The 57671-nt window shown below is 53.1% G+C and carries 52 protein-coding genes (2 of these 52 running past the window's edge); 33 read left to right on the forward strand and 19 right to left on the reverse strand.

Annotated features, from left to right (window positions below; translation table 11 throughout):
• Both pdxJ and acpS read left to right on the forward strand, forming a co-directional pair.
• Positions 1–374 carry the 3' portion of a pyridoxine 5'-phosphate synthase gene (gene pdxJ, locus EX31_RS21850; protein ID WP_013576716.1) on the forward strand. It extends 358 nt beyond the left edge of the window, so only the last 374 of its 732 coding nucleotides appear in the window; its start codon lies beyond the left edge, outside the window; it ends in the stop codon at positions 372–374.
• A complete protein-coding gene (gene acpS / locus EX31_RS21855) occupies positions 374–754 on the forward strand; it encodes a holo-ACP synthase (protein WP_013576715.1) in 381 nt (126 codons plus the stop codon). The genes pdxJ and acpS overlap by 1 nt, the downstream gene beginning before the upstream one ends.
• Positions 755–788: 34 nt before the next feature.
• Here the strand turns inward: acpS and EX31_RS21860 are convergent, their stop codons facing one another.
• Both EX31_RS21860 and EX31_RS21865 read right to left on the reverse strand, forming a co-directional pair.
• Positions 789–1043, reverse strand: coding sequence for a YfhL family 4Fe-4S dicluster ferredoxin (locus EX31_RS21860; protein ID WP_013576714.1), 255 nt, complete (start codon positions 1041–1043; stop codon positions 789–791).
• 113 nt (positions 1044–1156) lie between these two features.
• Positions 1157–2005 (reverse strand): MurR/RpiR family transcriptional regulator, encoded by an 849-nt coding sequence (locus tag EX31_RS21865; RefSeq protein ID WP_037036757.1) that lies wholly within the window; start codon positions 2003–2005, stop codon positions 1157–1159.
• Between the two features lie 143 nt (positions 2006–2148).
• Here EX31_RS21865 and murQ point away from each other — a divergent pair, with 143 nt between their 5' ends.
• The 4 genes from murQ to tadA are packed head-to-tail and all read left to right on the forward strand — an operon-like array spanning position 2149 to position 5698.
• Positions 2149–3054, forward strand: a complete 906-nt coding sequence (gene murQ, locus EX31_RS21870; protein WP_037036759.1) for an N-acetylmuramic acid 6-phosphate etherase — start codon at positions 2149–2151, stop codon at positions 3052–3054.
• A 28-nt stretch (positions 3055–3082) separates the two neighbouring features.
• Entirely contained in the window at positions 3083–4456 is a 1374-nt protein-coding gene (locus tag EX31_RS21875) for a PTS transporter subunit EIIC (protein ID WP_037037465.1), read from the forward strand.
• Between the two features lie 4 nt (positions 4457–4460).
• A complete protein-coding gene (yfhb, locus tag EX31_RS21880; RefSeq protein ID WP_037036761.1) occupies positions 4461–5099 on the forward strand; it encodes a phosphatidylglycerophosphatase C in 639 nt (212 codons plus the stop codon).
• Between the two features lie 41 nt (positions 5100–5140).
• Positions 5141–5698: a tRNA adenosine(34) deaminase TadA gene (gene tadA / locus EX31_RS21885; protein WP_015690318.1), complete on the forward strand. Its 558-nt coding sequence runs from the start codon at positions 5141–5143 to the stop codon at positions 5696–5698.
• Positions 5699–5716: 18 nt separating this feature from the next.
• Here the strand turns inward: tadA and mltF are convergent, their stop codons facing one another.
• Entirely contained in the window at positions 5717–7177 is a 1461-nt protein-coding gene (gene mltF, locus EX31_RS21890; protein WP_013576708.1) for a membrane-bound lytic murein transglycosylase MltF, read from the reverse strand.
• 278 nt (positions 7178–7455) lie between these two features.
• Here mltF and purL point away from each other — a divergent pair, with 278 nt between their 5' ends.
• From purL to EX31_RS21920, 6 genes are all read left to right on the forward strand, one after another.
• Positions 7456–11346: a phosphoribosylformylglycinamidine synthase gene (gene purL, locus EX31_RS21895; protein ID WP_037036762.1), complete on the forward strand. Its 3891-nt coding sequence runs from the start codon at positions 7456–7458 to the stop codon at positions 11344–11346.
• 275 nt (positions 11347–11621) lie between these two features.
• Complete coding sequence (gene pagP, locus EX31_RS21900; RefSeq protein WP_037036764.1) at positions 11622–12245, forward strand: lipid IV(A) palmitoyltransferase PagP; 624 nt, start codon at positions 11622–11624, stop codon at positions 12243–12245.
• Positions 12246–12441: 196 nt separating this feature from the next.
• Positions 12442–13062: a lipid IV(A) palmitoyltransferase PagP gene (gene pagP, locus EX31_RS21905; RefSeq protein ID WP_013576705.1), complete on the forward strand. Its 621-nt coding sequence runs from the start codon at positions 12442–12444 to the stop codon at positions 13060–13062.
• A 170-nt stretch (positions 13063–13232) separates the two neighbouring features.
• Positions 13233–14534, forward strand: coding sequence for a bifunctional glucose-1-phosphatase/inositol phosphatase (agp, locus tag EX31_RS21910; RefSeq protein WP_037036766.1), 1302 nt, complete (start codon positions 13233–13235; stop codon positions 14532–14534).
• 100 nt (positions 14535–14634) lie between these two features.
• Positions 14635–15642, forward strand: a complete 1008-nt coding sequence (locus EX31_RS21915; protein WP_037036767.1) for a fatty acid desaturase — start codon at positions 14635–14637, stop codon at positions 15640–15642.
• Positions 15643–15654: 12 nt separating this feature from the next.
• Complete coding sequence (locus EX31_RS21920; RefSeq protein WP_037036768.1) at positions 15655–16461, forward strand: phosphate/phosphite/phosphonate ABC transporter substrate-binding protein; 807 nt, start codon at positions 15655–15657, stop codon at positions 16459–16461.
• 46 nt (positions 16462–16507) lie between these two features.
• Here EX31_RS21920 and sseA read toward each other — a convergent pair whose 3' ends face one another.
• The 3 genes from sseA to EX31_RS21935 all read right to left on the reverse strand — a co-directional run bounded on the left by sseA (position 16508) and on the right by EX31_RS21935 (position 18865).
• A complete protein-coding gene (sseA, locus tag EX31_RS21925; protein WP_037036770.1) occupies positions 16508–17353 on the reverse strand; it encodes a 3-mercaptopyruvate sulfurtransferase in 846 nt (281 codons plus the stop codon).
• Between the two features lie 34 nt (positions 17354–17387).
• The gene (locus tag EX31_RS21930; RefSeq protein WP_013576700.1) at positions 17388–17936 is read right to left on the reverse strand and encodes a GNAT family N-acetyltransferase; all 549 of its coding nucleotides are present in this window, start codon (positions 17934–17936) and stop codon (positions 17388–17390) included.
• A 137-nt stretch (positions 17937–18073) separates the two neighbouring features.
• The gene (locus tag EX31_RS21935; RefSeq protein ID WP_037036772.1) at positions 18074–18865 is read right to left on the reverse strand and encodes a helix-turn-helix transcriptional regulator; all 792 of its coding nucleotides are present in this window, start codon (positions 18863–18865) and stop codon (positions 18074–18076) included.
• 138 nt (positions 18866–19003) lie between these two features.
• Between EX31_RS21935 and EX31_RS21940 the strand changes: the two genes are divergently transcribed.
• Positions 19004–19774 (forward strand): class I SAM-dependent methyltransferase, encoded by a 771-nt coding sequence (locus EX31_RS21940; protein ID WP_013576698.1) that lies wholly within the window; start codon positions 19004–19006, stop codon positions 19772–19774.
• Between the two features lie 56 nt (positions 19775–19830).
• Here the strand turns inward: EX31_RS21940 and EX31_RS21945 are convergent, their stop codons facing one another.
• Positions 19831–20751, reverse strand: coding sequence for a DUF808 domain-containing protein (locus tag EX31_RS21945; RefSeq protein WP_037036774.1), 921 nt, complete (start codon positions 20749–20751; stop codon positions 19831–19833).
• Positions 20752–21145: 394 nt separating this feature from the next.
• On the opposite strand from EX31_RS21945, the gene EX31_RS21950 reads away from it, so the two are divergent.
• The 8 genes from EX31_RS21950 (at position 21146) to ppnP (ending at position 28262) form a co-directional block, all read left to right on the forward strand.
• Positions 21146–21421 carry a YdgH/BhsA/McbA family protein gene (locus EX31_RS21950; protein ID WP_037036776.1) on the forward strand — a complete coding sequence of 92 codons (276 nt, stop codon included), beginning with the start codon at positions 21146–21148 and terminating at the stop codon, positions 21419–21421.
• A gap of 260 nt (positions 21422–21681) precedes the next feature.
• Positions 21682–22260 carry a class I SAM-dependent methyltransferase gene (locus tag EX31_RS21955; RefSeq protein WP_037036778.1) on the forward strand — a complete coding sequence of 193 codons (579 nt, stop codon included), beginning with the start codon at positions 21682–21684 and terminating at the stop codon, positions 22258–22260.
• 275 nt (positions 22261–22535) lie between these two features.
• On the forward strand, positions 22536–23060 hold the full coding sequence (aroL, locus tag EX31_RS21960) for a shikimate kinase AroL (protein WP_013576694.1): 525 nt from the start codon (positions 22536–22538) through the stop codon (positions 23058–23060).
• Between the two features lie 548 nt (positions 23061–23608).
• Entirely contained in the window at positions 23609–24391 is a 783-nt protein-coding gene (locus EX31_RS21965; RefSeq protein WP_037036780.1) for an IclR family transcriptional regulator, read from the forward strand.
• A 76-nt stretch (positions 24392–24467) separates the two neighbouring features.
• On the forward strand, positions 24468–26045 hold the full coding sequence (locus EX31_RS21970) for an OPT/YSL family transporter (RefSeq protein ID WP_037036782.1): 1578 nt from the start codon (positions 24468–24470) through the stop codon (positions 26043–26045).
• Between the two features lie 135 nt (positions 26046–26180).
• Positions 26181–27110 carry a DUF1177 domain-containing protein gene (locus EX31_RS21975; RefSeq protein WP_037036784.1) on the forward strand — a complete coding sequence of 310 codons (930 nt, stop codon included), beginning with the start codon at positions 26181–26183 and terminating at the stop codon, positions 27108–27110.
• A gap of 4 nt (positions 27111–27114) precedes the next feature.
• Positions 27115–27792 (forward strand): AroM family protein, encoded by a 678-nt coding sequence (locus EX31_RS21980; RefSeq protein WP_037036786.1) that lies wholly within the window; start codon positions 27115–27117, stop codon positions 27790–27792.
• A gap of 179 nt (positions 27793–27971) precedes the next feature.
• Positions 27972–28262, forward strand: a complete 291-nt coding sequence (gene ppnP / locus EX31_RS21985) for a pyrimidine/purine nucleoside phosphorylase (RefSeq protein ID WP_013576688.1) — start codon at positions 27972–27974, stop codon at positions 28260–28262.
• 58 nt (positions 28263–28320) lie between these two features.
• Here the strand turns inward: ppnP and rdgC are convergent, their stop codons facing one another.
• A complete protein-coding gene (gene rdgC / locus EX31_RS21990) occupies positions 28321–29235 on the reverse strand; it encodes a recombination-associated protein RdgC (RefSeq protein WP_037036788.1) in 915 nt (304 codons plus the stop codon).
• A gap of 209 nt (positions 29236–29444) precedes the next feature.
• Here rdgC and mak point away from each other — a divergent pair, with 209 nt between their 5' ends.
• The gene (gene mak / locus EX31_RS21995; RefSeq protein ID WP_037036790.1) at positions 29445–30365 is read left to right on the forward strand and encodes a fructokinase; all 921 of its coding nucleotides are present in this window, start codon (positions 29445–29447) and stop codon (positions 30363–30365) included.
• Positions 30366–30431: 66 nt separating this feature from the next.
• Here the strand turns inward: mak and EX31_RS22000 are convergent, their stop codons facing one another.
• Positions 30432–31745: an aspartate aminotransferase family protein gene (locus tag EX31_RS22000; RefSeq protein ID WP_051931130.1), complete on the reverse strand. Its 1314-nt coding sequence runs from the start codon at positions 31743–31745 to the stop codon at positions 30432–30434.
• A 278-nt stretch (positions 31746–32023) separates the two neighbouring features.
• Here EX31_RS22000 and EX31_RS22005 point away from each other — a divergent pair, with 278 nt between their 5' ends.
• Entirely contained in the window at positions 32024–33034 is a 1011-nt protein-coding gene (locus tag EX31_RS22005) for a phosphotransferase enzyme family protein (RefSeq protein WP_037037471.1), read from the forward strand.
• A gap of 184 nt (positions 33035–33218) precedes the next feature.
• Positions 33219–34295 carry an AraC-like transcriptional regulator QhpR gene (locus tag EX31_RS22010; RefSeq protein ID WP_081925246.1) on the forward strand — a complete coding sequence of 359 codons (1077 nt, stop codon included), beginning with the start codon at positions 33219–33221 and terminating at the stop codon, positions 34293–34295.
• Here the strand turns inward: EX31_RS22010 and EX31_RS22015 are convergent.
• The 5 genes from EX31_RS22015 to sbcD form a co-directional block, all read right to left on the reverse strand.
• The gene (locus EX31_RS22015) at positions 34292–35113 is read right to left on the reverse strand and encodes an ABC transporter ATP-binding protein (RefSeq protein ID WP_037036791.1); all 822 of its coding nucleotides are present in this window, start codon (positions 35111–35113) and stop codon (positions 34292–34294) included. The genes EX31_RS22010 and EX31_RS22015 overlap by 4 nt on opposite strands.
• Positions 35110–35874: an ABC transporter permease gene (locus tag EX31_RS22020; RefSeq protein ID WP_037036792.1), complete on the reverse strand. Its 765-nt coding sequence runs from the start codon at positions 35872–35874 to the stop codon at positions 35110–35112. Before EX31_RS22020 ends, EX31_RS22015 begins: the two co-directional genes overlap by 4 nt.
• 11 nt (positions 35875–35885) lie before the next feature.
• A complete protein-coding gene (locus tag EX31_RS22025; RefSeq protein WP_037036793.1) occupies positions 35886–36899 on the reverse strand; it encodes an ABC transporter substrate-binding protein in 1014 nt (337 codons plus the stop codon).
• 248 nt (positions 36900–37147) lie between these two features.
• The gene (gene sbcC / locus EX31_RS22030) at positions 37148–40396 is read right to left on the reverse strand and encodes an exonuclease subunit SbcC (protein WP_037036794.1); all 3249 of its coding nucleotides are present in this window, start codon (positions 40394–40396) and stop codon (positions 37148–37150) included.
• On the reverse strand, positions 40393–41631 hold the full coding sequence (gene sbcD / locus EX31_RS22035; protein ID WP_037036795.1) for an exonuclease subunit SbcD: 1239 nt from the start codon (positions 41629–41631) through the stop codon (positions 40393–40395). Before sbcD ends, sbcC begins: the two co-directional genes overlap by 4 nt.
• 227 nt (positions 41632–41858) lie before the next feature.
• Here sbcD and phoB point away from each other — a divergent pair, with 227 nt between their 5' ends.
• The gene (phoB, locus tag EX31_RS22040) at positions 41859–42548 is read left to right on the forward strand and encodes a phosphate response regulator transcription factor PhoB (protein ID WP_013576682.1); all 690 of its coding nucleotides are present in this window, start codon (positions 41859–41861) and stop codon (positions 42546–42548) included.
• A gap of 22 nt (positions 42549–42570) precedes the next feature.
• Positions 42571–43890, forward strand: a complete 1320-nt coding sequence (phoR, locus tag EX31_RS22045; protein ID WP_037036796.1) for a phosphate regulon sensor histidine kinase PhoR — start codon at positions 42571–42573, stop codon at positions 43888–43890.
• A gap of 33 nt (positions 43891–43923) precedes the next feature.
• Here phoR and EX31_RS22050 read toward each other — a convergent pair whose 3' ends face one another.
• Both EX31_RS22050 and EX31_RS22055 read right to left on the reverse strand, forming a co-directional pair.
• Positions 43924–44256 carry a helix-turn-helix domain-containing protein gene (locus EX31_RS22050; protein WP_013576680.1) on the reverse strand — a complete coding sequence of 111 codons (333 nt, stop codon included), beginning with the start codon at positions 44254–44256 and terminating at the stop codon, positions 43924–43926.
• Complete coding sequence (locus EX31_RS22055; RefSeq protein WP_037036797.1) at positions 44249–44644, reverse strand: type II toxin-antitoxin system RelE/ParE family toxin; 396 nt, start codon at positions 44642–44644, stop codon at positions 44249–44251. Before EX31_RS22055 ends, EX31_RS22050 begins: the two co-directional genes overlap by 8 nt.
• 270 nt (positions 44645–44914) lie before the next feature.
• On the opposite strand from EX31_RS22055, the gene EX31_RS22060 reads away from it, so the two are divergent.
• The 3 genes from EX31_RS22060 (at position 44915) to proY (ending at position 49369) form a co-directional block, all read left to right on the forward strand.
• The gene (locus tag EX31_RS22060; protein ID WP_037036798.1) at positions 44915–46018 is read left to right on the forward strand and encodes a cobalamin-independent methionine synthase II family protein; all 1104 of its coding nucleotides are present in this window, start codon (positions 44915–44917) and stop codon (positions 46016–46018) included.
• Between the two features lie 444 nt (positions 46019–46462).
• On the forward strand, positions 46463–47782 hold the full coding sequence (gene brnQ, locus EX31_RS22065; RefSeq protein WP_013576677.1) for a branched-chain amino acid transport system II carrier protein: 1320 nt from the start codon (positions 46463–46465) through the stop codon (positions 47780–47782).
• 156 nt (positions 47783–47938) lie between these two features.
• A complete protein-coding gene (proY, locus tag EX31_RS22070) occupies positions 47939–49369 on the forward strand; it encodes a proline-specific permease ProY (protein ID WP_013576676.1) in 1431 nt (476 codons plus the stop codon).
• Positions 49370–49496: 127 nt separating this feature from the next.
• On the opposite strand, the gene ggt is transcribed toward proY, so the two are convergent.
• From ggt to EX31_RS22085, 3 genes are all read right to left on the reverse strand, one after another.
• Entirely contained in the window at positions 49497–51248 is a 1752-nt protein-coding gene (gene ggt, locus EX31_RS22075; protein WP_037036799.1) for a gamma-glutamyltransferase, read from the reverse strand.
• A gap of 256 nt (positions 51249–51504) precedes the next feature.
• Entirely contained in the window at positions 51505–52107 is a 603-nt protein-coding gene (locus tag EX31_RS22080) for a peroxiredoxin C (protein WP_013576674.1), read from the reverse strand.
• Positions 52108–52332: 225 nt separating this feature from the next.
• A complete protein-coding gene (locus tag EX31_RS22085; protein ID WP_037036800.1) occupies positions 52333–52914 on the reverse strand; it encodes an ACP phosphodiesterase in 582 nt (193 codons plus the stop codon).
• Between the two features lie 134 nt (positions 52915–53048).
• On the opposite strand from EX31_RS22085, the gene queA reads away from it, so the two are divergent.
• The 4 genes from queA to secD form a co-directional block, all read left to right on the forward strand.
• Positions 53049–54119, forward strand: a complete 1071-nt coding sequence (gene queA / locus EX31_RS22090) for a tRNA preQ1(34) S-adenosylmethionine ribosyltransferase-isomerase QueA (protein ID WP_037036801.1) — start codon at positions 53049–53051, stop codon at positions 54117–54119.
• Between the two features lie 114 nt (positions 54120–54233).
• Positions 54234–55358 carry a tRNA guanosine(34) transglycosylase Tgt gene (gene tgt, locus EX31_RS22095; protein WP_013576671.1) on the forward strand — a complete coding sequence of 375 codons (1125 nt, stop codon included), beginning with the start codon at positions 54234–54236 and terminating at the stop codon, positions 55356–55358.
• A 161-nt stretch (positions 55359–55519) separates the two neighbouring features.
• Positions 55520–55852 (forward strand): preprotein translocase subunit YajC, encoded by a 333-nt coding sequence (yajC, locus tag EX31_RS22100; RefSeq protein ID WP_013576670.1) that lies wholly within the window; start codon positions 55520–55522, stop codon positions 55850–55852.
• A 27-nt stretch (positions 55853–55879) separates the two neighbouring features.
• Positions 55880–57671, forward strand: partial view of a protein translocase subunit SecD gene (gene secD / locus EX31_RS22105; RefSeq protein ID WP_015690312.1) — the 5' portion only. The gene runs 56 nt beyond the window's last position; 1792 of the gene's 1848 nt are visible here — the first part of the coding sequence; the start codon lies at positions 55880–55882; its stop codon lies off the right edge, out of view.

A 57671-nucleotide genomic window follows, 5' to 3' on the forward strand; every position in this document is an offset into this window, starting at 1 on the left:
TCAGCCGTCTCAGCGAAGCGGGCATACTGGTTTCCCTGTTTATCGACCCGGATATGCGCCAGATTGATGCTGCCGTTGCTGTGGGGGCGCCTTATATCGAAATTCATACCGGTGCTTATGCTGAAGCGAAAACTGACCTTGAACGTCAGGCCGAGCTGGAGCGCATTAAACAGGGCGCGGCATATGCAGCCGGTAAAGGTCTGAAAGTGAATGCCGGCCACGGTCTGACATACCACAACGTGCAGCCGATCGCCGCATTGCCTGAAATGCATGAGCTGAATATCGGCCATGCGATTATCGGTCAGGCTGTTATCGACGGATTATCTTGTGCAGTACGTGAAATGAAAAACCTGATGCGGGAAGCGCGCCGGTAATGAGTATTTTAGGTTTAGGTACGGATATCGTTGAAATTTCCCGTATCGAAGCGGTGATTGAACGCAGTGGCGACCGTCTGGCGAAGCGTATTTTGTGCGCGAATGAATGGGCGGTTTATGAGCAACATCAGCAACCGGTCCGATTTCTGGCGAAGCGGTTTGCTGTCAAGGAAGCCGCGGCTAAAGCGCTGGGAACCGGAATCCGCAACGGTCTGGCGTTTGAGCAATTTGAAGTCGTCAATGATGTGCTGGGGAAACCAGGTCTGGTTTTCCATGCCCGCGCGGCGGAAATGGCGGCCGAGATGGGTGTGAAATCGGTTCATGTTACCCTGGCGGATGAAAGGCGTTATGCCTGTGCCACTGTAATCATAGAAAACTAATACTACTTATTTTTGGCATTGCATCACGGCGTGATTACAGCGTGTGATGCAATGCCACAAATTTATCCCAAAGCTGTTCGTTGGTTTCGGTGTGTTGCGGATTGATGATGATGGTATTGTCGATCGGGCAGACGCTCTGACAGGTTGGTTTATCATAATGTCCGACGCATTCCGTACACCGATCGCTGTCAATTTCGTAAATCTCATTGCCCATCGAGATCGCCTGATTCGGGCACTCCGGTTCGCACATATCGCAATTAATGCATTTGTGTGTGATCAGCAGGGCCATGACGTTTTCTCTTATGTTCAATAAACAGGTCAATAATCAGGGCGCGCAGTATAGCAGAATTGCGCTGGTGTAGGTTCTGCATTCATGCCTTTCCACGCCCCCAATGATCCTGATCAAATCAGCTTTTTCACCAGTTCTTCGCTGTGGCGGATCCGCTCCGGCGCGTGCGCTGTATCCTGTTGAACCAGCGCGACAAACAGCAAATCAGTCAGGGAATATTGCGCCGTGGTGGCCGAGAGCGCCGCGCCGCGGGTCGCAGGTAATTCTGCCACTGTATACAAACAATGGTCTGCCTGTTGTTGCAGGGTATTAGGTGAAAACCCAGTAATGGCCAGGACCTTTGCACCACTCTCACGGGCGACTTTTGCCGCGAGATTGATTTCGTTCCGTTCACCGCTGAAGGAAATCGCCAGCAATAAATCTTCTTTCGACAGCGCCTGCACGGTAGCAACCAGGACATGAGTATCGGATTCGGCAATGGCCGTGACCCCGATTTTCAGCAACTTATACGCCAGATCCTTCGCCACTAATCCGGATGCGCCAATACCGCTCAGCACAATTTTTCGGGCACCGGTGAGCATCGACAACGCAATTTGCAGACGCGGTTCGCTGTTAATATCCAGTGTTGCGCGAAGCGCCGACTGTTTCTCTGCCAGTAATTTCTCCCCCACAACATGCAGGCTGTCGGTGCTTAAAATCTGATTATGCACCGTCACCGGCTCACTGTTTTCCGGTGATGCCAGGGATTCACTCATTGCGAGTTTCAGCGCGGGGAAGCCTTTATAGCCAAGTTTTTGGGCAAATTTCACCACGCCAGACTGGCTGACACCCGCTATTTCAGCCAGTTTCTGCGAACTCATATGACGCGCTTTCTCCGGCTGAGCCAGTAGAAAATCAGCCAGTTTTCGGTCATTTTGCGCCAGCGTCGGATAAAGCTGGCGGATACGGATCATACAACTCATGGAGGATTTATCCCGGCGTCTCTGAATACTTGCATCACATTTTACGGATTATGTTATCTAAAATAGCAAGTATTCCTCGCATTGATGAATAATATATTCAAATATTGCGTAATAAATTTGAATTAAAAATTCAGGAGAGAAGCATGAACACAGATCTTAATTTAGGGGCACTGGTTTCAGAAAGCCGAAATCCGGATACGATGAATTTAGATGAGATGTCTACGCTGGAACTGGTGGCCTGTTTTAATCAGGAAGACCGCAAAGTGCCGGAAGCCATCAATAAGGTTCTGCCGCAGATTGCCTTGGCTATCGATAAAGCCGCTGCGTCATTTCAGGCTGGCGGGCGTCTGATTTATCTCGGTGCCGGTACCAGTGGCCGCCTCGGCGTTCTTGATGCGTCTGAATGCCCGCCGACGTTTGGCGTTCCGCACGGTATGGTTGTCGGGTTAATTGCCGGTGGGCCGGGCGCGCTGCTTAAAGCGGTGGAAGGGGCGGAAGACAGCGAAGCGCTGGGTGTTGAAGATTTAAAGAATCTGAACCTGAAGGCTCAGGACACCGTTGTCGGATTAGCTGCGAGCGGACGTACGCCTTATGTCATTGGCGCTTTGCGCTATGCCACAGAAATGGGCTGCGCCACAGTAGCGATTTCCTGTAACCCGGATTCTCCGATTGCGCGCGAAGCCAGCATCGCGATTTCTCCGGTTGTAGGGCCGGAAGCGCTGACCGGTTCAACGCGTTTGAAATCCGGCACGGCGCAGAAGCTGGTGCTGAATATGATTTCAACCGGGGCGATGGTCAAAAGTGGCAAGGTTTATCAGAACCTGATGGTCGACGTGAAAGCGACCAACGTCAAACTGGTCGATCGTGCCTGCCGGATCGTTGTCGAGGCCACGGGCGCGGCACGCCATGATGCTGAGCTGGCGCTGTCTCAGACTGATTTTGAGGTTAAACCGGCTATTCTCATGCTACTGGCTGGTATTGATGCATCACAGGCGAAAGCACGACTGATGCAACATAACGGATTCCTGCGCGCTGCACTGGCTGATTAACCTCAAGGAGTTGAGCATGGCGATGGCAATGGATAAAACGCAGCGGCTGGCTTCCCAGATTCTGCAGGGTGTCGGCGGCGAACGGAATATCAGCAAACTGGAAAACTGCATGACCCGCGTGCGCGTGGAAGTGCACGACGATAATCGGCTGGATCTGACCAGCCTGAAAACGCTTGAAGGTATCAAAGGTTACCTGAAGCAGGGTGACCAGCATCAGTTCATTGTCGGCCCTGGCGCGGCGGCAAAAGTGGTGGATGCGATGCGTCTGTTGCTTAATCCTGCCGGGACGGTAAGTTCGCCAGGTGATGAAAGCGAGATTGCCCGCAATAAAGCCAGCGCCAAAACAAAATACTCTGCGCCGATGAGTGGGGCGCTGCGCAAACTGGCTGATGTATTTATCCCGCTGATCCCGGCATTTATCGCCTCGGGGTTGATTATGGGCATTATCAATCTGCTCAAGCGGCCGGATATCGCCGGTTCCATTGCCCTTGATTATCCTAATGTGCTTGGCTTGCTGGCGATTTTTGGTGGTGCTGTGTTTGCCATCATGAATATTTTAGTTGGCGTGAATGCGGCGCGCGTTTTCGGCGGTTCTCAGGCCATGGGCGGCGTAATGGCGGGGATTCTCTCCAGCCCTGCACTGGCGCAAATTACCCTGTTTGGTGAAGCTTTACAGCCCGGTCGCGGCGGTGTGATCGCAGTATTGCTGGTCGTTGCGCTGATGTGCTGGCTGGAGAAAAGGTTGCGTCAGTGGCTGCCGGAGTCGGTCGAACTGATCCTCAATCCACTGATTACTACACTTATCACTGCGACACTGGCGATTGTCATCCTTCAGCCGATCGGTGGCTATATCTCTGACGGCATCGCGCATGGCGTTAATATCGCTATTGATAAAGGCGGATTACTGGTGGGTGCGGTGCTGGCAGGGACATTTCTGCCGCTGGTGTTATCCGGTCTGCATCAGGGGCTGGTGCCTATTCACGTTGAGCTGATCCAGGCACATGGTTCTAATCCGCTGCTGCCGATTTTAGCCATGGCCGGTGTGGGGCAGGTGGGAGCGGCAATCGCAGTTTATATTAAAACCCGAAACCCGCGGCTGAAAAAAGTGATTAAAGGGGCGCTACCGGTGGGCATTCTCGGCATCGGTGAACCGCTGATATTCGGTGTTACGTTGCCGCTTGGCCGCCCTTTTATTGGTGCGTGTCTGGGCGGAGCCGTCGGTGGTGCGCTAATCTGTTACTGGAAAGTCGCGACAGTTATCACGTTTGGTATTTCCGGGCTGCCGCTGGCGCTGACCATTATTTCCGGCAAAGTGATGTTGTATCTGACGGGTTTAGTCATTACGGTATTGGCTGGTTTTATTTTTACCTGGTTGATGGGGTTCAACGATCCCGAGGAGTAGCGGATTGAGTACGAAGCCTGATCGGCGGGGGGGCTTTTTTGATCTTGATGGCACCCTGCACCAGCAGGATATGTTCGGTAGCTTTCTGCGGTTTTTGCTCAGGCGGATGCCGCAGAATCTGATTTTAGTCGTGCCGGTTCTGCCGCTGGTGGGAATCGGACTGTTTATTCACGGGCGCGCCGCGCGCTGGCCCATGAGCCTGTTGCTGTGGTCGATTACCTTCGGCCACGGTGAAGCGCGTCTGAAAGCCCTGGAGCTGCAATTTGTCGCTGCGTTTCGCGAGAAAGTGGTGGAGTTTCCGGTGGTGCAGCGCAGGCTGCGTGAATATCTCGACAGCGAGGATACCGAAGTCTGGCTGATCACCGGGTCGCCGGAAAATCTGGTGCAGCAGGTCTATAATACGTCCCTGTTTTTGCCGCAGGTTCGTCTGGTCGGCAGCCGGATCGCCCGTGGCAAAGGCGGATGGGTGCTGCCCTTGCGTTGTCTGGGTGAAGAGAAAGTCGTGCAACTCGAAAGCCGCATTGGCTCACCGCTTAAACTTTACAGCGGATACAGCGACAGCAAACAGGACAATCCGTTGTTGTTCTTTTGTGAGCATCGTTTTCGCGTCAGTAAACAGGGCGAGTTACAGCAACTGGAATAACCGCCAGCGCAAAATTCAGATAAAATGTCTGCCGGTAAAAAATGATTGAGGTTGAAGTGGCAGACGCAGAGTTGGCAATAATGAATGATGATGAACACTGGATGCGACAGGCTATGAATCTGGCGCTGAAAGCGCAGGATGAGGGTGAAGTGCCTGTGGGGGCGGTACTGGTTTTAGACAATCAGGTGATTGGTGAAGGCTGGAACCGGTCTATCGGCCATCATGATCCGACAGCGCATGCCGAAATCATGGCATTACGTCAGGGCGGCAACGCCGTGCAAAATTATCGTCTGCTCAATGCCACATTGTACGTTACCCTGGAACCTTGTGTTATGTGCGCGGGGGCGATGATCCACAGCCGGATCCGTCGCGTGGTGTATGGTGCCGCTGATGCCAAAACCGGCGCAGCGGGCTCTTTGCTCGATGTATTGCGCCATCCGGGCATGAATCATCAGGTGGAGATTACGGCGGGTGTGCTGGCAGAAGCGTGTTCGGAACAACTGAGTGCATTTTTTCGTTTTCGCCGCAGCCAGAAAAAAGCGCTGCGACTGGCAGAGCGTGCCGCGCAGGCCGGTGATGCGGCGGATGATCAGGCCTGAGAAACAGGCCTGCCAGTCTTACGGTGCCAGCGCTTCCTGCGCATTCACCACCGGATATCCCTGACCTAACTGAGCCTGCAAGGCCGCTTTCTGTGCCTGCTGTTTTTCCTTTTCCATCAGATATCCCACCAGACTCAGCTGATAACGACGGATATTCTCCACATAGTTATATGCCTGTGTGCCGCGTGCATAACCGTAAGTCGTCCGGCTGAAGAAGCGTTTCTGATTCAGCATCGGCAGACGCTGTTTCACATCTGCCCAGCTGTCCGGATTGGCTTTCTGTTGCGCCGTCAGTTTGCGGGCATCCAGCATATGGCCGTAACCCATGTTATAGGCTGCCAGCGCAAACCAGATCCGTTCATCCTGCGGAACAGATTCCGGCATTTTATCCATCAGATGCGACAGATACTGGGCACCGCCACGGATGCTTTGCTCGGCATCCGTGCGGTCGTCGACATTCAATCCGCCAGCGGTAGCGCGGGTCAGCATCATCACACCCCGTACACCGGTCGGGGATTTCGCCTGCGGATCCCAGTGGGACTCCTGATAGGCGATAGCCGCCAGTAAACGCCAGTCAATATTCCCGGCATACTTTTCGAACAGCGGCTGTAAATCCGGCAGCGTACTGTCGATGGCATTGAGGAAAGTCCGGGTATCAACGTAATCAAAATCGCCCACGTGCCCGAGATATTTTTCTTCCAGCTTTTCCAGGGTGCCGTCTTCTGAAATCTGGCTGAAAAAGTCCAGCATGGCGGCAGAAAGGCTGTCGTCATCAGGTTGTTTGCGGTAGTACCAGGTCACAGGTTCGTCGTCAGTCGCATCAAAAGCCACCGCAAGACGCGGATAAACACGCTGCATCAGGGCGATGGTCACCGAATCGCCCAGCGTATAATCAAGTTTACCGTTCTCGACTTGCTGCAACAGATCGCGGGGTGACATCTTATCGGTCGTGGTCCACGCGAGGTCGGGATACTTTTTGCTGGCGGCTTCCAGTGTGGCGATATGCGCGCTGCCAGCAGACACCACCAGCGAGCCTTTGATGTCTGCGAAGCTTTTCGGGCGCACTGATCCCTGCCGGTAAACCAGTTGCTGGGAAACGGAATAGTATTCCGGGCCAGCACGGTAGTTTTTCAGCCGCTCATTGTTGTACACCAGACCGGAAGCCAGCATGTCAGTATTATCATGATCCAGATCGTCGAACATGCTCTCAATGGTGGTGTGCTGTGTCACGACCAGCTGCACGCCCAGATAATCTGCAAAGCGTTTAGCCAGTTCGTAATCGAAACCGAGATTGCCTTCCGGGGAGTTCATAAAAGTCAGTGGAGAATTGAGCGTGCTTACGCGCAATTCTCCACGGGATTTTATTTGATCCAGTTGGTCGCCTTCACCTCTGTGCCACGGGACTGCCGGCCATAAAGCCAGCGCCAGTAACAGGGCGGCGATCCCCATCAGAACATAATTAATTTTTAGTCGCGTCAAATAGTTATCTCGCTGCGGCGCTCTTGTTTTTTTACGCTATGCTGTGCAGTTAGTATGGCTATATCCCCAGTGCTGACGCATTTTGCTCAACAAAACGGCAGTCTGCAACTTTATTCATGATATCCGTAAAATATGTGGGGCTATAAATGAATATCAAGTTTCCCTGCGCAAACGGTTTCGTCGGGCGTCAGCTTTCTTTATAATAGCCCGCGTTTTCCCCCTGTTGCGCCCAAAGAAGCACTGTGGTCAGTGTCTTCGAAGACGAGAGATCTGTGATTATGGAAATACTGCGTGGTTCGCCCGCTTTGTCGGCTTTTCGCATTAACAAATTGTTGTCCCGTTGTCAGGAAGCCCGTCTTCCGGTCAGCGATATCTACGCCGAATATGTACATTTTGCCGATGTCAGCGCGCCGCTGAGTTCGGACGAACAAACCAAGTTACAACGCCTCCTGAAATACGGTCCTTCTCTCGCTGAACACGCTCCTTCTGGTCGTTTACTGCTGGTTACCCCGCGCCCTGGCACCATTTCTCCGTGGTCTTCCAAAGCTACCGATATTGCACACAATTGCGGCTTGTCGCAGGTTGTGCGTCTGGAACGCGGTCTGGCATTTTATGTACAGGCGCCGCAACTGACCGAACCACAGTGGAATGAACTGGGCGCATTACTGCATGACCGCATGATGGAAACTGTCTTTGGTCATCTGGAAGACGCCAGCGCGCTGTTTGCGCAGCATCAGCCGGCTCCGGTGCAGCATGTGGATATCCTGGGCGTTGGCCGTGGCGCTCTGGAAGTCGCCAACACCAAATTAGGTCTGGCACTGGCTCAGGACGAAATTGATTATCTGATGGATGCCTTTACGTCGTTGGGGCGCAACCCGACGGACATCGAACTGTATATGTTCGCACAGGCAAACTCAGAACACTGCCGTCACAAAATCTTCAACGCAGACTGGATTATCGACGGCGAAACGCAGCCGAAATCCCTGTTTAAGATGATCAAGAATACGTTCGAACACACTCCCGATCACGTGCTGTCCGCGTATAAAGATAACGCCGCCGTGATGGAAGGTTCGCAGGTCGGTCGCTTCTACGCCGATGCGAAAGACGGTCTGTACGATTTCCATCAGGAGCAGGCGCATATCCTGATGAAGGTCGAAACCCATAACCACCCGACGGCGATCTCTCCGTGGCCGGGTGCGGCCACAGGTTCCGGCGGTGAAATCCGTGACGAAGGTGCAACCGGTCGCGGCGCGAAACCGAAAGCCGGTCTGGTCGGTTTCTCCGTGTCAAACCTGCGTATTCCTGGTTTTGAACAGCCGTGGGAAGAAGATTTTGGTAAGCCGGATCGTATCGTTACCGCGCTGGATATCATGACCGATGGCCCGCTGGGCGGCGCAGCATTTAACAACGAATTCGGTCGTCCGGCGTTGCTGGGCTACTTCCGTACTTACGAAGAAAACGTCAATAGTCACAACGGCCCTGAACTGCGCGGTTACCACAAACCGATCATGCTGGCGGGCGGTATCGGCAACATCCGTGCCGATCACGTGCAGAAAGGTGAAATCACGGTTGGCGCGAAACTGATTGTACTTGGCGGCCCGGCGATGAATATCGGTCTGGGTGGCGGCGCGGCGTCTTCTATGGCTTCCGGTCAGTCTGATGCCGATCTGGATTTTGCTTCCGTACAGCGCGACAACCCGGAAATGGAACGCCGTTGTCAGGAAGTGATCGACCGCTGCTGGCAACTGGGCGAAGCCAACCCGATTTTATTTATCCATGATGTGGGTGCCGGCGGTTTATCTAACGCCATGCCGGAACTGGTCAGCGATGGCAACCGTGGTGGTCGTTTCCAGCTTCGTGACATCCTGAACGACGAACCGGGCATGAGCCCGCTGGAAGTCTGGTGTAACGAATCACAGGAACGTTATGTGCTGGCGGTTTCTCCGGCGCAGCTTGAACAGTTCGATGCGATTTGCCAGCGTGAACGAGCACCTTACGCGGTCATCGGTGAAGCCACCGAAGAAATGCATCTTTCTCTGAAAGACAGCCATTTCGACAACCAGCCAATTGATATGCCGCTGGATGTCCTGCTGGGTAAAACGCCAAAAATGACCCGCGACGTCACCACATTGAAAGCGAAAGGTGATGACCTGAATGCGGAAAACATCCAGATTGCGGAAGCGGTAAATCGCGTTCTGCATTTGCCAGCCGTGGCGGAAAAAACCTTCCTGATCACCATCGGCGACCGCACCGTCACCGGCATGGTCGCGCGCGACCAGATGGTCGGCCCGTGGCAGATCCCGGTAGCCGACTGCGCAGTCACCACCGCCAGCCTCGACAGCTACCACGGCGAAGCGATGTCACTGGGCGAACGCGCTCCGGTTGCCTTGCTGGACTTCGCTGCCTCTGGTCGCATGGCCGTAGGCGAAGCGCTCACGAATATTGCTGCGGTGGAAATCGGCAGCCTGAAACGCGTTAAGCTTTCTGCTAACTGGATGTCTGCGGCCGGTCACCCGGGCGAAGATGCCGGTTTATACGCGGCTGTAAAAGCGGTGGGCGAAGAACTGTGTCCGGCGCTGGGTATTACTATTCCTGTGGGCAAAGACTCCATGTCGATGAAAACCCGCTGGCAGGAAGGTAACGAACAACGCGAGATGACGTCTCCGCTGTCATTGGTAATCACCGCGTTTGCCCGAGTCGAAGACGTCCGCCATACCGTGACGCCGCAACTGCGCACCGACCAGGGTGACACCGCATTGCTGTTGGTGGATCTGGGGGCAGGTCATAACGCACTGGGCGCTACGGCGCTGGCGCAGGTTTACCGCCAGCTCGGTAACACGCCTGCTGACGTTCGCAGTGCAGAGCAACTGGGTGGTTTCTTCAACGCCATGCAGGCGCTGGTGTCTGAACAGAAATTGCTGGCCTACCATGACCGTTCCGACGGTGGTTTGCTGGTGACGCTGGCTGAAATGGCCTTTGCCGGGCATTGCGGCCTGACTGCAGATATCGCTGCGCTGGGCAACGATGTGCTGGCTGCGTTGTTCAACGAAGAACTGGGCGCCGTGATCCAGGTTCGTGCATCAGACCGTGAAGCGGTGGAAAAAACGCTGGCTGATTTTGGTCTGGCGGATTGCACACATTACCTCGGTACCGTGGAAACCGGCGATCGCTTCATCATCACTTCCGGCAGTAAGCCGGTGTACAGCGAAAGCCGTACCACGCTGCGCACCTGGTGGGCAGAAACCACCTGGCAGATGCAGCGTCTGCGCGATAACCCTGAATGTGCCGATCAGGAACATCAGGCGAAAACCAACGATCTCGATCCGGGTCTGAACGTCAAACTGACTTTCGCTCCGGATGAAGACGTAGCCGCGCCATACATCGCCAAAGGTGCGCGTCCGAAAGTCGCCGTTCTGCGCGAGCAGGGTGTGAACTCACACGTTGAAATGGCTGCTGCTTTCCACCGTGCCGGTTTCGATGCGGTTGACGTGCATATGAGTGACCTGCTGGCCGGTCGCCGTGATTTACAGGGTTTCCACACGCTGGTAGCGTGCGGTGGATTCTCTTACGGTGACGTGCTGGGTGCGGGTGAAGGCTGGGCGAAATCCGTCCTGTTCAACGACCGCGTGCGCGAAGAGTTTGAAGAATTCTTCCACCGTCCGCAGACGCTGGCACTGGGCGTGTGTAACGGTTGTCAGATGATGTCTAACCTCAAAGAGCTGATCCCGGGCGCAGAGCATTGGCCACGCTTCGTGCGTAACCTGTCTGACCGCTTCGAAGCGCGTTTCAGCCTGGTGGAAGTGACGGCCAGCCCGTCGATGTTTATGCAGGGCATGGCCGGTTCACGTATGCCAATCGCGGTTTCCCACGGCGAAGGACACGTGGAAGTCCGTGACGCCGCGCATCTGGCGCAAATCGAGCACAGCAATCTGGTGGCGCTGCGCTTTGTGGATAATAACGGTCATGCGACCGAAAACTATCCGGCGAACCCTAACGGCTCCCCGAACGGGATCACCGCGGTCACTAACCTGTCAGGCCGCGTCACTGTAATGATGCCGCACCCGGAGCGTGTTTTCCGCACGGTCAGCAACTCCTGGCATCCGGAAGAGTGGGGCGAAGACAGCCCGTGGATGCGCATGTTCCGTAATGCGCGTAAACAGCTTGGTTGATGCTTAATAAGCCTCAGTAATAAAAATCCGCAGTGCGAAAGCCTGCGGATTTTTTGTATCCGGGTATCCGGCAAAGAAGTAAACTTCAGCCAAAGCGGCTCTGTGTAAAAGAAAATTTCAGTTTACACGCGACCATAAATTTCTAATGCATTGTTTTATAATGAAATAACTTTATTACATTCATGTGGTTTATCATTGCTTAATTAATGATTAACTATTTATATGTGTTTGTCGTTATATACTGCCCCGGTCAACTCAACAGGGCTTTAACGCCAATGAAAAATTTATATTCCGTGAATTATCGCGCAGCATTCGCTTTTGCATTTTTAACCTTTTCATTATTGCTTTCAATTAATGTTAAGGCGCAAGATAATGTTATTAATTCTCAGCAACAGAATGTTTCCTCGCAAGAAAATGATAAAGGCTTATGGGATTCCTATAAAAATAATGTTGCTGAAACATGGATGGCACCTCAGCAGCAGGATCTCTTTCTGCCTGTATTAACGCGTCATAACCGGCATACACACAGTCAAAAACAAATTGATGGGTATAATGAACATCCGTGGGGCGGCGGTTATGGTATTTCACGTTATGATGAAAAAGGAAACTGGCACGGGATTTATGCAATGGCCTTTAAAGACTCCTTTAATAAATGGGAGCCTGTGGCCGGTTACGCTTATGAAAAAATATGGCAGCCACTGGATGATAAAGAATTTCGTCTGGGGGCGGGGTATATAACTGCTGTCTCGGCGCGGGATAATTATGATTACGTCCCCTTCCCGTTAGTCCTGCCGCTGGTGTCTGTCGGGTACTCGAGACTGACTTTCCAGGCTACCTATATTCCCGGTACAAATTCTAAGGGGAATGTACTTTTTGGCTGGCTGCGTTTGCAAATTTAATAGGAATAGTCTTTAAAGTAATGTTTGTGAGTGTAAGAAATGTTGTATTGGTTTCAGGAAAAATCTGATAATTGGAAAACCATTTTCTTAAAGTTCAGATGATTAACGATTTACAGTATTTTTGTTTTATCCGTGTTTATATTCTTCATTCATGATGGAGTTATGATAGAGCTTCAACATGGAGTTAAAACAATAAATGCACATCGTTAATATTAGAAACGTTATCAGGGAAATCATTTTTTTTGGCGCCATCAGTGTGAGTGCGTCAGCATCAGCTAATAATAGTGGTACTAACCCCGTCAGCGATCCCGATACCATTCAGTACAAATCGCTGGCTGCGAACGTGTGGTCAGACTTCACCGATAAAGTCTCAACGACCTGGAATGATTCTGATGCACAGGATTTGTATCTGCCGGTAATCACCTGGCATAACCGTCTGACCTACGATAAAGAGAAAACCGATAAATACAACGAACGTCCATGGGGGGGAGGCTATGGTATTTCCAGATATGATGAAAAGGGTAACTGGAATGGCATTTATTTTATGGCGTTTAAAGATTCCCACAATAAATGGGAACCCATCGGCGGTTACGGCTGGGAAAAAATATGGACGCCAGCAGAAGATAAAAACTTTCGCTTAGGGCTGGGATATACCGCGGCGGTGACGGCGCGTGACGATTATGAATATATTCCTATCCCGATTGTTTTACCGCTGGCTTCTGTCGGCTATAACAAACTGACCTTCCAGGCGACGTATATTCCGGGAACCTACAATAACGGCAATGTGTTCTTTGCGTGGCTGCGTTATCAGTTCTGATGCGTTTTTTGTAACTGTACAAAGCCCGGCCACAGGTTGTGAACCTGATCCCCCACTTCTGATGAATATTCCACTATGCTAAAAATTCACCGCAGGAATCAATCTGTTGGCTTCTGCGGTGTTTTTTGTTTTCAGGGAATCTACAAAACACTTCATCAAGAGGATCACTCGTGAAAAAAGCATCCCGTTATTTTGCATTGTCTGCACTTGCCTGCGTTTTACCTCTCACGTTGCCCGTCGCTCAGGCCGCTCAGTCCGATAATTTAGAACTGCAACAGGTTCTGGTGCTTAGCCGGCACGGTATCCGCGCCCCGTTGGTCAATTATGGCGATGTGCTGGCCGAATCGACAACACACACCTGGCCGGTATGGAAAACCGAAGGCGGTTTGCTGACACCGAAAGGCGGTCAGGTTTCCGAACATATGGGGCATTATTTCCGTGCCTGGCTGGCGAAAGACAAACTGCTGCCTGCCGCCGGGTGCCCTGAAAATGCGCAGGTCTTTACCTACGCCAACAGTTTGCCGCGCACCATTGATACCGCGAAACACTTCACCACCGGCGCTTTTCCCGGCTGCGATGTCGCGGTGCTTAACCGCGTAGAAATCGGCAAGATGGATCCGGTGTTTAACCCGATTATTACCGCAGAAGTGAACGATACCTTCAAAACCAGCGCGCTGAATTCCATTAGTCAGCACGCAGGCGAGGGCGGTCTGACGGGGTTGAATCAGCGTCTCAAGCCGAACTATCAGTTGCTGGAAAGCATCCTCGATTATAAAAACAGTAAAATCTGTAAAGAGAAACAGCAGTGCGATCTGGCTTCGCAGCCGTCAGATGTGGTGCTGACACAGGGCAAAGAACCGGGCATTACCGGCCCGCTGCGTATGGCCACCGGGGCGACCGATGCGTTCATGTTGCAGTACTACGAAGGTTTCCCGATGAAAGATGTTGCCTGGGGTAAAATTGATACGCCAGACCAATGGACGAAGCTGGAAACCATCAAAAATCTGTATCACGAAACACTTTTCGGCTCGCCGGCGATTGCTGCCAACGCGGCTAAACCATTGCTGACCTTTATTGCCGGTGCGCTGGACCCGAAACTGGCGTCAACCGCCGATCAGAAAGCCGCGCAACAGGCAAAACTGGCGGTGCTGGTCGGGCACGATTCGAATATCGCTTCCTTGCTGGCCGCACTGAAAACGCAGGATTATCAGTTGCCTGGGCAGTACGAGCGGACGCCTATCAGCGGCACGGTGGTCTTCCAGCGCTGGCATGACAAGAAAGCGGATAAGGATCTGATGAAAATTGAATACGTTTATCCGACCGCCCGTCAGATCCGCAACAATGTGGCGCTGAGTCTGAAAAATCCGCCGGAACGTGTGACGCTGCACATTGAAGGATGTACCGCCGACAAACAGGGCTTCTGCCCGATGGAACAATTTACTCAGGCACTGCAAAAAGATATGAAGGGCTGAGTCTGTTAGCCGCTAGCTGGCAATAGATAGTGATTTAAGTTAGTTAGCGGCATCCATTCGTTACCCGATAATGTGTCAGGTTCCCTGACTCTGGCACATTATGGCGTCGTCTTCGTTTTACCTCAGCGCCCGTCAGCGGGCCAAAATCACCCTCCGCTCACACCATTTCTGGTGGCGGTGGGAAATCCCCACCTGGCTACTGATTGTCTCGGTTTACAGCGGCTGGTTTGCGGCAGTGTATTTCTGGAATAATCTCGGGCCATGGCTCGCAACGCCTGTGCTTATCTGGTTCACGACCTGGTATATGTCGCTGCAACATGAACTCATCCACGGGCATCCGACCCGCAAACCCTGGCTGAATCAGCTGATTGGCACGCTGCCGCTGGCGGTCTGGTATCCCTATGGCCTGTATCGCGACACGCATCTGCAACATCACCGCAATGAACATCTGACGCTGCCCGGCGACGATCCTGAAGCCTATTATTTCAGCCGCGCCAGTTGGGAAAGTCTGTCGCCCGCCATGAAGGCCGTTGTCCGTCTGCGCAATACCTTGCCGGGAAGAATGCTCATTGGCCCGTTACTGGATATCGTCAGTACGCTGACCGGCGCGCTGATAGCCGTGTTGCGCGGTGAGTGGCGCACAGTGTGGATGTGGCTGATACATGGCGTATTGCTGGTGGTTGTGTTCAGCGGGATGGTGCAATGCGGGCTGTCGCCGCTGTATTTTATTTTCGCAGTAAGTTATCCGGCACTCAGTCTGACCAAAGTTCGTTCTTTCTTTGAGCATCGCGCAGAGCATGCGCCGCAGGCCAGATCAACGCTGAATGAAGCCGGTTTTTTGTGGCGTTTACTGTTTCTGAATCTGAATTATCATCTGGTGCATCACGATTTACCCGGCGTGCCATGGTATGCACTGCGCCAGATCTATGTCGCTGACCGCGAAGCCTATATTCAGCGCAGCGGGGGTTTTGTGGTGCACGGTTATCGCCAGTGGTTCCGTGACCACACGCAGACACCCGTTGACGTCGAAGCTCATCCTTTTGCCGCCGGGAAATCTCCGGCGCAATCCGTGTCAGGCGACTATGATTATCAGCAGGATACCCCCTGACGGAGTGGCCAGATGATGCTGATGTCTTTGCCGATGTACGCGGTTTCTCGCGCTGATGTGGAAGTGTTCGCCGGAGTGTTACGCCAAAAACTCAGGCAACTTGGCCTCGCCTCCACGCCGGACAGGCTTAACTGGCCGCAGGATTTATTCTCACACTGGCAGGCGCCGGATTTACTGCTCAGCCAGACCTGCGGTTTCCCGCTGATGGAAAGCTTGCCGCAGGTTCAGCTGGTAGGCACATTCAGTTATCACGCCCCCGGTTGCGACGGTTTCCGTTACCGTAGTTTTTTGCTGGCGCGTGAGGAGGATGCCGGATTGCATCTGGCCGGTTTCCGTCACCGGCGGCTGGCGTTTAACAGCACCGACTCCCAGTCAGGTTATAACAGCCTGCGTGCACTGGTCGCGCCGCTGGCCCAAGACGGAGCATTTTTCTCGCGGGCGACGGCGACCGGCAGCCACCGTGAATCGCTTCATTACGTTCAGCAGAATCTCGCCGACCTCGCGGCAATTGACTGCGTGACGCTGGAACTCCTGCGCCGTAGCGAACCCCGCTCCCTCAGCGGGCTGGCGGTGATCGGACAAACGGCTGCTGTACCGGGTTTACCGTTGATTACTTCTCGGGAGACCTCTGCGGAGGATCTGGCAATTTTGCGGCAGGCGTTACATGACATCGTGGATGAACCGATCAGTCACCCCTTACTTATTGAAGGATTTACCGAAGTGCCGCGGCAGGCTTACCGCGTCATCAGCCAGATGAAAGCATTAGCTCAGGCGTTTGGCGTCAGTGAGCTGATGCCTGCATTGCAAAAAACGACATAAAAAAACCGGGCACGGTGCCCGGTTGTCGTTTTCCTGCATCATGGGATCAGTGCGTTTCGATCGGAAAATCTTCGTTAATATCGCCCCATTCAGCCCACGAACCGTCATACAGCAGCACGTCTTTAACACCCAGAGAATCCAGCCCAAATGCCAGTGCGGCGGCCGTCACGCCGGATCCGCAACTGGTGATCACCGGTTTATTCAGATCCACTCCCAGACGCTCAAACGTTGCCTTCAGATCCTGTGGTGATTTCAGGTGTCCGCCCTGCGTCAATTCGGTAAACGGAACACTCAGGCTGCCGGGAATATGACCGCCGTGCAGCCCGGGACGTGGTTCCGGTGCCTCGGCTTTGAAACGCGCCAGTGAACGGGCGTCGATAATCTGCACGTTACCGATGGCGTCTTTGACCTGTTCTGCGCTCACGACCACCGGACGCACCAGTCTGGCGTTGAACGTCGTGGGCACGCGGGTGTGCTCGCCACTTTGCGCCGGCTTACCTTCGGCAATCCATGCGTTCAGACCGCCATCCAGCACGCGTACGCTTTTGGCTCCGAAACTGGTCAGCATCCACCACACGCGTGGCGCGGAGAATAAATCGCCTTCGTCATAAAGGACGATGGTTTGCGTATCGGCCACGCCTAAACGGCTCATCGACGCAGCGAATTCTTCCGCTGTCGGCATCATGTGTGGCAGGCCGGTCGTGCAATCAGAGATGCTGTCGACTTCCACATAAATCGCATTGGGAATATGCGTTTCGAGATATTTTGCGTGGAAATCTAGGGGCGGTGTAATGCCCGGTTTGGATTTACGACAATCGATAATGACCACGTCCGGTGAGTTCAGATTCTTCGCCAGCCAGTCGGTAGATACGGTATGGGTAGAAAAAGTCATGTTCTGTTGCCTTATCTTTTTTGTGAAACCAGTCTCAGAGATCGCCCGGGATCAGGGAATACATCCAGGCGTCACGCGGCTGGCCGTGATAATAAAGCCGGTTGCGGTGCAGACCTTCTGATATCGCGCCCGTTTTTTCCGCCACCCGGCGGCTGTGGTCATTGCCCTCCATTACCACGATTTCCAGACGGGTCAGCTCCAGCTCGGTAAACGCAAAGCGCGCCGCCGTTCTGGCTGCCAGCGTCGCCAGTCCGCGGCCGGTATAACCGGTGCGGATCCAGTAACCGAGATTGGCGAATTTATACTCCGGCGTGATGCGGTTGATGCCCACACTGCCAATCAGATTACCGCCTGAACGCTCAAATACACAGAAATTGAATTCTGCGCCGCGATGGCGTTTCTGCTCGCTGTCGGCCAGATATTTCCGGCTGTCTTCAAGCGAATATTTATCCGTACACCAGGATTCCCATGCGCCAATTTCCTTCACGGAGGCTTTAACCGCCGCTAAATGCGTGACGGCCTCAAGTTCGGTCGCTACACGAATTTCGAATTCTTCATCCTGATAGATCTGGCGAGTCATCATGGGCATTATCCTGTCATGGAGGAAACCAATTATTTAGGAAACCAAAAAAATCAGCCTCACATATCCGGCATCTGTATGTCAATTGGTGAAAACGCCAGTTAAACGAGAAAAAACAGCAAGCTGGCCACCCTCGTTTTTTACGCTTCCGGTACCAGAATCACCAGCTTACATTCTGCATATCCGGCAGGGAAAAATGTCTGTTGCCGGTAACAGATTTCGCCCTGAAGCGGATGATGAAAACGGCGTTCACCGCCTTCACGCGCCAGCACTTCCTGCTGCGACCACCACTGATTGAACTCGTGACTGCGATCGCGCAGGCTGATTACCGACTGACGGACTGTTTCAGAATGGGCGTAATGGCTGGTCTCGGCACGAAACTCCGCCACTACACGTTTGGCGCGTTCCGGCCAGTTTGTGACCAACTGGCGTGCCAGCGGATGCAGGAACATAAAATCCAGCAAATTAGGGTGTTCATCAACCCCCAGCCAGCCACTGAACAACGCCTCCGCTTGCGGATTCCACGCCAGTACATTCCAGCTACTGTCGAGCAGATAACCGGGGCAGGCGAACTGACTGACACAGTCTTTCAGGCTGGCGTCCGGTGCGCCGGAAGAGGGTAATACCTGCGGATCTTTCACCGACGCCAGACTGAATAAATACTCTCGTGCCGCAGGTTCCATGCGCAGCGCTTTGGCCAGGCTGTCAAGGGTCGCAGCGGAAATGGACACATCGCGCCCCTGTTCAATCCACGTATACCACGTTGCGCTGATCCCGCTGATTTGTGCCAGTTCTTCGCGGCGCAAACCGCTGGTTCTGCGGCGCGGTGAACCGGGAAGCCCGACCATTTCCGGCGTCACGCGTTCGCGGTGAGTCCGTAAAAACGTGCCCAGCGCTTTCGGTCCGCTGAGCGACTCTGCGTTATCAATCATAATATTCACTTAAACAGGGTGTAATTGATACCAGTATAAACGCTCATATTGTACCCGTATAGAACAATGCCTATAGTGATTTTGAGGTCATTTGAAACCCGCATTCTTATTACAAAAACAAGACAGACAGGAGCAATGATGAACACAAAAAATACTCACAGTCAGGCCGTAGATAAGCAGTTTGGTTCACAGGCTCAGGATTATCTGACCAGTGCGGTTCACTCGCAGGGCGCTGATTTACACCGTCTGGCGGGGTTGCTGGCACCCTATAACGAGGCGCGGGTCATTGATCTGGGTTGTGGGGCAGGGCACGCCAGCTTTGTCGCAGCAGGCGTGGTTAAAAATGTGATTGCTTACGATTTGTCGTCACAGATGCTGGACGTGGTTGCGCAGGCTGCGCGGGATAAGCAACTGACGAATATCACCGTGCAACAGGGCGTGGCGGAATCGCTGCCGTTCGACGACCGCAGCGCGGATGTGATTATCAGCCGCTATTCCGCGCACCACTGGCATGATGTCGGGCAGGCGCTGCGTGAAGTGGCGCGTGTGCTGAAGCCGGGCGGGAAATTTATCATGATGGATGTGGTGTCGCCGGGGCATCCGTTGCTGAATATTTATCTGCAAACCGTGGAAGTGCTGCGCGACACCTCGCATGTTTGCAACTATTCACCAGGCGAATGGCTGAACATGGTGGCTGAAGCCGGGCTGGTTGCGCGTGAAGTGACGACAGATCGTTTGCCGCTGGAGTTCACCAGTTGGATCGCCCGCATGCGCACGCCTGAACATTTCGCCGTCGCTATACGCGAGCTGCAAAAAAAGATGTCTGACGACGTGGTAAAACATTTTGAGATCCAGCCTGACGGTACATTCACCAGCGATATCATGATGCTGGTGGCGTCGAAGAACTGAAGGGAATAGCGGTGAATTGCGCCCTCCGGCATAAGGAAGGGCGCAATGTTTCTGCATTATGATTTTTTACCGAACACCTTCTGTCCCGTCATCACCAGCGCCAGCACGGCGGCACCGACAATCAGACCCACCACTAAATCAGTGGCACCGGTAATCAGTGTATTCACCCAGCTTTCGTGCCCGTGCGTCAGAGGCTCAATCAGACTGTGCATAAATGGCAGACCGTGGCTGATGATACTGCCGCCGACCAGGAACATGGCGATGGTGCCGACGACAGAAAGCATTTTCATCAGCCAGGGGGCGAGATTCACGATGCCGCGGCCAAAGGCGCGTACACCTTTCATGATGCTGCTTTCACCGGCAAGCTTGCTCAGGTACAAACCTGCGTCGTCAATTTTGACTATCGCAGCGACCAGCCCGTAAACCCCGATAGTCATTGCCACCGCAATCAGCACCATCACGGTAACCTGATTAAGGAACGGCGCCGATGAAACAATACCCAGCGAGATTACGATGATTTCAGCCGAAAGAATAAAGTCGGTGCGCACTGCGCCTTTGACCTTATCTTTTTCGTGCGTTTTAGCCTCTGTTTCATTTTTTATTTCGGCGGCTGCCGGTTTTTCTTCTTCATGATGCCCGCCCGGCATCAGTTTATGGGCGATTTTTTCGAAACCCTCGTAGCACAGATAGGCACCGCCAATCATCAGCAACGGGGTGATGGCCCAGGGAATAAACGCACTGATCAGTAAGGCCAGCGGAACCAGAATGGCTTTGTTGATCATCGAGCCTTTGGCAACGGCCCACACGATCGGCAATTCGCGATCGGCTTTCACTCCCGTGACCTGTTGTGCATTCAGCGCCAGATCATCACCCAGCACGCTGGCTGTTTTTTTTGCAGCGACTTTACTCATTGCCGCCACATCATCAAGAATCGATGCGATATCATCGATTAAGGCCAGAAGACTACCACCCGCCATAAATACTCCCTTTCATCATTATGATTATGCAAAGGTTCTCCGCGCGCGCGGGAAACCGAACTCTGTAGCCCTGACAGTGCAGGCGATCACAGCAACAGAAAATTCATACAAAATAATCATAACAGTGATTGCATGCCGGCGTCGATTTGTGCAAAAGTTGTGCGGGTTATAAATAACTTTGAAAACTCTCCATACTTTCTCCATTAAATATCTCTATTTCTCCGGCAGTTAGAGTGACTGAAAAGATTACTTTCGTTGTCTCCTTATTTTTACCACAATGGTTGAATTTCTTTACATTCGATTACGTCCGCTTTCATTGATTCGCCGATAATTAATTCAACGGATTACTTCCGCCCCATTAATTAACGAAACTAACGAAAGAAAGGTGCGTAATATGAAACTGTTACCTGCAATTACAGCTGTTGTTATTACTGTTGCTTCATTCTCAGCCCTGGCTGCAACGCCTATTACAGAAATGCAGGCGCAAAGTGGTAATTACCAGTCATTGGGCACTGTGTCTGTGAGCGCGCCGAATACGATTCCGGGCAGCTTGCATGACCAGCTGAACCAGATTGCCTCAGATAAAGGTGCAAATCACTACCGTGTGATCGGTGCAGACACACCGGGGGATTCAAGTCTGACCCGGGCAAGCGTTGAATTGTATAAATAAAAATCTGGTGTTTTAAACGAGTCGTTTAATTCATCTGATTCTTATTAGTTTCAATGACGTTATATGAAGTTGAGAAGGCCAATGTCACCTGACATTGGCCTTTTCTATTCCCTGTATCACGCTTCTTATCACATTTATTTTGAGAATCATCCCATGTAATTTATTTTATATGAACCTTTCAGGCGATTTATTCCCTTATTAATCATTTCTTAAGAATTTAAAGGTGATATAAGGGTCTATATCCCCAGGAGGACGTTTGAATGTTAAATGCCGCAAGAATGACGATTAAGAACACCGGGATTTCGATTCAGAATCAGTTTTTTTATTTGCAGAATTTTATTAGTTCACCACGCACGATGGGGACGCTGATGCCCTCGTCACCGTGGTTGTGCCATGCGATGCTCAGCCAGATTGACTGGACAACATCGCTGGATATCGCCGAGCTGGGCGCGGCCGACGGTGTTCTGACCCGCCGCATCCTGAGCCGTATGCGGGCAGATGCCAGGCTTGAGGCTTTTGAAATACAGCCCGCGTTTGTGCGTAAGCTTAATCAGATGAAAGATAGTCGTTTGCAGGTGATGGCGCATTCTGCCGAGCACATGAGCACGCAGTATGACGCCGTATTTTCCTGTCTGCCGCTGCTGTCGATGCCTTTGCGTACCAGCATCAGGATTCTGCAGACCACACGGCAACAGTTGAAAGATAAAGACGGCGTGCTGGTTTTATTCCAGTACAGCCAGCTGTCAGAGAAATTGTTATCACGTTACTTCACCTGGAAAAAAATCCGGGTAGTGAAGAATTTTCCGCCCGCACTCGTGTATATCTGTAAACCTCGCTGATACAGCCACTTAGGGGATAGAGCTCGCAAAGCTTATTGCAGGCCATTGCGCAGCAAGGATTTTTCAGTATGATGCCCTGAACGGCGTAAATAAAACGCTACAGAAGCTTCACCGGCAGGTGACAAAAATCTGCCAGTGAGGCTTTTTTGTTGTACTATCTGGCGAGTACATCGGCAGGGCAGTGCAATGACCCACTTCTGACACTCACACTTCATATTGATGATGGATTTTCATCAGGCGGGCTAACGGCTCCCGGGGAATAAAGGATAGCGGTAATGACACAAACCATTTTCATGGTCGGCGCACGCGGTGCAGGTAAAACGACGGTTGGCAGCGCTCTGGCGAAAGCACTGGGCTACAAATTTGTCGATACCGATCTGGCGTTACTGTGCGCTTCTGGTCTCAGCGTGGCAGATATTGTTGAGCGCGAAGGCTGGGAAGGTTTCCGCCGTCGTGAAACTGAGACACTAAAAGCCATTTCCTCGCCACTGACCGTGGTTGCCACAGGGGGAGGCGTGGTGCTGTCCCAGGAAAATCGCGATTTTATGGGTGAAAATGGTACGGTCATTTATCTGCGTTCCCCTGCATCTACCCTGGCAAACCGTCTGGAAGATGCACCACTGGAAGATCAGCGCCCGACGCTGACGGGCAAGCCGATCGCTGAAGAAATGACAGAAGTCCTGAATGAGCGCGAAGCGCTTTATCAGGAGTCCGCCCATCATGTGGTCGACGGAACTCAGGAGCCGCAGACTGTCGTGAATCTGATTTTGGATGCACTGGCGTTGCCGATGGCGCGCTGAATTCCGCTCATCTCCTGACAAAACGAGCCCGGGTGGCTCGTTTTTTTATGTCAGCACGTTGTGACTCAAGCTTGAATCAGGATCCGGTGTAAACAAAACGGGCCATGTCATGTGAGGGGGATCACGTATGCTTAAGTATTGTACTGATGTATATGTGGGCGTAACATAATAACTCAGGTGATTACTTTAACCTCTAACAATGGAACCCATGATGAAGTCCCTGATGTCGTTTTTTAATCAGCATGCCAAAGTGATGCCTGCCCTCCTGTCGATCACCATCATCCTCATTGAAGCCTCCATCGCCCTGTATATTTTGCGCAATATTTAATCACGATAATCTGCTGAGTTTTACATCCGTCACCTCATTAATACTCGGCATTTAACTTGCCTGGCTCTTAATTCCATCTATTTAAGAATTTCTTTAAGCATATTCATTTGTCGGATGTGTTGTGCGTGAAAAATAAACGACTTGACGCTGACACGTATCAGCTTTAGTTTTTATTTAACTTAACAGGAACCTTGTTCCATATACCGGAACTCACTCCTTTATGACCACATTAGAAAATGCGGCTGCGGTACTGAAATTATTTTCAAAACAGGGGATTAGTCAGGGGCATCCCGGTTTGTCATTCAGTGATGTGGTCGAAAATTTAAAATTACCGAAAAGTACGGTGTCCCGTCTGCTGATGACGATGGAAACGCAAGGGCTGCTGGAACGTGACCCGGACAGCCGTCTGTACCGCATCGGAAAATTATTACTGGCCGTCTCCAGCCATTATTTGTCGGCCCCGCTGGTGGATTTAGCCTCGCCGTATATGACGCAACTCAGTCAGCTGACGCAATGCACGGGTTATATCTCGATGCTGGAAGGGCGCGACATTATGGTGATGCGCATGTTTCCCGGCAGAACGTATCTGCAAGTGGTTACTCCGGCCGGAAGCCTCTTGCCCGCGCACGAAACGGCTATCGGGCGCGCGATCCTTTCGCGCTATACCGATGACCAGGTTCTGGCGCGGTTTAGCGGAAAATATCAGGCGAATTCTGCTAATTCGCCTGAGAGCAAGGAGGTTTTGTTAGCCAGACTGGCCGATGTCCGTCTGACGGGGGTGTCATTTGCCAACAACGAAACGTTGCTGGGAATAAGTACCTTAGCCACCAGTATTTTTAATAAGCACCGTAATGAAACCGTTGGATTATGTTTATCTTTCCCTTCGCCGGCGCAGGGGAAAGAAATTCCGGAAGGAATAAAAGAAGGGCTGATTGCCGTAACCCGGCAAATTGCCGAAAAATTGGGTGATGAGTATTGGCATTTATCTAAAACGGCCATGTAGCAGCCGTCAGGATAATGACGAATAACGGACCCGGATTATTTGCTATGTGAAATACTTGCTCAACACCAGGGGCCTTATGTCAGATCAACCTGCAAAGAATAATAAGGAGAATCCGCTAAAGGATATTGGCACTCTCATCGTGATGATTCTGCTGTCTGTTTTAGGCGCAATCATCGGTGTCCAGCTGATTACTACTTTAGGCGTTACGCCGAATACCTCGATTATAGGCGCGCTGTTTGCCATGTTACTGGCACGCATTCCGATGCAGGCTTTTTACCGCTACCGTTCTGTTCATACGCAGAATCTGGCGCAAACCGTCATTTCATCTGCGACCTTTGGTGCGGCAAACAGTTTGCTGATGCCGATCGCTATTCCTTATGTCATGGGCCAGCCGCAACTGATCATGCCGATGTTTACCGGTGTGGCCGCAGCGATGTTGCTCGATGCCTACCTGCTTTATCGCCTGTTCGACACCAAAGTGTTCCCGGCCAGTAATGCGTGGCCACCCGGTGTTGCGGCGGCTGAAGCGATTAAAGCCGGTGATAACGGCGGGCGTCAGGCCTGGCTGCTGGTCGCAGGCGTAGTTGTTGGTGTGGCTGGAGCGATGCTGAAAATCCCGATGGCGGCTTTCGGCACGGCGTTTATCGGCAATATCTGGGCGCTCAGCATGTTTGGTATTGGCTTGCTGATCCGCGCTTATGCGCAGCCGGTCGCCGGGCTGGACCTCAACGCGCTGTATATTCCTCACGGCATGATGGTCGGCGCGGGGCTGGTGTCGCTGCTGCAGGTGATTCAGGTGGTGCGTGCTAAACATGCCGACGCCAAAACGACCTTTACCCAACCGGCGAAAGAGGTGCGTAAAGCACTCGGGCTGGGCGCATTCGGTTATATCGCCATCGCGGCACTGCTGGCGCTGGCGGGCGGGCTGTACAGTGAAATGTCAGTCAGCATGCTGATTGCGTTCGTGATTTACGCCGCCTTTGCCGCCTTCTTTCACGAGCTGATTGTCGGGATTGCCGCGATGCACTCCGGCTGGTTCCCTGCCTTTGCCGTGGCGCTGATTACCTTAATTATCGGTATTCTGATTGGTTTCCCACCGCTGGCGTTATGCGTCCTGACGGGCTTTACCGCTGCTACCGGTCCGGCATTTGCTGATATGGGTTTTGATCTGAAAGCCGGATTTATTTTGCGCGGTTATGGCAAAGATTTGCAGGCTGAACTTTACGGCCGCCGCATCCAGTTATTCGCTGCATTGCTGGCATTTGTCATCGCCATTCCGGTGGTGTGGTACGCCCATTACGGTTACTTCGCCCAGGATTTAGTGCCGCCGGTGGCGCGGGTTTATGCCAAAACCATTCAGGCCGGTGCCCAGCCGGGCATTGCACACAGCCTGCTGATCTGGGCGATTCCGGGCGCATTGATTCAGCTGATTGGCGGACCGAAACGCCAGCTTGGCGTCCTGCTGGCGACCGGTTTGCTGATCAACAGCGTGATGGCCGGATGGGCCGTGGTCTGCGGCATCGTGCTGCGCATTATCATTATCCGGATCTGGGGTGAAAAAGGGCGTACGCCAATGGAAGTGCTGGCGGCAGGTTTTATTGCCGGTGACGCGCTTTACAGTTTCTTCACGTCGATCTTCAGTGCCAAAAAGTAGTGAGTACCGCACCAACACCAGGGCTGATGTTCAGCCAGCATTAAACACCTGACTGTTCCACGATGAACAGCACCCGCGACCGTTTTGGCTACTGCGTGAAATACGCCGGTCGCGATGTTTTAAGAGGACTGAGTGATGAGTTTGCAACAGACATTAACGGTATTCGAACTGATTGACAGCGCCCACGTCAGCGGCCAGGACATTGTGGACTTGTTCGCCCGTTATCCGGGTATTACCGCCAGCACACACCGCGCTGACGGCCCGAAAGGTGGCACTGATTTTGTGCGTATCACTGTGCCGGGCAGTCAGGGCAAAAGCAGTGGCGGCACGGCACCCACGCTTGGGATTATCGGTCGTCTGGGCGGGATTGGCGCGCGTCCGACGCGTATCGGTCTGGTCTCTGATGGCGATGGTGCGATTGCCGCTGTCACCAGCGCACTCAAACTGGCTGATATGCAGCACAAGGGCGATGTGCTCGACGGTGATGTGATTATCACTACCCACATTTGCCCGAACGCACCGACCCGTCCGCATGATCCGGTCGATTTTATGGATTCGCCGATTGATGACGTGACCATGAACGACAACGAAGTGGTGGACGGCGTGGACGCGATCCTGTCTATCGACACCACCAAAGGCAACCGCATCATCAATCACAAGGGTTACGCCATTTCACCGACGGTGAAAGAGGGTTACATCCTGCGTGTTTCTGAAGATTTGCTGCGCATCATGGAAATGACCAGCGGCAAACCGGCGGTCACTTTTCCGATTACCACGCAGGACATCACGCCTTACGGCAACGGTGTGCATCATCTGAACAGTATTCTGCAACCGTCAACGGCGACGACCGTGCCGGTGGTCGGTGTGGCTATTACGGCGGAATCTGTTGTGCCGGGCTGTGGCACCGGGGCAAGTCATGAAGTGGATATCGCACTGGCGGCAAAATTTGCTGTTGAAGTGGCGAAAGAGTTTGGCCGCGGCACTTGTCAGTTCTTTGATGCCGATGAATATCAACTCCTGTTGTCGCTGTACGGAAGCTTGCGTCACCTGCAAAACCGGAAGTAACACGATGATGACATCCCTTGCGACGTTAACAATCGGACAGGCACCACGCAGCGACATTATGCCGCTGCTGATGGAACATCTGCCGGCCGGGTCAGTCACCCATGTGGGCTTACTCGACGGGTTAAGCAGGGAGCAAATAGAGCAGCGTTATGCGGCTGCTGAGGGTGACGCTGTACTGGTCACCCGCCTGCTGGATGGTTCGCAGGTTACGATGGCTGCGCACCGCGTGGAAAGCGGATTACAGGAAAAAATCGACGTACTGGAAGCCCTGGGTTGCATGACCATTCTGCTGCTTTGCACCGGCGAATTTCATCATCTGCATGCTAACAATGCGCTGCTGCTGGAGCCTGACCGCATTATTCCACCGTTGATCGCTTCAATAGTCGGTCAGCACCGTGCGGGGATTGTGGTGCCGGTTGAATCACAGGTGGTTGAGCAGGCGAACAAATGGCGAAAATTAGCCAAAGCACCCTGTTTTGCTGTTGCCAGCCCTTATCTTTCTGACGATCAGGCGCTGACGGACGCGGCGATGCATCTGGCTGAACAGGGTGCGGAAGTCGTGGTGCTTGATTGCATCGGCTTTAACCGCCATCACCTCGATGTGCTGAAAAAATATCTGAATATTCCGGTGCTGTTACCGAATGTACTGATGGCAAAACTGGCGGCGGAACTGGTGGTTTGAGGTATGACTGAGGGGCGAACAGCTACCCACAATGGCACTGTGCGGCCGTAAAATCAAATCAGCGCTACCGCTTTGCGGGCGGTGTCGTCTCGTGCGGATAAAGCGGTAATAATCAGTGACAGAAGGCGCTTTCTGCCCCTAATATGAAGGCTCTGAAATTTATCGCAAAGGGCCAATCTATGTTGAAAAATAATGAGTATTTTGACGGGAAAGTAAAGTCGATTGGTTTTGACAGCGAAAGCACGGGTTCAGCCAGTGTTGGCGTGATGGCCGTCGGTGAATATACTTTCGGCACCGCAAAGCCGGAAGAAATGACGGTGATCAGCGGTTCACTGAAAGTGTTGATCCCGGGATCGCCGGACTGGCAGGTATTTAAGCCAGGCGAGACGTTCTACATTCCGGGTAAAAGTGAATTCAACTTACAGGTCGGCGAAACCACCTCATACCTCTGTAAGTATCTGACTAAATAAGTTCTTCAGACACAGAAAAGGCGCTCATGAGCGCCTTTTTTACGTTCTGCATCCGGTCTTAGCGTTGCGCTTCGCCGCCTAATGCCTCGATCAGGTTCTGGATCAGCGCTGCCAGTTCACCGGTCATCAGCACGAAATCTGCATCGAAACGCCCAGCGAAGTCTTCGCGGTCGATATCTTCGTTTTGATCACGAATGATGTCGCTGAATTTCAGGCGCTTAATGCTGCCGTCGTCCGCCAGCACCACGGCGATACGTTCCTGCCAGTCAACCGCCAGCTTAGTCACCAGTTTGCCGTTCTCGATATGCGTGGCGATTTCATCGCTGACCAGCACCTGTTTCTTACAGCGGATCACACCGCCTTCTTCCAGAATCGCTTTCAGCTCGGCTTCGTCCTGCAGCGTAAAACCGGCAGGGGTATCGCCGGAACGCACCCATTCGGTCAGCGTCAGTTCGATCGGGCTTTCCATTGTCAGCGGCACCACTGGTAGCGAACCAAGGCTTTTACGCAGCAGCGCCAGCATGTCTTCGGCTTTCTTGGCGCTGGCGGCGTCAACCATGATCAGGCCGTTAACGGTATCAATCCACATGAAGGTCTGGCTGAACCGGCTGAAGGCGCGTGGCATCAGGCTGTGCAACACTTCATCTTTCAGGGAATCTTTTTCAGTCTTTTTCAGCTTGCGGTGTTGTTCACCTTCGAGCTGCTCAATCTTGGCCTGTAACTCCTGTTTAATCACCGGAGAAGGCAGGATTTTTTCTTCTTTACGGGCGCAGATCAGGATCTGACCACCGTTGACATGCGTCAGCGCATCGCCGCCGTGGGAACCCATCGGGGAGACCCAGCCGGTTTTCGACATGTCCTGGCTGCCGCACGGGGTAAAGGTGAAAGCACTGAGCTGTTTTTCCATTTCGTCAGCAGATAACGAAACTTCACGGCTCAAACGGTAAACTAACAAATTTTTAAACCATAACATGGCGTTATCCCTGTCCCGGCGCACTCGTGGTACGCTGAATAAATGAATGCAGGGCGGCATGATAACCAATTGAGCGTCAGCCGTCGTTAAGAAATCGCCGCACCCTGTAACATTGCATAACAGCTTATTCTGGTGACAGTCGCGTCTGGCTTCTAAACTGAATAAACTCAAAAAAACTGACCCTGCAAAGTGTAAAAGGAGAGCAACACGTGCGAATTGGCATTGATTTAGGCGGCACAAAAATAGAAGTCATTGCGTTATCTGATGAAGGTAAAGAGCTGTTTTGCAAACGGGTCGATACGCCGAGAAATGACTACGAACGTACGCTCAAAGCGATTGAAGGGCTGGTGCTGGACGCCGAAAAAGCCACAGGTCAACGTGGCAGCGTGGGGCTGGGGATCCCCGGCACCTTGTCGCCATTTACCGGTAAGGTGAAAAATTCCAACTCGGTCTGGCTGAACGGACAACAGCTGGATGAGGATCTGGCACTGCTGTTAAAACGCGAAGTGCATATTGCCAACGATGCCAATTGCCTGGCGGTGTCAGAAGCCACTGACGGCGCGGGTGCAGGCCGTCACACCGTATTTGCCGTGATAATCGGTACCGGTTGCGGTTCCGGTGTGGCGCTTCACGGTGCGGCGCATGCGGGCGGCAACGGCAATGCGGGGGAATGGGGGCATAACCCGCTGCCGTGGCAGGATGAAGAAGAAATGCAGTTTGCCCGTGAAGTCCCGTGTTACTGCGGAAAATCAGGCTGCGTCGAGACCTTTGTTTCCGGCACCGGTTTTGCAGAAGACTATTTTCGTTTGTCCGGTCAGCGGCTCAAGGGCGCAGAGATTATTGCGCTGGTGGAGCAGGGCGATGAAACTGCAGAACAGGCGCTCGGGCGTTATGAGCGTCGTCTGGCCAAGGCGCTGGCGAACGTGGTGAATATCCTCGACCCGGACGTGATTGTTTTTGGGGGCGGCATGAGTAACGTGGATCGTTTGTATCAGACGGTGCCGCTGCTGATTAAACAATGGGTGTTTGGCGGGGAATGTGAAACGCCGATCCTCAAAGCCGTGCACGGTGATTCGAGCGGTGTACGCGGCGCTGCCTGGCTTTGGCCGCAATCACGTTTCGCGTTGTAAGCCATTATCCGTTTATCAACTTAAGGGCGCAGATTTTGCGCCCTTTCCGTTTGTAACCCGCTTCAGTCAGAACATCTTGCTCAGTACGTTTTCCAGCGCATTGACCAGGATCTGGCTGTGTTCTGCGGTAAAGACCAGCGGCGGGCGGATCTTCAAAATGTTGGCATGCGGGCCGGAGGCACCAATCAGCACGCCTTCTTCGCGCAGTGCGTTGACCACCGCCAGTGCGGTAACGGAATCCGGCCCGCCGTTTTCGTTGACGAAATCGACGCTGACGAACAGCCCTGCGCCACGTACGCTGCCAATCGCCGGGAAGCGTTGAGAGAGTGCGGTGATGCCGTCAAGAATGGCTTTACCCGCCAGCCCGACACTGGCAATCAGATTTTCCTGCTCGATAACTTCCAGCACCGCCAGCCCGACCGCAGAAGACACGGTATTGCCACCGAAGGTATTGAAATAGCTCGATTCACTGCCGAAGCGTTCCAGGATGTGCGGCTGAATAGTGATGCCCGCCATCGGGTGTCCGTTACCCATCGGTTTGCCGAGCGTCACAATATCTGGCAACACGCCGTGGCGCTGGAAGCCCCACATATGTTCGCCGGAACGGCCATAGCCCGGCTGGACTTCGTCGGCGATATACAACGCCCCGGCTTCGTGAATAACGTCGATGGCTTCTTTCAGAAAACCGGCCGGATCGAAGAAACCGCCGTCGCTGGTGAAGAAGGTGTCGATCATCAGGGCAGCCGGTTTGATGCCATGGCGATCCATATCCGCCAGTGCGGCACGGATGTCGTTGGCAAAGCGCTTGCCAACTTCAGCCGGGTTAGCCGGATGGTGAACCGGTGCCGGAATCACCCGCGCATCACCGTTCACTTTAACGTATGGCCCCATCGAGGCCGATAGCCCGGCAATCGCTTTGGTCATGCCGTGATAGCTGAATTCGGTGACGATAACGCCGGTGCCGCCGGTAAAATCTTCGGCGATACGCAGCGCCAGATCGTTAGATTCGCTGCCCGTGCAGGTGAACATTACCTGACTCAGCTCAGCGGGCATGGTACCCACCAGTTTTTCGGCGAAGTTCAGGACATTTTCATGCAGATAACGGGTGTGCGTGTTCAGCGTGGATGCCTGACGCACCAGCGCTTCCAGCACATGAGGATGGCAATGGCCAACGGAAGGCACGTTGTTGTAGACGTCGAGATAACGGCGGCCATCAGCGTCATACACCCACACGCCTTCGCCGCGCACCAGATGCACTGGATTCTTGTAAAACAACTGGTAAGCCGGGCCCAGCAAACGACGGCGGCGTTCTATCATCGCCAGATTGTCGGCTGAAATATTGCCGCTGCTGGCGGCATCAAACGCATTGGTTTTCAACATGAGAGTCATCTCCTGACTGGCGGTTTCAACGTCACTGCCGGTGTGCAAAAAAATGCCATGACGGCGGAAGGTGATTTGATAATGCGCCGGAGAAAGCGGTAAAACTTGACCTCAGCGTGCTGACTGCTGTGCGTTGCAGTCAACTTTTCGCCGTCAGCGCGTCACGCGTGTTTTGCGGTCAACATTTGCTGTTCCTGAGTCAAGCGACGAAAACGCGCCCCTTCCATTCTGGCTATCCGCAATATCGATCTGATTTAACCGGTACGGAGTGGAACCTGATGACTGCAAAACAATCTGACACGCTCGATGACACCAGCCTGAATCTGCTGGCAACAGAAGCATTGCGCCGCTATTCCCCTGATCTGCAAGGGCATCTTTCGCTGATCTGCCGGTCGGAAAATGCCACTTTTTTACTGCGTTGCCCCGACGGCGGACGTTATGCACTGCGTGTTCACCGCGGGGGCTATCACCAGCGGGATGAAATAGAGAGTGAACTGGCGTGGCTGGATGCGCTGCGTGAAAGCGAGATTCAGGTGCCTGAGGCAGTAAAAGGGCGGGATGGTACCGCTGTGCAAACTGTCGCGGTGAGCGAAACTGAAAACCGCAATGTGGTGATTTTTCGCTGGATTGAGGGCGAAATGCCAACCACGGATGTGGATCCGCGGGCGTTTGCTCAGTTGGGGGAAGTGACTGCGCGCCTGCATCAGCACAGCCGTCAGTGGCCGCATCCGGCCGGGTTTCGCCGTATTATCTGGGACAGCGATACCATGGTCGGCCCGCACGGTCACTGGGGCCGCTGGCAGGATGCGCCGGGCATGACGGCGACCGGGATCCCGCTGATTGAAGAGACGCTGGCGCACACCGGCAGCGTGCTGAAAAGTTACGGCAAGAGTGCACAGCGCTACGGGCTGATCCACGCCGATCTGCGCCTGACGAATTTACTGTTGCACAAAGGCGAAACCCGGGTGATCGACTTTGATGACTGCGGTATGGGCTGGTATCTGCATGATGTGGCGGCGGCGATCAGTTTTGTTGAACATCATCCGCAGGCGCAGGCGTGGGTCCGCCACTGGCTGGAAGGTTACGCACGTATTTGTCACGTGAGCGATGCCGATCTGGCGGTGATCCCGACACTGATTATTCAGCGGCGGATTCAGTTGCTGGCCTGGCGCGGATCGCATGCCACCACGGAAATGGCGCAAAGCCTTGGCAATGAATGGGAACAAGAGAGCCTGCGCCTGTGCCGTGAGTATCTGGCGAAGGCGCATCATCCCTTTGTGATCGGATGAAGCTGCACGAAAAGCGGGCGTCGTAGCAGGGCGCAGGGGCGGCTGGCAAAACTGCCGAAAATTTATCTCATTGTATTGCATTGGGTTATCACCCGGAGACGTGAAGCAAGGTGCTGGTACGGAACTTGCAATTCTCTTTTATCACCGACACTTTTTATTGCCGACATAAAGGGAGTAAAAGACGATGCAGACAGGCCTTTCTTCAACGGCTTCCGGAGCCGGTTTCAGCAATGCGCTGACGCGCAGCAATGACAGCCACCGGGGGGTACTGGCCGCAGCCGCCAGCGGCCTGAGCGATTTTATTCAGGCCAAAGGGGCAGATGTCGATCGTGTGCTAGGCATCTGCCACATCAATCCTGAATTGCTGCAACAACCTACGCTGAGTCTCGGGCTGACTAATTACTGTCAGGTTCTGGAAGAAGCGGCGGCGCAGTCAGGTTGTGATAACTTCGGTTTGCATTACGGGAAACAGTTCAAACCGCAGTCATTAGGGCTGATTGGCTACATCGGTTTATGTTCTTCTTCGGCAGAAACCGCGCTGCAAAACGTTGTGAATGCCTTTCCCTTTCATCAGCACAATACGCTGACGCGGCTGGTGGATAAGGGGGATCATTACCGGTTCGATTATCAGGTGCGGCATGGCAGCATTCTGTGCAGACGGCAGGATGCGGAACTGACGCTGGGGATGATCCTCAATTTATTGCGTCACGGGCTGGGGAAAAACTGGGCGCCGCGTGAGGTGCATTTTGAGCATCCGCGTCCGCAGCAATGGCATGAACACTGCAAAGTATTTGATGCGCCGGTGTATTTCGATCAGCCGTACAATTCCCTGCTGATCGTCAAACGCGATTTACAGCGGGCGATGCCGGAACGGGATCAGATGCTGTTGCTGGTCATGCAGGATGCGATCCGCCGTCTGAATGCGGATGCGCCGTCGCAGCAGTCGGTCACCGACAGCGCGCGATCGCGGGTACGTCAGGCATTATTACGCGGCGAGCCGGTGCTTGATGAAGTAGCCGAAAAAATGGGCATGTCGCCGAGTTCGCTGCAACGCCGCCTGCGCGAACAGAACCTGACATTTACCCAACTGGTGGATAACGTCCGTTGCGAACTGGCGACGCATTATCTGCAACAGCAACAACTGCCGATTTCCGAAATGGCGTTGCTGCTAGGGTATTCCGAAGTCAGTGCCTTTTCGCGGGCTTTCCGCCGCTGGTTTGGCGTCAGCCCGCGTCAGTGGCGGCAGACTGCCGCCAGCTAAAGCGCCATCTCCCGTTTAAAGACTTCCAGCGTGTGCGCCTTCACGCGGATAAATTCCGGGTGGCTCATGATTTCCGACCCTCGCGGACGCGGCAGGTCGAACGGCACGATTTCCGCAATCTGCGTCGGCCGCCGCGTCAGCAGTAAAATCTCATCCGCCAGAAATACCGCATCTTCCAGGTCATGCGAAACAATCAGCATAGTGACGCCAGTCGCCAGTTGCACTTCCTGTAATTTATCGCGGATAAACAGCGTCATCTCGAAATCCAGCGCCGAGAAAGGCTCATCGAGGAACATCACTTCCGGACGCGTCGCCAGCGCCCGCATGATGCACACAGTTTGCTGTTGTCCGCCGGAAAGCTCATACGGATAGCGTTTCAGGTCGAAACGGATATCAAACATCTGCGTCAGTTCTTCGACCCGCGCATTCACATCCGCTTTGCTCATGCCGTGGCGTATCAGCGGATAGGCGATGTTGGCGCGGGCGCTCATCCACGGAAACAGCGCGTCGCGGTAGTTCTGAAACACATAGCCGATGGTGGTTTGCGCCAGCGTTTTGCCGTCGAACAGAATGTCGCCTTTATCTACCGGGATCAGACCGGCGATCATGTTCATTAAGGTCGATTTACCACAGCCGTTCGGCCCGAAGATCGACACGATTTTTCCACGCGGTAAGTCGAGATTCAGGTCGGTATACAGCGGCTGTCCGGCAAACGCCTTGCTCAGTCCGCGGATCGTCACATGGGTGTCCGGTCGCGTGGCATATTGCGGCAACTGCGGGCCTTTATAATCAGGGTTCAGCGAGAGAGGGTGCGTCATGCTTTGCTACTCCAGTGGACGGTTTTTTTCTCGATCAGCAAAAAAGCCAGATTGAGCAGATAACCCAGCGCGCCGGTGATCAGGATCGAGGCGTACATATCTTTGATGTTAAACACCTGCTGGGCATCGATGATCCGGTGGCCGAGGCCGGTTTCTGATCCGATAAACATTTCGGCGACGATCACGATCACCAGCGCGATCGACACGCCGGTGCGCAGGCCGACAAAGGTTTGCGCCAGGCTTTCCATCAGCATGATGTCTTTGAAAATATGCCAGCGGGAAATTCCCATTACTTTGGCGGCCATCAGGCGCGTTTTTTTGGCATTCATCACGCCGTATGCGCTGTTGAACAGGATGACCAGCACGGCGGCAAAGGCAGCAATGGCGATTTTGTTGGCATCAGTAATCCCGAAAATCAGCATAAATAGCGGGATCAGCGCTGACGACGGCGTGGAGCGGAAGAAGTCGATCAGAAATTCCAGGCTGCGGTAAACCTTTTCATTGCTGCCCAAAATTACGCCCAGCGGCACGCCAATTACGGCGGCAAAAGCAAAAGACACCAGCGTGCGGTAAAGGGTTGCGCCGATGTCGGTGCGCATGGACGCGTCGGAAAATGACTGGAACATGTAGCCGATTGTCTCGACCGGCGAGGGCAGAAGCACGGGATTCAGCCATTTTGCGCTGACGGCCAGTTGCCAGAATAAAAACAGCAGTACCGGGCCGACCAGCGGCAGTAACCTTGAAGACCAGCGTGAAGTCATCCTGTTTCTCCTTATCCCTGATAGATCAGCGAAGCGACATCCACCGGCTTGCTGAAGATTTTTCTTTCCGTAAAGACGTCATAAAACTTCTGGAACCATTGCAGGTTGTCGCCTTTCAAATCGGGATACATCACGAAGCCCGGCAGCGGCACTTCTTTGACCAGCGCCGGTTCAATGCTGGTGTAACCGGCGACGTTTTCGCGCGCTTTATCAGGGTGAGCCGCAATGAATTCCACCGCTTTCTGATAAGCGGCAATAAACTTTTTGGTTTCTTCCGGCTTGCTGGCGATAAAACTGGCGTTCAGTGCCGCTGCGCCGCCAAACCACGGGGCGTCGGCGTTGCCGAGCACGTATTTAGAAATAACGCCGGTTTCGAGTGTGCGCGAAAGGTTTTTCATGCGTCCGACAGTGCCGGTCGGTTCGAGCGTATATACGCCGTCAATTTGCCCGGCGGCCAGAGCAGGCGCGTGTTGTCCGACCGGCAGTTCAATGACTGACGGATTCGTGAAGCCATTTTTCTCCAGAATAATTTTCGCCATCGTGACGTTCTGGATCCCCGGACCGCAGGCGATTTTTTTGCCTTTCAGGTCACTGATAGCTTTTGCCGGGCTGTTGAGCGGCACCAGAAATTCATCTAACACCAGCGTATGGTTTGACGGGTTAGAACAGATAATTTTGAACAGACCCGGTGAGGTGATCGCCCCGAGTCCCAGCGCGCCGGTTGCCGTGCCGTTGGCGCAACCGTGGATCCTGCCGGTGATCATCCCTTCGACAATTTGCTGGGCACTGGCGAATTTAACGCCTTTCACATTCAGCCCGGCTTGTTTAAAAAAGCCCTGTTCCAGTGCCACATACAGCGGCAAACCGCCGACAATCGGCCAGTAACCAATACGAATTTCATCGTCGTCGGCTGCAAAAACTGACGTCGGGATCATACCGCCAAGGGTGGAAACGCCGCCGGTGATGGCAAGCCATTTCATCAGCTGGCGGCGTTTTTTATCGACTTCAGGTTTGATGTTTTTCATGGACGGTTCCCTTAGCGGTTATGAAGGCGTTGCAACTTGTACTGCAACTTGTATACATAACGTTAAGCACAGGGCGTGCCAGTTTGTCGGGGGACGCGCATCAGCACGAAAAAGCGGAAATTCAGCAGGTTGGCAAAGGATAACGCACTGCGCTGGTGCGATTTTTGTGCCTGTGTTCACAATCAGGATCCACAACAGGGCATACCGCTAGCAATCTCACTAGCGGTATGCCTGCGCGAAAGTCGCCGTCAGACTTTAAATTCACTGCTCAGGCGGCTGATGCCCAGACCATTCACTTTGGTGACTTTGATTTGTACCGGAATGCGGTCTTTCATTGCTTCGACATGGCTGATCACGCCGATGGTTTTACCCGAGGCATTCAGGCTATCGAGCGCATCCAGCGCGGTATCCAGCGTGTCGGCATCGAGCGTACCGAAACCTTCGTCGAGGAACAGCGAGTCGATACGGGTTTTATCGCTGACCAGATCGGACAGCGCCAGGGCCAGTGCCAGGCTGACCAGGAAGCTTTCGCCGCCGGATAGTGTGCGGGTATCGCGCACGGCATCGGCCTGCCAGGTATCGACCACCTGCAGTTCCAGCGCATCGCTGGTTTTGCGCTGCAACAGATAGCGTCCGTGCAATTTTTCCAGCTGGCGGTTGGCCAGATACACCAGATGATCGAGCGTCAGACCCTGCGCGAATTTACGGAATTTCGCGCCGTCGCTGGAGCCAATCATCTGGTTGAGATAACCCCAGTCATCACAGGTCCGCTGCGCCTGCGCAATCTGTGCAATCAGCGTCTGCTGACCATGGTGGCGTTGCTTGTCGCTTTCCAGCTGATTTTTCACTTCGCCCAGACGTTGTTGCAGGACTTTCAGTTGTTGTGCCAGCTCCGCCTGTTGCACCGTCAGGGCGTTAAGATCACTGTCGGTTTCACTGAGATGTGCAGGACGGGCAAGCTGATGTTTTTCGAGCTGCTGACGGGCATCCGCCAGTAATGCCTGCGCCTGCGCCAGTTGTTGTTGCAGATGTTCTTTGCGTTGCTGAAGCTGCTGGCGCAACGCGTCGTCGAGCAGCGCCAGTTTCACTGCGGCTTCATCCGCAAATCCGCTGGCGCTCAATGCCTGCTGCCACGCCTGTTCCACCTGCGTCAGTTGTGCGGCGGTCTGTAACTGTTGCTGCTGCGTACTGGCCAACTGACCGGCCAACTGGTCGCGCTGTTCCTGCGCCTTATGCAGCGCGGTCTGGACATCACTCAGCGCTTGTTCTGTCGCCTGTTGTTGCTGATGTAAGTGCTCGCGAACCTGAGCAACCTGACGCTCTCCGAACAGTTCGAGGCGTCGGGCATTCAGCTCAGAAAGGGATTTTTCACCTTCCGCCAGTTGCTTTTGCAACCGCACGAGGTCTTGCTGAGATTTTGCCTGCATCTCTTCCAGCCGGGTAACGCGCTCTGTCAGCAAGGCACTTTGCTGCTGCACTTTCTGCTGTGCATTCAGTGCGTCGTTCAGGGCATCTTTGGCCTGTTGCAGAGCCCGCGCCAGCTGTTCGTGCTGGCTCAGCCGCGCCTGCGACTGCTGCTCTTCCTCATCGCGGGCGGTCAGCCATTGCGTGATGTCGGCGGTATCATGCAGCGTAAACGTCAGATTCAGCGGCGCACTGAGTTGTTGCCAGTTCAGGGTATGCGCATTCAGTTGTTGCTGATCCTGCTCGAGCTGAGTTTGCAGCCGTGTTTGTTGCTCTTTCAGGCCTTTAATTTTTGCCGCCAGTTCGATACCGCTGGCTTTTGCTGCATCGAATTCCAGTTGCATTTTCTCGACGCGCTGCGCGGTTTCAGAAGGTTTAACCTGCTGATAATGTTCAATCGCCGGATGTGATGTCGAGCCGCACAGCGGACAGGCTTTGCCGCTTTGCAAATTCGCGCGTTCGGCTTCAAGGCTGACGATCAGCATTTCCTGTTTATGCAGCGCCTTGACGTCGTTCAGATGTTCCAGTTGTTTCTGACATTGCAGACGGATCGCGCCCAGACGCAGTTCTTCTTCGGCCAGCAGCATCTGGTACTGCGCAAAATCTTTATGCTGTTGCTGCACGCGCTGGTTCAGTTGCGGGAAGATTTGCGCGAGTGAAAACAGCTGCTGCCGCACCGGCCGGAGCTGCATGAGTTCGGTTTGACGTTTCTGTAACACTACCTGCGGGTACTGTTTTTCCAGTTCAGCCTGACGTTGTTGTGCAACGTTAAGGGCTTCAGTCAGCGCGGCCTGACGGGTGTGATGCTGGCGGCTTTCCTCATCCAGTTTCTGACGTTCCGCCGTGATTTGCTGCAGCGTCGCGCTATGTTCACCAGCCTGTTTCTGCGACTCGCTGACCGCCTGTTGTGTTTCCACCAGCGATTTGCGCCATTGCGCGATTTCGCTATCCAGTGGCAGGATTTTTTCTTCGATCAGCGTCTGCATCTGACGCTGTTCTTCCGCCTGTTTCTGCCGCGCAGTGTGCGCCTGTTCCACCGCCAGACTCAGCGGCGTCATCTGTGCAATCTGCTGCTCCTGCTGCTGCGTCAGTTGTATCAGTAATTGCTGAAGGCGCTGCGCGTCATCCCGACAGCGCTGGCGATCATTGAGTAACGGACGCAGTTTTTCTGCCGGTTCGCTGCGCGCTAGTTGCTGTAACTGCGGTGCGGCTGTCAGGTTTTCCTGCTCTGCGGCGGTCAGTTGTTGCTGAGATTGCTGCTGTTTTTGCTGCACCTGCTGCCACTGTTGCAGCCAGTTCAGATCCTGCTGGCGCTGCTGCGCCTGCTGACTGAGCGTGATTTCCTGCGTGTTCAGTTCAGCACGTTGTGCTTCGAGCGTCTGGCGCTGTTCTTCGCTGAGCAGTTCGATTCCGGCCATACGCTGATGCAGACCGTCCAGCGCAATGCGCGCTTCTTTATGTTGCTCAAACACGCGTTGAGAAAGCAGACCGTAAATCTCGGTGCCGGTCAGTTCTTCCAGCAATTCGGCGCGGTCGTTGGCATCGGCATTCAGAAACGCGGCGAACTGCCCCTGTGAAAGCATCATGGATTTGGTGAAACGACCGAAATCCAGCCCGGTCAGTGTGGCGATGGCGTCGAGTTTGTCGCGCACTTTATCGGCCAGAATTTTGCCGTCGGCCAGCAATGCCAGCTCCACTTTCGGTGCCTGCAGATTGCCGTCAGGGGAATTTTTGGCGCGGCGCTGGCTCCAGAAAGCGCGGTAACCCACGCCTTTGACTTCAAACTCCACTTCGGCCAGCGATTCTGCGGTGTGGCGGGTCATCAGTTCATTCTGGCTTGGTGTAATGTTCAGCCGTGGCGTCTGATGATAAAGCGCCAGACAAATGGCATCGAGCAGGGTGGTTTTCCCCGCGCCGGTCGGGCCGGTGATGGCGAATAATCCGTTGCTGGCAAACGGCTCGGCGGTGAAATCAATTTTCCATTCGCCTTCCAGCGAGTTCAGGTTTTTTAAACGCAGGCTGAGAATTTTCATTGTGCGCCGTCCTCCGCGTTCTGACCGTTGGTAACCTGTTCAACCACCTGCGCAAACAACGTGCGCATCCTTGCCTGACGCGGCTCGTCAGGGTCCGGTTCCAGCGCCAGTCGTCGTTCAAACACGTCGCTGACGCTCAGTTCGCTGAGGGTTTCTTTTTCCTGCTGCTCAATACTGTTGATGCGCTGTTCTTTGCTGCGGCGTAACAGCACGACTTCTACCGGCAGATCTTCCGTCAGCGCCTGAATGCGTCGCTGGATGTCGCTGAGATAATCCTGGGTGGAGACTTCAATATCGAGCCACACCGGTTTGGCCGGATCACCGCCTTCGAACTGTGCCAGTTGGTGTTCAATTTCCGCCAGCGAGCCTTTGATTATCTGCATCGGCTGGAAAACCGGGATTTCCAGTGTGTCGATGGCGTTGAGCGTCGCACCATCAAAATCAAGTAAGTACACACTTTTAGCTTTGCTCAGTTCGTCAAAACTCAGGGCAATCGGCGAGCCGCTGTAACGGATATGTTCGTTTTTGGCGACGCATTGTGCACGGTGAATATGACCCAGTGCCACATAATCGACCGGCGGAAAGGCCTGCGCCGGAAACGCATCGAGCGTACCTATATAGATGTCGCGCACGGAATCTGAGGTACTGACGCCGACAGTCGTCAGATGGCCGGTCGCAATAATAGGCAGCGGCATGCCCAGTTCGTCACGTCTGGCCTGCGCAGCCTGCCAGAGCGCGTCATAATGCGCGGCGATGGCTTCCTGCAATGCCAGTTGCTTGTCGCTGCCGGACTGTCCCGCCTGGCTGGCGAGCAGATCACGCGGGCGTAAAAACGGGATAGCGCACAGTATCGCGCCGGGTTTCCCGTCACGCTGACTGAGCACTAAAATCTGTTCAGAAAGGTTTTCACCGACGGTGGCAATCACCCGCGTATTCAGGCAGGACAGGAGCTCGCGCGATTCATTGAGCGTGGCGACAGAATCGTGGTTACCAGCCAGCACCACCAGCTGGCAGCCGGTTTGCTGTAATTCCACCACGAAGCGGTTATACAATTCTCGGGCATAACTGGGTGGGGATCCCGTGTCGAAAATATCGCCCGCGACAATCACGGCGTCGACCTGATGTTGTTGCACCTGACCGGTCAGCCAGCGCAAAAATGCCTGATGTTCGGCTGCACGGCTTTTAGTGAAAAAGTACTGGCCGAGGTGCCAGTCTGAGGTGTGGATCAGGCGCATGAGACTCCCGTATGAACCCTGGATGACGACAATGGGGTAAAGTATAAACGTCGGCAGGGGAAGCTGTCCCCGATAAATCAGACCAATTTCAGCAAGATGGCCGGAAATTATCTGTCATAGTTGACTGTAATGAACCATTCTTTTCATTCATAAATCTGTCACAAAACTGACGCATAATGGCGCCCGCAATCAAATAAAAGATCGCTAACCTATTGGCAGGACCTACGATGGCTAGACGTATATTGGTGGTTGAAGACGAAGCTCCAATCCGTGAAATGGTGTGTTTTGTACTGGAACAAAATGGCTATCAGGCCGTAGAAGCTGAGGATTTTGATTCAGCGATTGGGCAGCTTGTTGAACCTTACCCTGAACTGATCCTGCTTGACTGGATGTTACCTGGCGGTTCCGGTATTCAGTTTATTAAGCATCTTAAACGTGAGGCTCTGACCCGCGAAATTCCGGTGATGATGCTGACCGCACGCGGTGAAGAAGAAGATCGGGTGCGCGGCCTTGAAGTGGGTGCCGATGATTACATCACCAAACCGTTTTCTCCGAAAGAACTGGTTGCCCGCATTAAAGCCGTGATGCGTCGCATCTCGCCAATGGCGGTGGAAGAAGTGATCGACATGCAGGGGTTAAGCCTGGATCCGTCGTCTCACCGGGTGATGGCCAACGAGCAGGCGCTCGATATGGGGCCGACCGAATTTAAGTTATTACACTTCTTTATGACCCATTCCGAACGTGTATACAGCCGCGAACAGTTGCTCAATAACGTCTGGGGCACTAACGTTTATGTGGAAGATCGCACGGTTGACGTGCATATTCGTCGTTTACGTAAGGCGCTGGAAACCAGTGGACATGACAGAATGATCCAGACTGTTCGTGGTACCGGATACCGTTTTTCAACGCGTTATTGAGCCCTCACAGCGGAGAATCTGTGTGCTAGAACGTTTGTCATGGAAACGACTGGCGGGTGAATTGTTTCTCTTTTGCCTGCCAGCGTTAATTCTCGGTATTTTCGTCGGCCATTTCGGCTGGCTCCTCCTGGTGTCGCTGATGGCGGCACTGGGCTGGAATTATTACAACCAGCTTAAACTCTCTCACTGGCTGTGGCTCGACCGCAGCATTACGCCACCGAATGGGCGCTGGAGCTGGGAGCCGCTGTTTTACGGGCTGAACCAGATGCAGATGCGCAACCGGCGTCGCCGTCGCGAATTAGGTCAGCTCATCAAACGTTTTCGCAGCGGTGCCGAATCGCTGCCGGATGCCGTGGTGCTGACCACTGAAGAAGGCAATATTTTCTGGTGTAACGGACTGGCGCAGGATTTGCTCGGTTTCCGCTGGCCGGAAGATAACGGGCAACATATCTTCAACCTGTTGCGTTATCCGGAATTCCGGCTGTGGATCCAGACCCGCGATTTCAGCCGGGCGCTGAATTTACAACTCAATAATGAGCATTATGTCGAGTTTCGCGTCATGCCTTATTCCGAAGGACAACTGCTGATGGTGGCACGCGACGTGACCCAGATGCGTCAGCTTGAAGGCGCACGGCGTAACTTCTTCGCTAACGTCAGTCATGAACTGAGAACCCCATTGACGGTATTGCAGGGGTATCTGGAAATGATGGAAGACGCCAAGCTGGAAGAGCCTTTCCGCACTAAAGCGCTGGATACCATGCAGGAACAGACGCGGCGGATGGACGGGCTGGTGAAACAGCTGCTGACGCTGTCGAAAATCGAAGCCTCAGCGAATATTGATTTGCACGAGAAAGTGGATATTCCGGTGATGCTCGGCATGCTCGAACGTGAAGTGCAAACGTTAAGCAACGGCAGGCATGAAGTGGTGTTTCGCGTAAACGACAAGCTGAAGGTCTTTGGTAATGAAGATCAACTGCGCAGCGCGGTGTCGAACCTGGTGTATAACGCGGTTAACCACACGCCAGCGGGGACACGGATTGAAGTCAGCTGGCAACAAACGCCGCATGGCGCACAGTTCCAGATCAGCGACAACGGACCGGGCATTGCGCCGCAGCACCTGCCGCGCCTGACCGAACGTTTCTACCGCGTCGATAAAGCCCGTTCACGTCAGACCGGCGGCAGCGGACTGGGACTGGCAATCGTCAAACATGCGCTCAGCCATCACCACTCCAAACTCGAAGTCATGAGTGAAGTCGGCGTCGGTACCCGGTTTATGTTTACGCTGGCGCCGAAGTTGATTGTTCCTCAGGAACAGGCCAGCCAAAGCGGCGTAAAGGGATAAAAATCAAGCCACAGCAACAAGCTGTGGCTTCTTTTAGCAGATGATCTGTAAACCTTTTTCTTCAATTAGCATCAGTAAGATCAGCGCCGCTCCGGTGGGTTTGGTTTCATCCCGCTCCCATTTTTGAATGCTGTTGGCGGACATATTGATGAGTCTTGCCAGTACGCCCTGACTGATTTTTTCTTTTTCACGCAAAGCGCGAATGCGTTCAGCAGAGCTTTCTGCGAAGGCTTTCAGTCTTTCCTCCTGAACGGCTTCATCAACAATTTTGTTAATTTCACGCATCGTGGTTTGTGTTACCACGCCAGATGAATCATGGAAGCGTTGAGCCATCCGCTGCATTTTTAGCAAACGTTCATCAACCATTAGAAATCACCTCTTTAATTAATCCATTTCGAAGTTCGGTTTCGAGTTGAAGCTCTGTGAAGTTGAGCAAATCTTTAGCAATTGCTTTATATAAAGACAGAAGTTTGTCGGGAATTTCATTGCCTTTCTTGCGGACACTATTTTTCAGCCACCCGTCGATATAAAAGATCTTATCTTCAAAACGAAAAGCGATGACTGCCCGGCCAAACCCTGACTTTGATCTCCCTGACGGTGCAATTCTCTTCTTGTAAACGTTGCCGGACAAATCCGCATCAAAAAGTCCGTTTGCCAGTTCATGTGCTGACTTGAGGATATCCTTTTCCGACAGTTTGCTGGCGGTCATGAAGTCGTGAAAATCCTCTGTAACAAAAATACGTAAACAGTTCATGTCATCGTCCCTGGTAAAATGAACTATAGTATTTATTACTACAGATCGCAATGGGGCGAATATTGTCCAGCATCATGAAAAATGATGAAGCGATCATGAACTTTATTCATGTCCCATGAAAATTCCTCTGTTGCCCGTTAACACCTTGCATGACAGTATCTTCTTAAAGACGTTTAGACATCCAGATGTCTAAATATAACGCAGTGTAATTATTTACTTTGTGAATCATTCGCATTTCGCCACCGGCGGGATGTTATTAAGGAGTTCTTCATGCAACGTACAACCCCTCCATTCCGTGCAGACGTCGTTGGCAGTTTCCTGCGTCCGGCGGCGATTAAAGAAGCCCGTAAGCAGTTTCAGGCCGGTGAGATTGATGCCGCGCAACTGCGAGCCGTGGAAGACACCGAAATTCGCCGCGTGGTGGACTTGCAGCGCGAAGCGGGTCTGCAAGTGGTCACTGACGGTGAATTCCGCCGCGCATGGTGGCACTTCGATTTCTTCGAAGGTCTGGAAGGTGTGGAAGGTTACGATGCGGTGCAGGGGATCCAGTTCAACGGCGTACAGACTAAAGCGCGCAGCATTAAAGTGGTCAGCAAGCTCGGTTTCGGCTCGCACCCGATGCTGGAAGATTTCCGTTTCCTGAAAAGCATCAGCGGAAATGCAGTGCCGAAAATGACCATTCCAAGCCCGAGTGTGATGCATTTCCGCGGTGGCCGTAACGCCATCAGCAAAGAAGTGTATCCGGATCTGAAAGCGTATTTTGACGATCTGGCGCAGGTTTACCGTGATGCGATTAAAGCGTTTTACGATGCCGGTTGCCGTTATCTGCAACTCGATGACACCGTCTGGGCTTATCTGTGTTCTGAAGATCAGAAGAAGCAGATCCGCGAGCGTGGCGATTCTCCGGAAGAGTTAGCACGTACTTACGCTGACGTGCTGAATAAAGCGATTGCCGGTAAACCTGATGATCTGGTGATTGGTCTGCATGTTTGTCGCGGGAACTTCCGTTCCACCTGGATTTCTGAAGGCGGCTATGAACCTGTTGCGGAGATCCTGTTTGGTGGCGTGAACATCGATGCCTTCTTCCTGGAATATGACAACGAGCGCTCCGGTGGCTTCGAACCGCTGCGTTTTATTAAGAAAGGCCATCAGCAGGCGGTTCTGGGATTGATCACCACCAAGTCCGGTGAGCTTGAACTGGCAAAAACCGTGGAATCACGTCTGGCCGAGGCGGCGGAATATCTGGATATCAACCAGATTTGCCTCAGCCCGCAATGTGGCTTTGCGTCAACGGAAGAGGGCAACAGCCTGACCGAAGCGCAGCAGTGGGAAAAACTAAAACTGGTGGTCGATATTGCTGCCCGCGTCTGGTAAACCCTGAAAGAGGTCAAATGATGACCTTGTAAATATGCTGTAAACTGTGCGTGAAATAACCTGAAAGTGGTGATTTCACGCATTTTTCATCTTATCGGAGCATATCTTGTGCTTCATTAGTTCAAAAATCATACATATCATATGGTGTGTTTATCGCAGTATTTAGTGAATACACCTGCCTTGTAACATTAATTTGGTTAAACACTCTGCTTTTTGGATCCCGGCTTGCCTTTATACGCTATAAAAGATTACCTTAGCCCGCGCTGTCGCTCGATACTCCCTGCATAACAACGTAATCATCTGCATATCATCAGGCGTTTTTGCTCACTTCGCTCCTCACATGGGTGCTCTTTGGCTGTTATATGCCATTCATCTTTCTGACGACGTGGCACGACGGCAGCATCGGACACTTTATTCATTTGAACAGGCAACACGACACCCATCATGAGTACTCGTTTAACAAATAAAGATATTCTGGCGCTGGGTTTCATGACCTTCGCCTTATTCGTCGGGGCGGGGAATATCATTTTCCCGCCAATGGTTGGTTTGCAGGCAGGTCATGACGTCTGGTGGGCTGCTGCCGGCTTTATGATCACCGCAGTCGGACTTCCGGTGATGACGGTAATTGCACTCGCACGCGTCGGTGGCGGTGTCGATGCCCTGAGTACGCCAATTGGTCGTGGTGCCGGTATTCTTCTGGCCACTGTGTGTTATCTGGCTGTTGGCCCGCTGTTTGCCACGCCACGCACGGCCACCGTTTCTTTTGAGGTGGGTATCGCACCGATGACCGGTGACGGCCCGCTGCCTCTGCTGATTTATAGCGTGATCTATTTCTCCCTGGTCATCGGCATTTCCCTGTATCCGGGACGTTTGCTTGATACTGTCGGCCATTTCCTCGCGCCGCTGAAAATGGTGGCGCTGGCTGCACTGGGTATTGCTGCCGTACTTTGGCCAGCCGGTTCTCCGATGCCAGCGGTGGATGCTTACCAGACAGTGCCGTTCTCCAGCGGTTTCGTTAACGGCTATCTGACCATGGATACGCTGGGTGCGCTGGTGTTCGGTATTGTTATCGTCAATGCCGCGCGTTCCCGTGGTGTGTCTGACGCCAAACTGCTGACCCGTTATACCGTGCTGGCCGGGCTGATTGCCGGTCTGGGGCTGATGCTGGTTTACCTGAGCCTGTTCAAGCTCGGCGAAAACAGCGCTTCACTGGTGCCTGACGCGACCAACGGTGCGATTATTCTGCATGCCTATGTGGCACATACCTTCGGCGGTGTGGGCAGCTTCTTCCTCGGTGCGCTGATTTTCATCGCCTGCATGGTGACGGCGGTTGGCCTGACCTGTGCCTGTGCGGAATTCTTTGCTCAGTATCTGCCGCTGTCTTACAAAACACTGGTCTTCATTCTGGGCCTGTTCTCCATGCTGGTGTCCAACCTGGGCCTGAGCCATCTGATTGCGATTTCAGTACCGGTACTGACGGCGATTTATCCGCCATGTATCGCGCTGGTTGTGCTGAGTTTCACCCTGCGCTGGTGGAACAGCACCACGCGTATCGTGGCGCCGGTCATGCTGGTAAGCCTGGTGTTCGGCATTGTTGATGGTATCAAGGCGTCTGCTTTTGTTGACCTGATGCCAGCGTGGACCGCAAACCTGCCCCTGGCTGCACAAGGTCTTGCCTGGTTACCCCCGTCATTATTAATGCTGGTGCTGGTCGGGATTTATGACAAAATCAGCGGCCCGCGCAGCGTAACCGCGCACCAATGATCACCGGGTGAATGTTCGAAGACATAAAAGCATGATCGTCTGACGAATGTTTCGCCAATCAGGCCACGGAGAACCCTTCCGTGGCTTTTTCATTGGCAGGCTAAAAGTCATTTTTTAGAATACGATTTTTGATATTTAAAAAAACAACACGGGTTAATGCACATGCAGCAAGAAGCTGAACAACCAATAGCGCAGAACGAAGCGCCGGGCACGAAGTTAAAACGTGGCCTGACAACGCGCCATATCCGCTTTATGGCACTGGGCTCAGCCATCGGAACTGGTCTGTTTTATGGCTCGGCAGATGCGATTAAAATGGCCGGACCGAGCGTATTGCTGGCGTATCTGGTCGGCGGGATTATCGCGTTTATCATCATGCGTGCTCTCGGTGAGATGTCGGTTAACAACCCGCAGAGCGGTTCATTTTCGCGTTATGCGCAAGATTATCTCGGGCCGATGGCGGGTTACATTACCGGCTGGACGTACTGTTTCGAAATCCTGATCGTCGCTATCGCTGATGTAACCGCGTTCGGCATTTATATGGGCGTCTGGTTCCCGGATGTGCCGCAATGGACCTGGGTGCTCAGCGTGGTGTTGATCATCGGTGCGATCAATCTGGTCAGCGTGAAAGTCTTCGGCGAGCTGGAGTTCTGGTTCTCCTTCTTTAAAGTGCTGACCATCATCATCATGATCGTGGCAGGCTTTGGGATTATCTTCTGGGGTATCGGCAATGGCGGGCAGGCGACCGGTATCCACAATCTGTGGAGTCATGGTGGCTTCTTCAGTCAGGGTATCATGGGGACGATTTTGTCCTTACAACTGGTGATGTTTGCTTACGGCGGCATCGAGATCATCGGGATCACGGCCGGTGAAGCGGAAGACCCAAAGAAATCTATTCCGAAAGCCATCAACTCAGTACCGCTGCGTATTCTGGTATTTTATGTGGGTACGCTGTTTGTGATCATGTCTATTTTCCCGTGGAATCAGGTGGGGACGCAGGGCAGTCCGTTCGTGCTGACTTTCCAGCACATGGGCATTACTGCTGCGGCGACGATCCTGAATTTTGTGGTGATTACCGCGTCGCTTTCTGCCATTAACAGTGATGTGTTCGGCGTGGGCCGTATGCTGCACGGAATGGCAGAGCAGGGGCAGGCACCGAAAATGTTCAGCAAGGTATCGCGTCTGGGCACGCCGTGGGTCACCGTTCTGGTGATGATGGCGGCACTGCTGGTGGCGGTTTATCTGAACTACGTCATGCCATCGGCTGTGTTTCTGGTGATTGCGTCTCTGGCGACCTTCGCAACGGTCTGGGTGTGGATTATGATCCTGTTCTCGCAGATTGGTTTCCGTCGCAAACTGAGCAAACAACAGGTGAAAGAGCTGGAGTTTCCGCTGCGTGGCGGCGTTTATACCTCGGTGTTCGGTATTATTTTCCTGGTGTTCATCATCGGCCTGATTGGTTACTTCCCGGATACCCGTATTTCGTTGTATGTGGGGATGGTTTGGGTGGTGGCGCTACTGGTCGGTTATGCCTTTAAACGCCGCAACGACCGTAAGAAAGAAGCACTGGCACTGAGCAATAAAGCGTAAGCAAGCACTTACCTTTCGGTAAATTTTAAAGCCCCCGATATCAGATGATATCGGGGGCTTTTTACTACAGGTAAGTGACCGGGGTGAATGAAGGCAGCCAACGCAGAGATAGCTTGAAGGATGCCAGTTAATAACCGATGGCGGCTCCTGCGGGACGTCGCACATCATTCGCGCCATACAGATAACCTTCGCGAACCTTGCCTGACACCGCCGAGTCATTACCTGAGTTCGCCGATGTCACACCGGCCGCACCCGGTAACCCCACCATAATCAGCTCCGTCGCACCCCATGGCGTCTGTTCCACCATTTTGTAACCCATCTTCTGCAGGATATTCAGGCTGTCCTGAGAAACGCCGCGCTGCTCGTAATACACTTCATCCGGCAACCACTGATGATGAATACGTGGCGCATCCACGGCTTCCTGTGGTGCCATGCCGTAATCGATGACATTCAGCGCCGCCTGCAGGGTAATGGTGATGATGCGCGAACCGCCAGGCGATCCCAGAACCATGAAGATTTTACCGTCTTTGGTCACCAGACTCGGGCTCATAGAGGATAGTGGGCGCTTACCGGGGGCGATGGCATTTTTGGTTCCCTGTACCAGACCGTACAGGTTTTTCTCGCCGACTTTGGTGGTGAAGTCATCCATTTCGTCATTCAGGAAGAAGCCGGTGCCCGGTGCAATCACGACAGAACCAAAGCGGCCATTCACTGTGTAGGTGGTGGACACCGCGTTACCCATTTTATCGACGATGGAATAATGCGTGGTTTCCGGTTTCTCGTGCGGTTCCATACCCGGCTGAACGGCAGTGGACGGCGTGGCTTTGTCCGCTTCTATTTTCTTACGGATTTCTTCGGCATAGCTTTTACTGACCAGCCGGTCGATCGGGTTTTTCACGAATTCCGGATCGCCGAGATAGGTATTGCGGTCCATATACGCATGGCGCATGGCTTCGGTGAGGACGTGAATCGATGCCGCTGAATTGAAGCCCATGCTCTTCAGGTCATAGCCTTCAACGATGTTAAGGATTTCACACATCGTAACACCGCCGGAGCTTGGCGGTGGCGCTGAGACAAATTTATAACCGCGATAGCTGCAGGCGATCGGGGCGTCTTCGGTGACTTTATAATTCGCGAAATCCGCTGCGGTCAGGATTCCGCCACCTTTTTTAGAGGCCGCTTCGACCGCTGCCGGGATTTTGCCTTTGTAGAACGCATCCGGGCCATGTTTCGATATGGACTCCAGCGTGTTGGCTAAATCGGTTTGTACCAGTTTGTCGCCGGGTTGCAGCGGGCTGCCGTCTTTGCGCAGGAAAATGCGCGCGGCTTCGGGATCTTCTTTGAAGCGTTTGACGGTGGTATCAAGAATATCGGTATCAGCACGGGTCAGTACAAATCCCTGACGGGCGAGTTTAATCGCCGGCGCCATTACCTGCTGGCGTGTCAGTTTGCCGTATTCTTTCTGCACGGTATCCATGCCCAATACCGTACCCGGCACGCCTGCGGCGAGATAGCCATACAGACTGGCCCCTTTCTTCACGTTGCCGTCGGCATCCAGATACATATTGGCACTGGCGGCGGCCGGGGCGGTTTCGCGGAAGTTGATGAAGGTGTCTTTACCGTCGGCAAGATGCACCGTCATGAAGCCTCCGCCACCGATATTGCCACAGCATGGGTTGACGACGGCCTGCGCGTAGCCGACAGCCACGGCAGCATCGATGGCGTTGCCGCCCATTTTCAGAATATCGACGCCGACCTGAGACGCCAGATATTGCGAGGTGACGACCATGCCATTTTTGGCTTCCACCGCGGGATTCGATGCGGCGTACAACGGCAGGCTGGTCAGCATGGCCAGCGCGATGAGTGATTTCCGTAACATAGGGGCTCCTGTCTATTACCCTGTCTTTTGAGTCATAACCTTCAGGTTATTGTGTGATAAAGCTTTTTTGTTTTTTCAGTCTGACACTCTTTATGCAAACGGCACGCCATAATGAGACGGTCAGGCTATTTTTCAGCGTAGACGTAAATGACCGGGAGCGGGAAGGGGAGGCGGGAAAATGTGATCGTGCCGGATAGCAGGCAAAAAAAACGGCCAGCGAGGCTGACCGTTATTGACCGTGAAATCCGCTAAAGGATTACAGGTTTGATGCGTTTTCAGACAAATATTTAGCCACGCCATCCGGGGATGCGCCCATGCCTTTTTTGCCTTTTTCCCACTGAGCCGGGCACACTTCGCCGTGCTCTTCGTGGAATTGCAGCGCGTCAACCATACGCAGCATTTCGTCGATGTTACGACCCAGTGGCAGATCGTTAACGACCTGGTGACGAACAACGCCTTCTTTGTCGATCAGGAAAGAGCCGCGCAGTGCAACGCCAGCGTCCGGATGTTCGATACCGTAGGCTTTCTGGATTTCGCGTTTGATGTCAGCAACCATCGCGTACTTAACAGGACCGATGCCGCCTTTCTCTACAGGGGTGTTACGCCATGCATTGTGAACGAACTCGGAGTCGAAGGAGACGCCTACCACTTCTACGCCACGATTCTGGAATTCTTCGTAACGGTGATCGAAAGCGATCAGTTCAGAAGGACAGACGAAAGTGAAGTCCATTGGCCAGAAGAAGATAACAGTAGGTTTGCCTGCAGTGTGTTTTTTGAAGTTGAAGTTTTCAACTACTTCGCCGCTGCCCAGTACTGCTGCTGCGGTGAAGTCAGGGGCTGGACGAGTTACCAGAACCATATTATTACTCCTTATGAAACCCTTCCGGGCGTCGTAGGTGAGAAGGAAAGGGTGAACAAAACGACTGCCAGTATAGGGGCAACCTTCGGGTGAATAAACCCCATCGCACCAATCAATCAGATAGCATCCGGCTATCAGTCTTTGAAGTAAGTCTCAAACTTTTTAACAACTACTTTTTCGTTTTGCAGAGAATTGCGGGGTAATCCACAAAATTAGGGGTATTTGTCAGATTTGCCGGTCTCTCGCCTGTTGCATCATCACCGGATAAAACTGCCAGAACAGTTGCTCGAGGGCGTCGTAATTGAGTTCGATATCATGGAAAGAGCCGGTCAGTGCGGCAAGTTTTGGCCGCCGGTTGGCCATACCGCGCAATACGTCGCCAATAAAAGGCAGCACCGCGTAACGTTCCATCCAGCGTTCAGGCCAGAGATAAGCGTTCAGATTTTGGAAACGTTCCGGCATTTCAGGCAACTGAGGTTCAATTTCCTGCTGACAGCCGTCAAGAAAATCTTCCAGTGATTGCTGCGGATGAATGCTGACCCAGTGACGGGAAAGGAAGTGATCCCAGACGACATCGAGCGTTATCGGTGCGACGCGGCGAAAATCTTCACGGAAATAACTGCGGGCAATTTTCACTTCCGGCAGTGAATCGGTCATGACATCCACGCGGCGGTGCATACGGATGCCGCTGACGATCTCATCAGAGAACTGACCGTCAGGATTGCCGCGAACGAAGTCTGCCAGCAGATTTCCGGTCAGTGAACTTTTGGCCAGTGAGGCCAGATGGAGGTGGGCTAAAAAATTCATTCGCGAAGTATAACGCAGGAAAGTTGATCTCCGACAGGGCAGCGGATGCCTTTATTCGCGCAGAAGCTTGCAGGGGATGCCCCGTCCCACTAGACTAAGCCGCCTGTTTTTGTCGTTAAGTGAAGTGAAAAACCATGCGTGTTGCCGATTTTTCTTTTGAACTCCCTGAATCCCTGATTGCCCGCTATCCGCAGACCCAGCGCAGCGGCTGTCGTTTGTTGTCTCTGGACGGGCCAAGCGGTGAGTTAACGCACGGCGTGTTCACTGATATTCTCGATAAAATTCATCCCGGCGATTTGCTGGTATTTAACAATACCCGAGTGATCCCGGCTCGTGTGTTTGGCCGCAAGGTCAGCGGCGGTAAAATTGAAGTGCTGGTTGAGCGCGTGCTGGATTCACACCGCGTTCTGGCCCATGTGCGTGCGTCCAAATCGCCAAAACCGGGCGCAGAACTGCTGCTCGGTGATAAAGAAGATATTAAAGCAACGATGGTGGCGCGCCACGATACGTTGTTTGAGCTGGAATTTAATGAAGATCGTGATGTCTTTACTCTGCTCAACGAAATCGGCCATATGCCGCTGCCGCCGTATATTGACCGTCCTGATGAAGATGCCGACCGTGAACTGTATCAGACCGTCTACAGCGAGCGTCCGGGTGCGGTAGCTGCGCCCACTGCTGGCTTGCATTTCGATGAGCCGCTGATGGATGCGTTGAAAGCCAAAGGCGTGGAGTTCGCTTTTGTGACGCTGCATGTGGGGGCAGGCACCTTCCAGCCGGTTCGTGTGGACACCATTGAAGACCACATCATGCATGCTGAGTATGCCGAAGTGCCTCAGGACGTTGTGGATGCGGTGCTGGCCTGCAAAGCGCGTGGCAATAAAGTGGTAGCAGTGGGAACAACCTCTGTGCGTTCGCTGGAAAGTGCGGCGAAGGCCAGTGAAGATGCACTGATTGCGCCGTTCTTCGGCGATACCAAGATTTTCATTTATCCGGGCTATCACTATCAGGTAATTGATTCCCTGATCACGAATTTCCATCTGCCGGAATCGACGCTGATCATGCTGGTGTCGGCGTTTGCCGGGTATAAAAATACCATGAATGCTTACCATCAGGCGGTGGCTGAACAGTACCGTTTCTTCAGTTATGGTGATGCGATGTTCATCAACCGTAACCCGCTGGCGCCGCAGGAAGTGGTCGGCCAGTAACCTTGAGTTAATAATTACCGGCCTGGTCGCACCCGGTGCATCCGGGCTTTCTCTTCCGGGCGTCATGCCACGGATTTAACCTCATCAGACTGTTTCTCTGATGCTGGAGGCAATGTGAAGTACGAATTAAGCACGACCGATGGCCGCGCACGTCGCGGGCGTCTGATCTTTGAACGTGGCGTGGTCGAAACCCCGGCATTTATGCCAGTGGGCACTTACGGCACCGTAAAAGGCATGACCCCGGAAGAAGTCAAAGACACCGGTGCACAGATTTTGCTGGGCAACACTTTCCACCTGTGGCTGCGTCCGGGGCAGGAAATCATGAAACTGCATGGCGATCTGCATGATTTCATGAACTGGCATGGCCCGATCCTCACCGATTCAGGTGGCTTCCAGGTGTTCAGCCTGGGCGCGATGCGTAAAATCAAAGAAGAGGGTGTGCATTTCCGTAACCCGATCAACGGTGACCCGGTGTTCCTTAGTCCGGAAAAATCCATGGAAATCCAAAACGATCTGGGTTCCGACATCGTAATGATCTTCGATGAATGTACGCCATATCCTGCTGACTGGGATTATGCAAAACGCTCGATGGAGATGTCTTTGCGTTGGGCAAAACGCAGTCGCGATCGCTTCAACGAGTTGAATAATAAGAATGCTTTGTTCGGGATTATTCAGGGCAGCGTTTACGAAGATTTACGAGATGTATCATTAAAAGGGCTGGTAGATATCGGCTTTGATGGTTACGCTGTGGGCGGCCTGGCAGTGGGCGAGCCGAAGGAAGACATGCACCGTATTCTGGAGCACGTTTGTCCGCAAATTCCGGAAGACAAACCTCGCTATCTGATGGGTGTCGGTAAACCGGAAGATCTGGTTGAAGGCGTGCGTCGCGGTATCGATATGTTTGACTGCGTGATGCCAACGCGTAACGCGCGTAACGGTCACCTGTTTGTCACTGACGGCATCGTAAAAATCCGTAATGCCAAGCATAAAGATGATACGTCGACGCTGGATGAACATTGTGATTGTTACACATGTCGCAATTATAGCCGTGCCTACTTGCATCATCTTGACCGTTGCAACGAAATTCTCGGTGCGCGGCTAAACACGATCCATAATCTGCGCTATTACCAGCGTCTGATGGCCGGTTTACGCCAGGCTATCGAAGAGGGTAAATTAGAAGCGTTTGTGACAGACTTCTACGAGCGTAAAGGCAAGCCTGTTCCGCCTTTAAACTTCTGATTTCTTTCTCGTGTCGGCATCTTCGAAAGAGGGTGCCGATTTTATAATTTCTTGGACCGGCATTATGGGGTATTGTGCGAGACGTTTCATCGCAGACTCCGGGTCGGATTCTCGGTTTGTTTTACATCAATTTGCTTCACAACAACAATGAGGGAATTTAAATGAGTCTTTTCATTTCCGATGCAGTCGCAGCGACCGGCGCACCGTCACAGGGAAGTCCTTACTCTCTGGTTATCATGCTGGTGGTTTTTGGTCTGATTTTCTATTTCATGATCCTGCGCCCGCAGCAGAAACGTTCTAAAGAACACAAAAAACTGATGGACTCTATCGGTAAAGGTGACGAAGTCATGACCACGGGTGGCCTGATTGGTCGCGTAACCAAAGTAGCCGAAACCGGTTATGTGGTTATTGCACTGAACGACACTAACGAAGTGATGATCAAACGTGACTTCGTGGCAGCAGTTCTGCCAAAAGGCACGATGAAGTCTATCTAATTTTCGATTTTCCCGAAGGGAACTGCCGTGTTAAACCGTTATCCTGCGTGGAAGTATCTGATGTTGATCGTTGTGGTCATCGTCGGGCTGCTTTATGCACTTCCCAACCTTTATGGTGAGGATCCGGCTGTTCAAATCACTGGTGCTCGGGGTTCCGACGCCAGTGAAGCAACGCTGGACCAAGTCCGTAACGTATTAGATCAAAGCAAAATCCAGATCAAATCAGTTGCTCTGGAGAATGGCGCTATTCTTGCCCGTTTTAACGACACGGATGTACAGCTTCGTGCACGTGAAGCGCTGACTGAAGCGTTGGGCGACAAGTTTGTTATTGCACTGAACCTCGCGCCGGCAACGCCGCGCTGGTTGAGCATGCTGGGCGCTGAGCCGATGAAGCTGGGCCTCGACTTGCGTGGGGGTGTTCACTTCCTGATGGAAGTGGATATGGATACCGCGCTGAGTAAGCTGCAAGAGCAGACGATGGACAACATGCGCAGCGACCTGCGCGACAAGAATATTCCTTATGCCACGGTGCGTAAGCTCGACAACTATGGCGTTGAAGTGCGTTTCCGCGATGCTGCTACCCGTGATTCTGCGGTCAGCTACCTGAGCCCACGTCACCGCGATTTAGTGATCACTAACAGTGGCGACAATGCTATCCGTGTAGTGATGACTGATGCTCGCCTGAGTGAAGCCCGCGAGTATGCCGTTCAGCAAAACATCACCATCCTGCGTAACCGTGTAAACCAACTGGGTGTGGCCGAGCCGCTGGTACAGCGTCAGGGTGCTGACCGTATCGTGGTTGAGTTACCGGGTATTCAGGATACTGCGCGCGCTAAAGAAATTTTGGGCGCGACCGCGACACTGGAATTCCGTCTGGTTAACACCAATGTAGATGCTTCTGCTGCTTCAACCGGTCGTGTGCCGGGCGACAGCGAAGTCAAAAACATGCGTGATGGCCGTCCGGTTGTTCTGTACAAACGCGTGATCCTGACCGGTGACCACATCACTGATTCCACATCCAGCATGGATGAGTACAATCAGCCGCAGGTTAACATCTCTCTCGACAGCGCTGGCGGTAACGCCATGTCTAACTTCACCAAGGATAACATCGGTAAACCGATGGCAACCTTGTTCGTGGAGTACAAAGACAGCGGTAAGAAAGATGCCAATGGCCGTGCGATTCTGGCGAAGCAGGAAGAAGTTATCAACGTGGCGACCATTCAGTCACGCCTGGGTAACAGCTTCCGTATCACCGGAGTGAACGATCCGAATGAAGCCCGCCAGTTGTCCCTTCTGTTGCGCGCCGGTGCGTTGATCGCGCCAATTCAGATAGTTGAAGAGCGTACTATCGGCCCGACCTTAGGGATGCAAAACATCACTCAGGGTCTGGAAGCGTGCTTGTGGGGTCTGGTGGCATCCATTCTGTTCATGGTGGTTTGGTACCGTAAGTTCGGCATTATCGCCACGACAGCGCTGGTCGCTAACCTGATCCTGATTGTCGGGATCATGTCTCTGCTGCCTGGTGCGACGCTGACCATGCCGGGTATTGCCGGTATCGTCCTGACGCTGGCGGTGGCCGTCGACGCCAACGTACTGATAAACGAACGTATCAAGGAAGAGCTGAAGAACGGACGTTCCGTTCAGCAGGCGATTCATGAAGGCTATAAAGGCGCGTTCTCAAGTATCGTTGATGCCAACATTACGACCCTGATCACGGCAATTATTCTTTATGCAGTGGGTACCGGTTCGATTAAAGGCTTTGCTATCACCACCGCTATCGGTGTGGCAACCTCGATGTTTACGTCGATCGTGGGGACCC

It is taken from the genome of Rahnella sp. WP5 (genome assembly GCF_000745615.1).
GTDB classification, from domain to species: domain Bacteria; phylum Pseudomonadota; class Gammaproteobacteria; order Enterobacterales; family Enterobacteriaceae; genus Rahnella; species Rahnella aceris.

Coding starts and splice junctions, on each gene's coding strand:
- EX31_RS21915 (WP_037036767.1), top strand. CDS start 14,635: ATGGCGTCGTCTTCGTTTTACCTCAGCGCCCGTCAGCGGGCCAAAATC.
- brnQ (WP_013576677.1), top strand. CDS start 46,463: ATGAGTACTCGTTTAACAAATAAAGATATTCTGGCGCTGGGTTTCATG.
- yajC (WP_013576670.1), top strand. CDS start 55,520: ATGAGTCTTTTCATTTCCGATGCAGTCGCAGCGACCGGCGCACCGTCA.
- pagP (WP_037036764.1), top strand. CDS start 11,622: ATGAAAAATTTATATTCCGTGAATTATCGCGCAGCATTCGCTTTTGCA.
- EX31_RS21930 (WP_013576700.1), bottom strand. CDS start 17,936: ATGATGACTCGCCAGATCTATCAGGATGAAGAATTCGAAATTCGTGTA.
- rdgC (WP_037036788.1), bottom strand. CDS start 29,235: ATGTTATGGTTTAAAAATTTGTTAGTTTACCGTTTGAGCCGTGAAGTT.
- acpS (WP_013576715.1), top strand. CDS start 374: ATGAGTATTTTAGGTTTAGGTACGGATATCGTTGAAATTTCCCGTATC.
- EX31_RS21935 (WP_037036772.1), bottom strand. CDS start 18,865: ATGATTGATAACGCAGAGTCGCTCAGCGGACCGAAAGCGCTGGGCACG.
- aroL (WP_013576694.1), top strand. CDS start 22,536: ATGACACAAACCATTTTCATGGTCGGCGCACGCGGTGCAGGTAAAACG.
- proY (WP_013576676.1), top strand. CDS start 47,939: ATGCACATGCAGCAAGAAGCTGAACAACCAATAGCGCAGAACGAAGCG.
- EX31_RS21980 (WP_037036786.1), top strand. CDS start 27,115: ATGATGACATCCCTTGCGACGTTAACAATCGGACAGGCACCACGCAGC.
- purL (WP_037036762.1), top strand. CDS start 7,456: ATGGAAATACTGCGTGGTTCGCCCGCTTTGTCGGCTTTTCGCATTAAC.
- EX31_RS21975 (WP_037036784.1), top strand. CDS start 26,181: ATGAGTTTGCAACAGACATTAACGGTATTCGAACTGATTGACAGCGCC.
- murQ (WP_037036759.1), top strand. CDS start 2,149: ATGAACACAGATCTTAATTTAGGGGCACTGGTTTCAGAAAGCCGAAAT.
- sbcC (WP_037036794.1), bottom strand. CDS start 40,396: ATGAAAATTCTCAGCCTGCGTTTAAAAAACCTGAACTCGCTGGAAGGC.
- EX31_RS22005 (WP_037037471.1), top strand. CDS start 32,024: ATGACTGCAAAACAATCTGACACGCTCGATGACACCAGCCTGAATCTG.
- EX31_RS22010 (WP_081925246.1), top strand. CDS start 33,219: ATGCAGACAGGCCTTTCTTCAACGGCTTCCGGAGCCGGTTTCAGCAAT.
- EX31_RS21860 (WP_013576714.1), bottom strand. CDS start 1,043: ATGGCCCTGCTGATCACACACAAATGCATTAATTGCGATATGTGCGAA.
- EX31_RS21865 (WP_037036757.1), bottom strand. CDS start 2,005: ATGAGTTGTATGATCCGTATCCGCCAGCTTTATCCGACGCTGGCGCAA.
- phoB (WP_013576682.1), top strand. CDS start 41,859: ATGGCTAGACGTATATTGGTGGTTGAAGACGAAGCTCCAATCCGTGAA.
- EX31_RS22000 (WP_051931130.1), bottom strand. CDS start 31,745: ATGTTGAAAACCAATGCGTTTGATGCCGCCAGCAGCGGCAATATTTCA.
- EX31_RS22025 (WP_037036793.1), bottom strand. CDS start 36,899: ATGAAAAACATCAAACCTGAAGTCGATAAAAAACGCCGCCAGCTGATG.
- EX31_RS21945 (WP_037036774.1), bottom strand. CDS start 20,751: ATGGCGGGTGGTAGTCTTCTGGCCTTAATCGATGATATCGCATCGATT.
- EX31_RS22015 (WP_037036791.1), bottom strand. CDS start 35,113: ATGACGCACCCTCTCTCGCTGAACCCTGATTATAAAGGCCCGCAGTTG.
- EX31_RS22080 (WP_013576674.1), bottom strand. CDS start 52,107: ATGGTTCTGGTAACTCGTCCAGCCCCTGACTTCACCGCAGCAGCAGTA.
- sbcD (WP_037036795.1), bottom strand. CDS start 41,631: ATGCGCCTGATCCACACCTCAGACTGGCACCTCGGCCAGTACTTTTTC.
- pagP (WP_013576705.1), top strand. CDS start 12,442: ATGCACATCGTTAATATTAGAAACGTTATCAGGGAAATCATTTTTTTT.
- EX31_RS22055 (WP_037036797.1), bottom strand. CDS start 44,644: ATGAACTGTTTACGTATTTTTGTTACAGAGGATTTTCACGACTTCATG.
- EX31_RS21970 (WP_037036782.1), top strand. CDS start 24,468: ATGTCAGATCAACCTGCAAAGAATAATAAGGAGAATCCGCTAAAGGAT.
- sseA (WP_037036770.1), bottom strand. CDS start 17,353: ATGACTTTTTCTACCCATACCGTATCTACCGACTGGCTGGCGAAGAAT.
- EX31_RS22060 (WP_037036798.1), top strand. CDS start 44,915: ATGCAACGTACAACCCCTCCATTCCGTGCAGACGTCGTTGGCAGTTTC.
- EX31_RS21940 (WP_013576698.1), top strand. CDS start 19,004: ATGAACACAAAAAATACTCACAGTCAGGCCGTAGATAAGCAGTTTGGT.
- ppnP (WP_013576688.1), top strand. CDS start 27,972: ATGTTGAAAAATAATGAGTATTTTGACGGGAAAGTAAAGTCGATTGGT.
- EX31_RS21965 (WP_037036780.1), top strand. CDS start 23,609: ATGACCACATTAGAAAATGCGGCTGCGGTACTGAAATTATTTTCAAAA.
- tadA (WP_015690318.1), top strand. CDS start 5,141: ATGATTGAGGTTGAAGTGGCAGACGCAGAGTTGGCAATAATGAATGAT.
- queA (WP_037036801.1), top strand. CDS start 53,049: ATGCGTGTTGCCGATTTTTCTTTTGAACTCCCTGAATCCCTGATTGCC.
- ggt (WP_037036799.1), bottom strand. CDS start 51,248: ATGTTACGGAAATCACTCATCGCGCTGGCCATGCTGACCAGCCTGCCG.
- EX31_RS21920 (WP_037036768.1), top strand. CDS start 15,655: ATGATGCTGATGTCTTTGCCGATGTACGCGGTTTCTCGCGCTGATGTG.
- EX31_RS21875 (WP_037037465.1), top strand. CDS start 3,083: ATGGATAAAACGCAGCGGCTGGCTTCCCAGATTCTGCAGGGTGTCGGC.
- EX31_RS21955 (WP_037036778.1), top strand. CDS start 21,682: ATGTTAAATGCCGCAAGAATGACGATTAAGAACACCGGGATTTCGATT.
- EX31_RS21950 (WP_037036776.1), top strand. CDS start 21,146: ATGAAACTGTTACCTGCAATTACAGCTGTTGTTATTACTGTTGCTTCA.
- EX31_RS22050 (WP_013576680.1), bottom strand. CDS start 44,256: ATGGTTGATGAACGTTTGCTAAAAATGCAGCGGATGGCTCAACGCTTC.
- EX31_RS22085 (WP_037036800.1), bottom strand. CDS start 52,914: ATGAATTTTTTAGCCCACCTCCATCTGGCCTCACTGGCCAAAAGTTCA.
- EX31_RS22020 (WP_037036792.1), bottom strand. CDS start 35,874: ATGACTTCACGCTGGTCTTCAAGGTTACTGCCGCTGGTCGGCCCGGTA.